We start from the raw sequence: 55893 nt of genomic DNA on the forward strand, positions 1-55893 counted from the left end.
GGTCGAGGTGTACAGCTCCGAACGCCGACGCCGCCACACCACCCCGCGACGCAGCGGAAAGGCCAGCTGATCCGGATCGTCGATATCGCAGACCACCGGCGACACCTCGGCCAGACCGTGCGAATTCGCGCACTCGGCGAGGATGGACAGCACCTCGGGCCCCTCGGGACGTCCGTCGTCGTCGGCCAGCCACACCCAGTCCGCGCCGAGCGTCAGCGCGTGCAGCATGCCCAGGGCGAAACCGCCCGCGCCGCCGAGGTTGTGCTCGGATCCGAGATAGGTCGACTCCACCGGCTGCTCGCGTACCAACTCGCCCACCTCGGGTTCGTTGGCGTTGTCCACGACGATCAGATGATCGATCGGGCGCGTCTGCGCGGTGAGCACCTGCAACGATTCGGCGAGCAGTTCACGGCGTTTGTGCGTGACGACCACCGCGACGATCCGGGACGTGGGGCCGGGGCCGGACACTGCGACGCCCGCACCCGGGACCTGATCACTCATGAACGATCGTGCTCCAGTTCCCGTGCGAGTTCACGCTGTATCTGGGCGACATGGTCACCGGCCTCGGGTCCTTCGTAGGCCCGCACCACTTCCTCGATGCCGCCGCGCATCCGCACCGTGCCGTGATCGATCCAGATCGCGGAATCGCAGAGCTGCGCGAGGAATTCGTTGGAATGGCTGCAGAACACCAGGATGCCCGAGCGCGCCACCAGATCCTGCAACCGGTTGCGCGCCTTCTTCAGGAATTCCGCGTCGACCGCGCCGATACCCTCGTCCAGCAGCAGGATCTCCGGGTCGATCGAGGTCACCACGCCCATCGCCAACCGCACCCGCATACCGGTCGAATAGGTGCGCAGCGGCATGTTCAGATACTCGCCGAGTTCGGTGAATTCGGCGATCTCGTCCACCTTGGCGAGCATCTGCTTGCGGGTCTGCCCGAGGAACAATCCGCGAATGATGATGTTCTCGTACCCGGAGATCTCCGGATCCATCCCGACGCCCAGATCGAACACCGGCGCGACCCGCCCCCGAACCCGCGCACTCCCGCGCGTCGGCTCGTAGATGCCCGAAAGCAACCGCAGCAGCGTCGATTTACCCGCGCCGTTGTGCCCGACCAACCCGACCCGATCACCCTCCTTGAAGGAAAGCGTGATCTCCCGCAACGCCTCGACGACCACCACATCGGACTGATTACGTCCGATCGCGCCGCCCGCCTTACCCAGAAACGCCTTCTTCAACGATCGCGACTTGGCGTCGAAGATCGGGAATTCCACCCATGCGTCATGGGTTTCGATGCTCACTCGCTCGGTCATCAGGCATCCGCCGTGGATGCTCCGTCGTGCACGGCGGAGAGAGATCGGTGGGAGTGTCGGGTTGGCGGCACGATGGCATCTTTCGATAGTATGTTCGAATGGATGAGGTGGTGCGGTACACGTACCGGCTTCGGCCGGGGCGCACCGCCGAGACGGCATTGCTCGCTGAGTGGGGCCGTTGCCGTTGGCTGTGGAACGAAGCGGTCCATCAGTACCGATCCGGGCAGAAACCGACGTTCGCGAAACTCGGGAAACTGCTGACCGAAGCGCGGGCGAAGCTCCCATGGCTGCGCGGGGGTTCGCAGGTCGCCCAGCAGCAGACCCTGCGTGATTACGCGCAGTCGCTGGATCATTCGTTCAAGATGAAGGGTCGCGGTCGCCCGAAGGCGAAGTCTCGCAAGAGGTCTCTGCCGTCGTTGGAATACACCATGCGCGGATTCTCCATCCGCGATCGTCGACTGATACTGCCGAAGGGAGTGACAGTCCCGGTGGTGTGGTCTCGGGAATTGCCGTCGCAGGCCACCTCGGTCCGGGTGTATCAGGATTCGCTCGGCCATTGGTACGGGTCTTTCGTCGTGCGCCGAGCGGTCCCGGCCTATCCGCGTGGTGAGGGCCGTATCGGTATCGACTGGGGCGTATCGACTACGGCGACGACTACCGATCCTTCCTTCGATCTGCCATACCTCGGGCATCGGAAGCGGTGCGCCGCCGAGCTGGCGAAGGCGCAGCGGAAGATGGCGCGTCGACATCGCAAAGGCCGACCGCAGTCCAGGGGGTACTGCGAGGCGAAGCGGCAGGCTGCCCGGTTGGCGAAGAAAGCTGCTCGGCAGACTGTTCACGATTCGCGCGCGTGGGCGAAACGAGTGGTCGACGGCCATGACTTGATCGCTGTCGAGGATTTCAAACCAACGTTCCTGGCGAAGTCCACGATGGCGCGCAAGGCTGCTGATGCCGCGATCGGTGTGACGAAGCGTGAACTGATCGAACGTGCTACGCGGGCTGGGCGGAAGGTGGTGATGATCCGGCCTGCCTACACGACCATGACGTGCAGTCGGTGTCTCGCGAGAACCAAGCGACTCGAACTGCACGAGAGAAACTTCCGGTGCGACAGTTGCGGATTCGCAGACGGTCGGGATCGGAACGCTGCCAGAGTGGTTCTGGCTGTGGCAGAACGGGGCCACGTCGGTGTCGAAGATGTCAGACAATCGGATCACCTCCTCCGGGTGGATGGTTCGGTTGCGGTCTGAGCTGGAAATCTCCCGCCTCCCAGGCTGGGGAACCGTTAAGTGGCCCTTTACACCCAGTACGGGACGCGCGAACGGAATTGCTTCATGGCCAGTAGTGCGACGGCCCAGCCCACCACGGTGATGCCCAGCACCACACCCCAACTCAGCAGGCTCGACGGCTCACCCAGCAACGGCGCGCGCACGATCTCCAGATAATGGTAGGTCGGAATGATCTCGATCAGTCGCGCGCGTTCGCCGACGGCGCCGGCGTGATCGGTGAGGGATTTGGTATTCCACATCACCGGGGTCAGCACGAACAGCATCAGCGTCATACTGCTCAGAATCGGCGCGATATCGCGGTAGCGGGTGGCGAAGATGCCGAATACCAGCGTCACCCACATGGCGTTCAGGAAGATCAGCGCGATCGCCGGAATCGCCAGCAGCGCACTCCAATTCAGGTGATGCCAGAGGCCCGCAACCGGAATCAGGATGACGTAGATGATCAGGTTGTGCGCGAAGAACAGCAGCTGCCGCCACACCAACCGGTAGACGTGCACGCTCAACGCCGAGGGCAGTTGTTTGATCAACCCCTCGTTGGCGATGAAGATCTCCGAACCCTCGAGAATGCTGTTGGAGATGATGTTCCAGGTGATCAGGCCGACCGTCACATAGGCGACGTAGGCGCGCAGATCCTGGCCCAGCAGCGTCGAATACAGCACCGCCATCGCACCGGCCTGCACCGCGGTCGCGATGGTGATCCAGAACGGGCCCAGCACCGACCGCCGATACCGCTGCTTGATGTCCTGCCAGCCCAGCGACAGCCAGAGCTCACGCTGGGAGAAGCCGTCGCGCAGATCCTTGAACGCGCGGCGGAACGATTGGGCGTCGGACACTAGGGGTACCGAGACGTCGGCCGGGCTCTGCACGGCGGTCGCCGACTCGACGGGGGCAGCTGCGGGCACAGTGCACGACTGTAGCCGACGGGGTGCGGCGGACCACAGGTACGCGGGAGATCCATCTACAGGTACTGGCCGGAGACTCCCGAGGATCCCTGCTGACCACCGTCGCGCGGAACGTGCATACCGGGCGGCAACGCGTGCCGCATCTGCTCGAGCTGCGCGCGGGCGGCCATCTGCTGGGCGAACAGCGCGGTCTGGATGCCGTGGAACAACCCCTCCAGCCAGCCGACCAGCTGGGCCTGGGCGATGCGCAGTTCAGCGTCGGAGGGAATGGTGTCGTCGCCGAACGGCAGCGCCAGCCGCTCCAGCTCCTCGCGCAGCTCCGGGGCCAGCCCCTGTTCGAGTTCGCGGATCGAGGTCTTGTGGATCTCGCGCAGCCGGGTGCGGCTGGCGTCGTCCAGCGGCGCGTGCCGCACCTCTTCCAGCAGCTGTTTGATCATGGTGCCGATGCGCATCACCTTGGCAGGCTGCTCGACCATATCGGCCAGCGACTCCTCCTTGGCCTCCTCGTCGTCGGCCTCGGCTGCGCCCTCGCCGACCACCTGGCCGGTGAGCGGCGAGTCGCCCCGGGAGCCCGCCGGCAGCACCAGCGGCTGACCGTCGGGTCCGATCACCACGATGGATTCCGATTCTCCGTCCGAGTGCGTCATGGTGTCCATCATGTCCGGTCGGGGCGCGACGCGCTAAGCCGAATACCGGGTTCGCGCGATCCCGGCGTGCCCAGCGGCGAAGCGTCTCCGTCCGGCTGGAAGTTGCCCGCGAAGCGAAAGGCTCAGCAGCAAGACTCCAACACCATTACGCCGAGTTGCCTCCTGCGCTTAGAGTGGCCTGCATGACTTACGACGTCGCACGGGTTCGGGGCCTCATACCGTCCCTGGGCGACGGGTGGATCCATCTCGACCCGCAGGCTGGGATGCTTGTTCCGGATTCGGTATCTCGTGCCGTCTCAACGGGTTTCCGCACGTCGGCCTTCTCGCACACCAATCGTCACGCCGCCGCCAAGCGCAGCGGAGCCATCCTGGACGCGGCCCGTGAGGCCGTCGCGGACCTGGTCGGCGGTGATCCGGCGGGCGTGGTGCTCGGCCCGGATCGCGCGGTCCTGCTGGCCTGGCTGGCCGAATCGCTGAGTTCGCGGCTGGGCCTGGGCACCGGGATCGTGCTCTCGCGGCTGGACGACGAGGCGAACGTCGCGCCGTGGCTGCGGATCGCGAACCGGTACGGCGCGCACGTGCGCTGGGCCGAGGTCGAGATCGAGACCTGCGAGATGCCCGCCTGGCAGTTCGAGGAATTGATCGGGCCGACCGCGCGGCTGGTCGCGTTGACCGCCGCCTCGCCGATCGTCGGGTCGGCCCCGTCGGTGCGGGTGGCCGCGGATCGGGTGCACGAGGTGGGTGGGCTGCTGGTCGCCGACTGTTTCGGGGCCGCGCCCTACGCGCTGATCGATATCGACGAGCTCAATGCCGATGTGGTGGCGTTATCGGCGCCGGCGTGGGGTGGGCCGCAGATCGGCGCGCTGGTCTTCCGCGATCCGGCGTTCCTGGACCGGATTCCGTCGATGTCGCTGAACCCGTACGCCAAGGGGGCCGAGCGGCTCGAGGTCGGCGGGCACCAGTACGCGCTGCTGGCCGGGCTGACCACCTCGATCGACTATCTTGCCGGGCTGGACGAGCAGGCCACCGGGACCCGGCGCGAGCGGCTGGAAGTGTCGATCACCTCACTCCAGGACTATCACGATCATCTGTTCGAGCACCTGATGGAGGTGCTCGATCGGATTCCGAACCTGACCGTCATCGGCCGGGCGTCGACCCGCATTCCGACGGTGAGCTTCACCATTTCCGGGTTCCAGGCGGAGAAGGTGTCGGCGAAGCTGGCGGATCTGCGGATCGGGACGTTGTCGGGTGCGCACGGCGGGAGCCGGTTGCTCGACGCGTTGGGCGTGAACGACGAAGGTGGCGCGGTGACCATCGGGTTGGCGCCGTACACAACGAAATTCGAGATCGATCAGCTGGGGCGGGCGCTCACTTCGCTGGACTGAACGACGTTTCGGTCGCGGCGGGCGGTAATGCTTCAGTCCTCGCGGATTCGCAGAATGACCTTGCCGACCGTTTCCGCCGAATCGAGCAGGCCGTGGGCGGTCGCGGCCTCGGTGACGGGTAATTCGGCGTGCACGACCGGGACGACGGTGCCCTCGGCGAGCAGCGGCCACAGGTGGCGGCGCACCTCGGTGATGATCTCGGCCTTGCCGGAACGTCCGTTGGTCGGGCGTTTGCGCAGGTTGGTGGCGTGGACGGTGCCACGTTTGCCGAGCAGCGTGGACAGGTTCAACTCGCCCTTCACCCCGCCCTGCATGCCGATGACGCACAACTGACCGTCGTCGGCGAGGGCTTCGATATTGCGGCCCAGATAGGCCGCGCCCATATTGTCGAGAATGACGTCCGCGCCACCGGATTCGGCGATCGTGGCGACGAAATCCTCCTCGCGATAATTGATCAGGATGCTCGCCCCGAATTCCTTGCAGCGATCGAGTTTCGCCTGCGATCCGGCCGTCACCGCGACCCGCGCACCCCGGCTCACCGCGACCTGAATGGCATGCGTCCCGATCCCGCTACCGCCGCCGTGGATCAACAGCAGCTGCCCCGCGCGCAGCCCGGCCCGCATCACCAGATTCGACCAGACCGTCGCCGCGACCTCCGGAAGTGCCGCCGCCACAGCAAGATCCATCGCCTCGGGCACCGGCAGCACCTGCCCCGCCGGCACCACCACCTGCTCCGCGTACCCACCCCCCGACAGCAACGCGCACACCCGATCTCCCGGCCGCCAGTCCCGCACCCCGTCGCCCACCCGCGCGACAACCCCCGAACACTCCAGCCCGAGTACCTCACTGCTCCCCGGCGGCGGCGGATAGAACCCCTGCCGCTGCAACAGATCCGCCCGATTCACCCCCGCGGCGGTCACGTCGATCAGCACCTCCCCAGCCCCCGGACCAGCCAGATCAGGGGCCTGCGCCCACCGCATCACCTCGGGCCCGCCGAAGCCGTCCAGCTCGATCGCATACATGACGCTCATTGTGAACTCCATCCCCCACCCCCGCCGTCCCGGGCCCACCCAACGCCCCGAACCCCCGAGGACCCCCAGGTTGCCCGCCCGCCCGAGTCCAGGGGGCTTACACCCTGTCCGGATACGTTGTCCGGATTGCCCGTTCGTTCAACAGGCCACGGCCGCGCCGACTCACGATCGCTCCGGCAGGCCACCCCCGATGCCCGCAAATCGTCAACGACTGATCCGCCAACGCTCACCATCATCGGAGTGGGCGTTCACCCGGTGACGGCGGCTCCGATGCGCTGGGCGACCTGGTTGGGGGTGAGGTGTGTGGTGTCGATGACCTCGGCTTCGGCGTGTAGCCAGGTGCGGGCGGCTTCGGCGTAGGGCTCGAGGTACTGGAGGCGGAATTCCGAGGGGATGGCGGTGGCTGTCTCGATGCGTGTGCGGAGGGTGGCCCGGTCGGCGTGCAGGACGAAGTGTCTGATCGGGATGGCATGTCGGGCAAGGCCGTTGCTGATTTCGCGCCAGTACTGTTCGACCAGGACGGTCATCGGCATCACCAGGGTGCCGCCGGTGTAGTCGAGGATGTGGCGGGCGGTTTCGACGACGAGTGGTCGCCAGGGTGGCCAGTGCTGGAAGTTGTCGGTCGCCGGTAGTCCCGGCGTGACGTCCATGAGTGTTTCGCCGACCTTCTCCGCGTCGAATACGCGGGAATCGGGAATCAGTTGCTGCACAAGCGCACTGGTCGTCGTCTTGCCTACGCCGTGGGTGCCGTTGAGCCACACGATCATGGGTGCCACGGTAGTCGGGTGTGATCGTGGCAGGTGTGGATCGGCAGCTCGTGAGCGATCGGCGGCGAATGTGTCGGTGGCGTAGGTTAGCGTTCCCGGCATGAGCAGCTTCGCGGATTTCCAGAACGAGATCTATCTGGCCGGGTTGTCGGGGGTGGTGCCGGATCTGCCGATGTCGGCGGAGGGGTTGGAGCGGCGGGCGCGCGAGCAACTGGACGCGGTCGCGTACGCGTATGTGGCGGGGAGTGCGTCGGCGGAGCGGACGGCGGCGGCGAATACCGCGGCGTTCGATCGGCATCGGCTGGTGCCGCGGATGTGGCGGGGGACCAGCGGGGCCGACGGGCGGGATCTGTCGGTGGAGGTGCTGGGCACGAAGCTGGCCGCCCCGGTGCTCACCGCGCCGATCGGGGTGCTGGAGCTGCTGCGCGAGCAGGGGGAGAAGCTGGTCGCGGAGGTGACCGCGGAACTGGGGGTCGGCATGGTGCTGTCGACCGCGGCATCCACGCCGATCGAGGAGGTCGGGGCGGCCGCGGGGGCGTGGTGGTATCAGCTGTACTGGCCCAACGATCACGAGCTCGCCCGATCGCTGGTCGAGCGGGCCACCGCGGCCGGGGCGCGGGCCATCGTGGTCACTGCCGATACGCCCGGAATGGGTTGGCGGCCACGCGATCTCGAACTCGGTCACCTGCCGTTCCTGCAAGCGAAGGGCATCGCGAACTACCTGTCCGATCCGGTCTTCCGCGCCAAACTCGCGACCCCGCCCGAGGAGAGTGAGGAGGCCATGCGGATGGCCGTGCTGACCTGGGTCGGCCTGTTCGGCAACCACACCTTGCGGCCCGCGGACCTGGGACGACTACGTGAATGGACGGAGCTGCCGATCGCGGTGAAGGGCGTGCTGCATCCCGACGACGCCCGCGAATTCGTCGACGCGGGTGCGGCCGGGATCGTGGTGAGCAATCACGGCGGCCGTCAGGTGGACGGTTCGATCGCGGCGCTGGACGCGCTGCCCGAGGTGGTCGCGGCGGTCGGCGATCGCGCCGAGGTGCTGTTCGATTCGGGCGTGCGCACCGGTTCGGACGTCATGATCGCGCTGGCACTCGGGGCCAAGGCCGTGCTCTACGGCCGTCCGTGGGCCTACGGTCTGGGCCTGGCCGGTCGCGACGGAGTGCGGCACGCGCTGCGGGTGCTGCTGGCGGATCTCGATGCGTCGATGGGACTTTCGGGTTGCGCGCGTCCCGCCGACCTGGATGGCGGTGTGCTGCGGAGCACACGGTGAGGTCCGCCCCGGCCAATACACTGTCCGGGTGATCGAGGAATCGAGCAGTCGCACGGCGGTGGAGCCGAGGTGGCTCAGCTCGGCCGAACAGCGGGCCTGGCGCGCCTACATCGACGGCCACCAACGCCTGATGGCGGAGCTGAACCGCCAGCTGCAACGCGACAGCGATCTGAGTCTGGCCGAGTACCGCATCCTGGTACTGCTGTCCGAGGCTCCCGACCACTCCCTCCGGATGAGCGACCTGGCCGACGGCGTGCTGTCCTCCAGAAGCCGTCTGACCCACCAGATCCGCCGCATGGAATCCGCGAACCTGGTCCGCCGCACCGCCTGCGAGGAAGACGGCCGCGGCGTCCGCGCCCACCTCACCGACGAGGGCATGGCCCGCCTACGTGCCGCTTCCACCGGCCATGCCACCGAAGTCCGCCGCGATTTCGTAGACCTCCTCACTCCCACCCAACTGGAGGTGATCGCCGAGGTCTTCGAACTCGTCGACGCCGAACTCGCCACCCGCACAACGAAATAGGCGATCGAGCTTCGTGTCAGCGGGTTCATGATTCCGGATCAGCGGGTTCGGTCCTGCGGGTCGTCATCCGTTGCTCGACAGGTCGATGGTTCGCAGGGATCCGTCGATCGACATTGCGCCACAACGCGATCGGACGGTACGAGCCCGGCGTTCCGCGACGTGATGTCGCGGCCCGCCGGGCTACGCATCGGAATCAGTTGGTGCCCAAGGCATTTCGCAGAGTCGTGACAGCCTGGGTGATGGCGGCCTCCGCGGCGTGGGTGCCGCGCAGGGCGTTGAGCATGACGAAGTCGTGGATGATGCCCTGGTAACGGATGGCGGTGACCGGGACACCGGCCTGGCGGAGCTTGTTGGCGTAGGCCTCGCCCTCGTCGCGCAGGACGTCGGCCTCACCGGTGATGACCAGGGCCGGGGGAAGTCCGGCGAGTTGGTCGAGGGTGGCGCGCAGCGGGGAGGCGGTGATCTGGGCGCGCTCGGTCTCGTCGGTCGTGTACTGGTCCCAGAACCACTTCATGCCCTCGCGGGCCAGGAAGTAGCCCTCGGCGAACTGCTGGTACGAACCGGTATCGAAGCTGGCGTCGGTGACCGGGTAGAACAGCACCTGCGCGAGCAGCGGGACATCGCCGCGCTCCTTGGCCATCAGCGTCAGCGCGGCGGCCATATTGCCGCCGACGCTGTCACCGGCGACCGCGATCCGGCTCGCGTCCAGGTTCTTGCCCGCGCCCTCGGCGACGACCCACTGCGCGACGGCGTAGTTCTGCTCGATGGCGACGGGGTAGCGGGCCTCGGGCGAGCGGTCGTATTCGGGGAAGACCACGGCCGCGTGCGCGCCGACCGCGAGCTCGCGGACCAGCCGGTCGTGCGTGTGCGCGTCACCGAAAACCCAACCCGCGCCGTGGATGTAGACGATCACCGGCAGCGCGCCCGCGGCTCCGGCGGGTCGCACGATCCGGGCCTGCACCGAACCGGTCGGCCCACCGGATACGGTCACCCACTCCTCGTCGACCGCGGGATCGGTGATCTCGGCGGCCTGCACCTCGTCGACGGTCTTGCGTCCGTCCTCGACCGACAGTTGGTAGAGGAACGGCGGCTTCGAAGTGGCCTGCGCGAATTCGGCCGCGGCCGGTTCGAGCACCGGCGCGACGGGGGTGTACTCCGACATGTCTGGTTCCTCCTGGTCAGGGAGTCCGGCGGACTCCGCTGGGCGCAAAGCTAGCGCACGATTACATCGTGCACAAGCAAAATGTTGGCGTTGAAATTGCCCGATCGGCAAAGTAGGTTGAATCCGATGACTGAGAAAACCGGTCAGGGGGAGACATCAGGGTTCTCCCTGCTCCTGGACGACCAGCTCTGCTTCGCCCTCTACGCGGCCTCCCGCGCGGTCACCCAGCGCTACCGCCCCCTCCTCGAGGATCTCGGCCTGACCTACCCCCAATACCTGGTCCTGCTGGTGCTCTGGGAACACGACACCGTCCCCGTCAAGGACATCGGCGCCGCCCTGCAACTCGACTACGGCACCCTCACCCCCCTCGTGAAGCGTTTGGAGACAGCGGGTTTCGTCCGCCGCGACCGCGACCCCGCCGACGAACGCACCGTCCGCGTCAGCCTCACGCCCCACGGAGCCGACCTGCGCGAACGAGCTCGCCACGTCCCCCCGGCCATGGGCGCGGCCATGGCATTGCCGGACCAGGATTTCGCCGAAGCCAAGCGCATCCTGCGCCAGCTGACCGTCAACGTTTCCCGATAGTCCCGATCGCGCCCGCCGCGGTCCGTCCGTTGCATTCCGGACCTGAACCGACTGGTCGGCTCGTATCGCCGTAACGGCGGGCCGGGCTCGACGGAAGGTACTGTCCGACAGGCGCGCGACGCGCGCGCGAGTTCGAACAAGTTGGGGGAGAGGCCGTCTCGATGTCCGGTACGCGAAAGTTCATGCACGGCGGTCGAAAGCGCGGCCTGGCCCCGGCGCTCGTCCTGGTCCCGGCAGTGGCCAGCTGCTATTTCATGACCGGTTGCGGTCCGGAATCCACCGCCGCGGGCCCGGAGTCACCGATCACGACGGTCGACTGGCCCACCCGAACCACCACGCGGACAACGGAACCGACGACAACCCAGTCGACGACCTCCCCTGCTCCCGCAACCGTGACCTCGGCGCCGCCCACCGACCCCGACCCCGACTTCGCCGCAGTCTGCGCCGACGCCGTCACCGGCCTCCGCGTAGACGACACCGACTGCGACAACGCCACCGACGATTACCTCGACACCGACACCAGCGCCGCCACCTACGCCGCCGCCGGTCTCGCAGGCGGCGCTGTAGGCGCGGCAATGTGGTACTACTTCTCGGTCCGAAACCGAGCGACAGCCCCCGCCATCGGCGCCGCCGTCCACAACGGCACCTACACCACCCCCCACTTCGTCAACGGCAGATCCCCCGTCATCTACCGAACCGACAGCATCCCCCGCACCGGCGGCCCCATCACCAAATCCACCATCCACCGAGGCGGCCTCGGCCTCCGCCCCCACAGCAGCAGCTCGTAGCCCCGTTCATCACCCGGACCCGCCTATGAAGTCTCGGCGACGTTGCAGCAGAAGCGCTTTCCCGCTGTCCGGACGCCGACGACAAGCTATTGGATGCCCGCCACCTACCTCCATCGGTAACAACCCGTTCGGTGGGACGGGTCCACGGCTGCCATCATCCCAGTTCATCGATGGTCCGAGTGCTCGACGACAAAGGCCCGAATCCTCTATTCCCGATCCGACCCCCACGGCAGGCTCGATGACTCCGGGCACGACGGTACTGCACGCGAGAGACCATGCGATCGAGGGAGTTTCGTGAAGACATTCGCCACCGATTCGATTTCGGCACCTGACGCGGGAAGAGGCCGAGGCCGGTTGAACACCGTCCTGCTGATCATGCTGACCGCAAGTGTCACCGGTGCGATCTCAGGATGCGGAGCAAGCACCAATACGGCTGTGCGACAAAGCATGTCGACCGGCAGCGCGCCGGTCTCGACATCAGCTTCCGCAATGCCGACGCCCACCGCAGCGCCGATCTCCACCGTGGCGCTGATCATCACCACGGCACCGCCGCCGAGCACCTCCGCCGCAGCCGCCCCGAGCACCACAAGTCTGATGCCCAGCGTCGTCTGCATGAACCTGCAAGACGCACAGAACGCGATCCACGCGGCCGGAGTCTTCTTCTCCCGCTCGAGAGATGCCACCGGAGCCGGCCGCAAACAGATCCTCGACCGCAACTGGATCGTCGTCGCTCAATCCCCGGGCCCGGGAACCCCGATCTCCGAAGGTGACGCAATTCTCTCGGTCGTGAAGAACGGCGAACCGAACTCCTGCGGCTGACGACGCAGCGGTACCGGCGTTCCGTTCAAACCGGTCCTACCTGCGGTGGGTGTGGGATTTGAACCCACGGTGGCGTGAACCACGACGGTTTTCAAGTTTGTCGCTCTCGGTGTTTGTTGCCGTTGGTGGTCGTTGGTCGAAGTGGTGTCATGGTGCTGACCTGGTCGGATAGTCGTTGTGTTCGTTGGTGGGAGTTGGTCCGGTTGCGTATTGCTGCGGACTGACTGCGGACTGGCACGTGCTCCGCGGATAGGTTGTCTATCCGCCCCCGACTGCTCTTCCCCATCTTCCTCATACTTGCCGCTCTCGGTGGAAGGCGGCCGGGTCAAGGGCGTTGTTTCCCTTGACGCGGTTGGCTGGAGCGAGACAATCAGGCAATGAGGAGGGTGGGGGATTTCTGTGTGCTGCCCGGCGCGCACGACTTCGGCTCCGATGAGTTCCTGGTTCGCAACTACAGGCGGTCGACCGGGCTGGGTGCCGGCCGATCCGGCCTCGGCTGCGGGAGGTCGGCCGGGGACGGCTCTCTCGTGCCCAGCACTGGCCTTCGTCATCGAAATTGACCGGACGGCGGCGGTCTGCGTTCTGCGACGTCGCCGAAGCGGAGCCGGTGTGCCAGGCCCCGGCCACCTCCACCCCTTCCCTCTCCTCCACCGCAACCAGCTCGCTCCCCTCGTAGCTGGTCCGGCCTGTCCGATCGGGGCATCGGCTATTGGTCTCGGTGCGGCCTGTCCGGGTGCGTCGCGGTGGACTGCATCGGCCATCCCTTGCGCCGTTATTGCCCTCTGGCCGTGGCGGATCGCTGCCTGAATGGCATATGAGGATCGTGAGCGTCGGTCCCCCTCTCCGGGGCGGGGCCGACGCCCCGACGTACCGGGCGGGCGAGGAGCGCCAGCGACGAGTCTGCCCGCGTGCGGCGCCGCGTGGCGGCGCTGCGGCGGCGCGCCAGCGCCGCCCTTGATCCTATATAGCTGAATTCGGCAGCGACTCGCGTACGGATCGCCTGGGCGAAGACGGGAGCGGGGAGTGGCCGAATTTGGCCCCTGCGTGAGACTCGGGCTGAATGGACCGAATGTGATGGGCGGGAATCGAATTCGGTGCGCTTTCGGCTCCTGGCGCGACCGGTGGGCAAGCCGTTGCGGATGCCGCCGCTATCCCTCCCCGCCCTTCCCCCGGTGCCGCTATTCCGCGAGCAATCGGCTGGTGAATCCTGCGTCGACGAGTCGAGCGTAGGCACGGTGGACAACGTCCGGTACGTCCAGGTCGACGGCCCAGCCTTTGGCTGGGTAGACCCAGATTCGCTGTGTGTCACCGACGAGCATGTTGATCACCCTGTCGACGTCGCCGATGCTGGCGATGTAGTCATCGAGTGGCAGGGGCAGCGAAGCGCAGATGACGTCGACCTCCGGCCACCGTTTCCGGCAGATCGCATAGCTGCGACGTTGTTGGTAGGGGCGGGAGATGAGCATCACCGATGTGATCGACTCGAGTAGACCTTGTTCGCTGAGCAGGGCTCTGGTGAAGTCGATGTTGTCGCCGGTATTGGTGGCCTTGGGCTCGATGAGGATCGAGCTTGCGGGTACGCCGAGTTCAAGGGCGTGTTCGCGATAGTGGACGGCTTCGCCGCGGGGGAACCGTTCGATCGTGGTGGGCGCGTTCGCGCCGGTGAAGACGATGAGCGGAAACATGCGCTGCCGGTAGAGGTCGGCGGTGTAGGTGGCGACTCCCAGGTCGTGACTTCCGAGTCCGATCCCGACGTCGACAGGGCGAATGTCCTGGTGCATCTGGTTGTAGTCCCAGAGGATCTCAACGTCCGAGCGGAGGTCTTCGGGCAACGTCGTTGAGAGCATGTGGCGGTTCCTTCAGTCGGGCAGCTTGAACTCGTAGGTCCACGAAAATCGCGATGCCGCGTGAACACCTCGCGCGAACTCAACGAGCATGTTATCGGCGGTGTACGTCCAGCGTGTGAGGATGACGACCGGTTCGCCGGTAGGGAGATCGAGCGTCTCGACCTCGTCGGGCTTGGGCATACGGGCAAAGATCGTCTCGGTCATGTGGTCCGGCTCGTACCCCTGGAGCGTGAGGACGGCGAATCCGCCTCCTCGGCCCGCTGGCCCCGGACTCGGATCAACGAGGGGTGTGCCTTCTACATGCTTCGGCAGGTAGTAGCTGGTCAGGGTATGAGTCGGTTGACCATCGTCCTTGACCAGCCGAGAGCGCTCATACACAGGCGACCCCTGCGCGACGTCGAAGGCTTCGGCCACCTCGGCGTCGGCGTCGATCAGCTGGACGGTGTTCGTCTGGTCGGTCGGTTGCCACGTCCGACCCGATGCTTCCCGGTCGACGGCGAACGCCACGGTATCGCCGAACTTCCACTTCTTCTTCGAATAGCGTTCGGCCCCATACCTTTTCATCGGAGGTCGTTCGCGCACAACCGTCCCTCGTCGGCGGATCGGTGTCACCAGCCCTTCGGAGTCGAGCATGGCGATGGCTTGGCGGACAGTCTTGATGTTGACGCCGTGGAGTTGCGCAAGCTCCTCCTGCTTGGGCAGGGTCGCGCCGGGCGCGTAGTCGCCGTTCTGGATGGCGCTACGCAGGATCGCCGCCAGCTCGCGGTACCCACTGATGCCCATTCGGCCTTCCTCCTCATCTCGTTGACTCATTAAGAGTAGCCGTAACGCCGACAATCAATATTTTCGGACAAATAGAGCTGGTTCTATTGATGCATGCCTGCGTCGTTGGTCTAATAGAGCTAGCTCTAATTCATCCACTTCAGAGGAGTTTCAGACATGGCACTCAAGGACTTGTGGTTCACCCCGGCTTTCGAGGATGCGTTTCCGAAGGGGTTGTATCTGATCGGTGAGATCGCGGCGGTGACGGAGTTCTCCGCAGATCGCAGTGCGCCGAAGCGTCAGCGGCTGGATTTCGACCGTGATGGGAACGGGACCGGTAAGCGGTTGTGGAAGGCGACGGTGACCGATCCGACGGGGCGCGGTGCGAAGGATTCGAGCTTCGACATCACGTTCGTCGCTGATGTCCAGCCGGTTCCGTCGGCTGAGGAAGCGGTGCCGGGTTTCATCCCGATCGTGTTGGAGGGCTTGCAGATCAAGCCCAAGGTTGCCGGTAGCGGTGAGTTCAAGTCGATGGGTTTCACGATCCGCGCGACTGGCATCGCGGGGGATACCTCGGGGGCGAAGCAGGCTCCGGCGAATCCGGGTGCGTCGCGTCCGGCTGCTGAGAAGGCTGCGTGATCGCGATGTCGTACGCGAGTATGAGGGGTTTTACTTTCGAGCTCCGGGAGGTCGAGTACGCGCCTGCCCATGAGTATCGGTGGGGTCCGGAGGAGGAGTACGTCAATCAGATAGCTGCGACGGTCGACCTCCGTTTCGAGGGTGGCATGTCGCTGTGCCTGAGCCTGTCTATCGAAGACGCTCGGGCCCTGGCGGAGCAGTTGCCGCAGATCCTGATGCTGCATGACGCCGCGGAGCGTGTGGCTGCTGAGAAGGCGGTGGCGTGATGTGGCTGCGTAGGTTGTTGGGTTTGCGGTCGCGTCGGGTGTGGGTGGAGGTCGATTACGACGCGAAGCGGGATCTGGTCGTGCTCTATGTGGATGGTGAGGGCGCGGGCCTGAGTGCGTGGCAGGTCGAGGGGTTGATTGCTGACCTGCGTGCTGCGGCGTCGCGGCGGCTCAACATCCCCGGAATGCCGGTCTGATGTCCACGCACAAGACGATGGTGGCGGTGCAGGCGCTCGCGGTCCTGGTGATCGTGGGCGTCGGTGCCGCCGCGTTCGTTCTCTCGTTCACCACGCTGCGGGACCTGGCCAAGCTGGCCCACATTCCCGCGTCGACGGCGTGGTTGTTCCCGTTGATCGTGGACGGCACGATCATCCAGGCCACGCTCGGCTGGCTGGTGCTGGCCAAGTCCCCGGAACGCAAGTACTTCATGGGCGTGCTGGCGGCGGGGTCGCTGATCTCGGTGGCGGGCAACAGCATTCACGCGGTGGCGAATGGTCATCAGCTTCCGGCGTGGTTGTGCGCGATCGTGGCGGCCATCGCTCCGATCAGTTTGTTGATCGACACACACGGCCTGGCGGTGCTGTTCCGTGCGGCGCACTATCAGCCATCCGATGTTCGGGCACCTGCTCCTGTGGTGTCGCCCGAATCTGTTGCAGCCGTGGAGAATTCCCCGGCCCCTGAATCTGTCGAGCCGATTGTGGAGCCGGTCCCGGCACCTGCCCCGGCTCCTGAGCCTGTGGTCACGCCCGAGCCTGTGCGGGCTGCACGTCCTGTTCGTTCTGTGCGACCGGTGCAAGACATGCTGCCGATCGCTGTCCCGGTGGGGAGTTGATTCACGATGGAATACAAGCAATTCGAGGGAACGTTCATCGTCCGCGAGGCGGGTCCGGTGGCGGTGGGGGTCGTGATGACCTCCATGCTGGGGCTGGGTGTGTTGCTGGCGTTCGGTCAGCACGCCGAGCAGGACACGGTCCGTCCGGCTTCCGCGGTCACCTCGGTACCGCCGACAACGACTGCGGCCGTGGCTGTTCCGGGCTGTGTGATGCTGTGTGACGAGCCCGCGTTGCCGCCTGCGCAGGATTCGAGCGGCTGCCGTGTGCTGTGCGATCTGGACCTGCCGAAGGTGGGTGACCGGTGATGAGCGTGGCCTCGATGGTGCCGTTCGCGGCGTCCGCGGCTGGTGTGCTGGCCCTGTCGGTTCGGATGTGCTGTTGGTCCCGGATGCCGGTCCCGACCGCCCAGTCGGCGGCCGAGACGATTGTGGGCGCGGCCGGGTCGGAGTTGCGGGCCGCGGTGATGTGCGTGGCGTTGCCCGCGTTCTCGACGCGGATGTTCCTGGACCTGGGATTGGGGTCGGTCGACAAGGGGTTCCCCTCGATCGAGTGGTGGGACTACAGCCAACACGGCATCGCGGTGGACGTGCTGATGCGAGGCGGACAGTCGTTGGCGGACTGGTCCAATGAGACCCTGACCGCTCGCATGGCCGCCTATGTGGGGGTGGACAGGGTGACGGTCACCTCCCCTGCCCCCGGCTGGGTCCGCCTCGAGATGAGGGTGCACGACACCCTCGCCGCTGCGGCAGTGCGGCCGGTGGCGGTCCCCGATGACGTGGATCTCGAAGCGGTCCCGGTCGGTGTCCGTGAAGACGGCCACCCGTGGCAGCTGCGCATCCTCTACGCACACATCCTGCTGGCCGGTGCGACAGGTTCGGGCAAGGGCTCGGTGCTGTGGTCGATCCTGGCCGGTGTCGGCCCGGCGATCAAAGCCGGGTTGGTCGATGTGCGAATGGCTGATCCCAAGGGCGGCGCGGAGTTCGGGCGCGGGGAGAACCGGTTGTTCACGGGGTTCGCCACGCACGCGGACACGATTCTGGGGATGTTGGAACAGGCCGTGTCGGAGATGGACGAGCGGCTGGTCCGGATGCGCCGTGCGGGACTGCGCAAACTCGTTCCCTCGGTCGATGAGCCGTTGATCCTGATCATCATCGACGAGGCCGCCTCGCTGTCCTCCTACGCGGACCGCGACGAGCGAGAGAAGTTCCGGCAGCTGACCGGACAGTTGCTGTCCAAGGGCCGCGCGGCGGCGGTCAGTGTGGTGGCCGCGTTGCAGGACCCGGCCAAGGACACCATGCCCAACCGGCAACTGTTCCCGGTCCGGATCGGCCTGCGACTGGACGAGCCGAGCCAGACCGCGATGGTCCACGGACAGGGCGCGCGGGCTCGGGGCGCGTTGTGCGACACCATCTCTGCGGACACTCCGGGCGTGGGCTACGTCGGCGAGGACGGCTCGACCGAGTTCGTTCGGGTGCGGGCGTTCTGGGTGTCCGACAACGACGCGGACACGGTGGTGGACACCTATTGCCCCGCACCGCGGATCACCGGGCCGACCGAGGACTACACCGGTTTCGATCCCGATGACCTCGGCGACGAGATCCCCGGCGACGGAGAGAGGTTGGCGGCATGAGGACCGGATTCCTGACCGTGGCTCATGTGGTGGTGCACTGTGACGGTTGCGGCGACCGCTACAGCGAAAACCGTTACGACCAACTGTGTTTCGCCTCGGTGAACGAAGCGATCGCCTACATCACCGGTCGTGGTGCCGGTGTCGGGTGGATATACGACGGCGACAAGGTCTGGTGCGACGGCTGCATTGCCTCGGCCCGCTGCCGCGACGCCGGACACGTCCTGACCGAACCGCGGCGCTGGCCGCTGGGCTCCAAATCCGATCCGCGCGTCTGCTCGGTGTGCGGGATCTCCGAAACCGAAATCGAGGAATAGTCATGAGTGCCAACAAGACTCGCGCGTTCGAACATGTTCGGGCGGCCAAGATCGAAGCCGACGCGATCGACGCGGTGATCGATATCCGGTCCCGCCGCCGCTGCGTCTACGAACGCTCCGGCATGGACCCGGTCTCGCTGGCGGTGCACGCCTGGGCCGAAACCGGTCACGTCCCGGGCTGGGACAACGGCATCGACTACGAGGACACCGATTTCGATGGGGGATGGGCGGCATGAACATCCACGCGATTCCGGTCTGCTGCGGCCTGCCGATGATCCGCCACACCCGCCCGGTCCACGGCACCGACACGTACGTGCAGGTGTTCCGCTGCCCTTCCTGCACTCGCGGCCGGAGCGACGAGATCCCGCACACCGCCATCGCTTTCGACGCTGGCCGGGATCGTGCGGCATGAGTACGAAATCTGCGGCGGCACAGGTCAATCCGATCGTGCGCAAGGCCGCTGACCAGGTCGCCGGGAATCGGCGTGCGAGCAAGCTCGAGGACCCGCCGCAGCGCGGGTGCCACGATCAGCTGCCGTTGTTCGACCTACCACGAAAAGCCAAGATAGGGAAGGGGATTCGTGATGACCGATGACAACGCCGATGGTGTCGACGGCTACGACGACGATGGGGAGTGGGGCCAGGACTGGGAGGGCGTGGATATCGATGACGAGCACCACGTCTTGCTGAAGGTCGAGGGCGAGACGGTGTTGCTGTCGGTGCGTGATCGTGAGGTCGAGACCGTGGTGGCCCTGCCTGCCAAGCACGCGCGGGCGACGATCGCGATGATGAGCGTCGCCGTCGAGTTCGCTACCCGTGAAGAAGATCGCCGCCGTCGCCGGGAGCGTGCGCGGTGAGCGGGTCGCTGGTGACGGATCCGGATTCGCGTCGGGCTACGGCCGCGGAGCGTCGGGCGATGCCGAATCTGCCCGAGATCGCAGAGGGGCTGGCCGATCAGCACGGGGTGTGCAAGCGGCCGTTGCCGATGCGGTCGTTCGATCAGTCCACGGGCGAGATGAAATACGTTGGCGCACCGTGTAAATCGACCCTCGACAGCGTCTGTCCGGCCTGCGCGGCGCGGGCTCGGGCGTTGCGGATTCAGCAGTGCCGGGAAGGCTGGCACATCGAGGCCGAACCGGTCGACGACAAGCGCGAACCGACCGAGTCCGAGCGGGCGATCGTACTTGCTCGTGCGGCGTTGCAGCAGGACTACGACCAGGCCAAGGAAGACGGCGACCGTGAGGCGATGGACGGTATCCGCGCGCTGGTGGCGGACCTGGACGAGGAGTTGCGCGAGTCCGGGGTGAAGGGACCGTTCCCGCCGCTGGACCCCGAGCCCAAGGCTGTCCGCAAGCGCTCGACTCGTCGGCGGCAGGAAACCCCGGACCTGCCCCGCCAGAAGATTTCGCCGTCCACCCTGGGCCGGGTGTTCGTCGGCAAGTACCAGCCGTCCATGTTCCTGACCCTCACGTTGCCCTCGTACGGGAAGGTCGGTCCGGACGGGGCACCGATCGACCCGGACAGCTACGACTACCGCCAGGCCGCCCGCGACATCATCCACTTCCCGGCCCTGTTCGATCGGTTCGTCCAGAACTACCGGCGCGCGGCAGGCCGGGATATCCAGTACTTCGCCACGGTGGAACCTCAGCGTCGCGGGGCTCCGCACATCCACGCCGGTGTCCGCGGCTCGGACCCCCGGACCATGCTCCGGCAACTCACCGCGGCGACGTACCACCAGGTGTGGTGGCCGCACTTCGACCAGGACGTCTACACCCCGGACCGGATGCCGATCTGGGACTACGACCAGCAGGCATGGGTGGACCCGGACGAGATCGACCCGGAAACCGGTGCCCCGGTGCCGGTCCCGACCTGGGATCAGGTGATGGACCTGATGGACGAGATGGACGACATCGAACCCGCGCACGTGGTCCGGTTCGGACAGCAGGTCGACGTGAAGGGCATCCTCGGCGGCACCGAAGAGGCCGGCCGCCACATCGGGTACCTGACCAAATACCTGACCAAGTCCATCGCCGAAGTCATCGACCCACAATCCGACCGCGCCGCACGGCATTACGACCGATTGCACGAAGAGCTGTGCAAGACACCCTGCTCGCCGCGCTGCGGGATCTGGCTGCGCTACGGCGTCGTCCCCAAGGGTGCGACCGCGAAGACCCTTCCTGGCCGCTGCAAGGGCAAAGCGCACCGCCGAGACACCCTCGGACTGCGTGGCCGCCGAGTGCTGGTCTCGCGCAAATGGACCGGGAAGAACCTGACCGACCACAAGACGGACAGGGTCGAATTCGTTCGGCAACGCCTCGCCGAAGCGGGCATCACCATGCAGGACATCACCCGCCTGCGGATCGCACCAGCCGAACGGGGAGACCCGGACGTCCCACCTCGCGAGTACCTGGTGATGTCGATGGTCACCCAGAAACTCAAACGACTCTCCGAGTACGACAAGGCCCGGCTGATACCAGCCGAGCAAGATCAGGTTCCACATGAAGCCGTTGTGGGACAACAGGATTCGACAATTCAGGATGCGGCATAGGGAGGGTGTGATCATGACCGAGGACGAGACTTACCTACGAGCAAGGCAACTCGAGGTGCTGACCGGGATTCCGGAGGCAACCTGGCGGTGGTGGGCACACGTCGGCTATGGGCCGGAAAGCTTCAAGCTGGGGCCTCGTCGGCGGGTCTGGAAGAAGTCGGTTGTGCTGGCATGGATCGCTGAACAGGAACAGCGGACCACGCGCGGCGGGCAGGTCGCCTGATGAAGACGCAGCGGAATCCCCGTTCGGGCGTCGAAGACCGCTGGTACAAGACGATCACCGTGGTCGACGCGGCAACGGGGAAGACGATCAGCGAGCGGGTGAAGACGGATCTGTTCGGCAAAGGCAAGCGGTGGCGGGCTCGATACGTCGATCCGAACGGTGTGGAGCGTGCTCGGTCGTTCGTCACGAAGGTCGAAGCACAGAAGTTCCTAGACGGCGACGTGACGACGAAGCTCGTTACCGGGACATGGGTGGACCCGGATCGGTCCGGCGTGCTGTTCCAGGTGGTGGCCGAGAAGTGGTACGGCACGAAGAAGCTGCGCAAGCCCAAGACAGTCGGCGGCTATCGGTCGTTGCTGGATACCCTCGTTCTTCCTCGCTGGGGCTTGGTTCCGTTGCGGGATATCGAGTTCGAGGACATCCAGGAATGGATCGTGACGTTGTCGGAGTCGGGCAGTGTCCGGTTCGAGGGTCGTGGTCTGTCCGCGTCACGGGTCAAGCAGTCCTATCAGGTGCTCGGTCAGGTTCTCCGGTTCGCGGTCAAGGCCAAGCGGCTGGCCGTGAATCCGGCCGAGGATGTCGAGCTACCGGAATTGACGATGAGCGAGAAGGTCTACCTCACGCATGTGCAGGTGCTTCGGCTCGGTATGGCGGCCGGTCGATTTCGGACCCTGGTCCTGATCTTGGCCTACACCGGAATTCGCTTCGGTGAGGCTACCGCCCTTCGGACGGCCAATATCGACTTGGAGGCTCGGCGGATTCGCATTGTCCGTTCGGCAACTTTCGTGCGAGGTTCGGGAACGGTGGTCACCGATACGAAGAACCACACGAATCGGTCCGTCCCGATTCCAGGTGTGCTGGTGAAAGAACTCGAACGCCTCCTCGACGGCCGCGAACCGGACGCGTTGGTATTCCCCAGCAATAAGGGCAGCTACCTGGAATCCACCGAGTTCCGCTGGGTCTTCGACCAGGCCGCAGAAACGGTGGAGCTGAAGGGCTTCGTACCGCACTGGCTCCGCCATACGGCCGCGTCGTTGGCGATCAAAGCGAACGCCAACATCAAGGTCGTACAGAAGATGCTCGGGCACAAGACCGCGACCATGACCCTCGATCTCTACGGACATCTCTACGAGGACGATCTGGACGCCGTGGCGGAGGGAATGGACCTCGGCGCGCGGACTGCTGCGGACGAACTGCGGACCGAAGCGTCCGATGCCGGTGATGATGGCCACGGATCTGTGGCCTGAGCTGCGGTGGGTGTGGGATTTGAACCCACGGTGGCGTGAACCACGACGGTTTTCAAGACCGTTCCCTTAGGCCGCTCGGGCAACCCACCTTGCCTCGCGTGGGGCGGGGCGGTTTCAGGGTAGCGGCGGGAGGGGTGGGTTGCCGAATCGGCGGGTGGGGAGGGGTGGGTGCGGCTCACAGGAATGGTTAAGGGGGCTCTGGCAGGATGTCGGCCATGAGACGCCGTTCGACCCGGCGTCGGTTAACCGGCGCTCTTGTGTGCGTCGCACTGGTGACGGGTGCGGCCATGGGGGTGGCGTCGACGGCGCTTGCCGGTCCGCCGGTGAACACCGGGTCCTCGGACGGGCCCGAACCCAAGTCGCCGGTGGACAATCCGCGGCCGGTCGTCGCATCGATCGACCACATTCAGAAGATCACCGATCGGCGGGTGCGGGTGTTCGTGCGGTCGCCCGCGATGGGGCGGACCGTGCCGGTGGAGGTCCTGCTGCCGAAGGATCGCGGTCACCCGCGCCCGACGCTGTACATGCTCGACGGACGCAGCGCCGGCAACGAGGTCAACAACTGGACCAAGTACGGCAAGGCGGTGCAGTTCTTCGCCGACAAGGACGTCAACGTGGTGCTCACGTTGGGCGGTCCGGCGAGTTACTACACCGACTGGCAACGTCCGGATCCGGTGCTGGGCAACAACAAATGGGAAACCTTCCTCACCCGCGAGCTGCCGCCGCTGATCGACGCGACGTTCGAGGGTAATGGGAGCAAAGCCCTCGAGGGCGTGTCGATGGGGGCCGAGGCGGCGATGATGCTGGCCATGCGGCATCCGGGTGCGTACCGTGCGGTCGCCGCGCACAGTGGTTGTTACGCAATGGGTTCGGATGTCGGGCAGGCGCAGGCGCGCGCGATCGTCAGCACCTACAACGGGAATCCGGACAACATGTTCGGCGACCAGAACAACCCCGCCTGGCTCTCGCACGACGTGATGATGCATGCCGATCAGCTACGCGGCACCGCCCTGTTCCTGTCCGCGGGCGGCGGCATCCCGGGTCCGTTCGACGGTCCCGGCAACCCCGACGCCCGCACCTCGGTCATCTTCGGCAGCCCGCTGGAAATGGGTGCGTACGCGTGCACATTGGCGTTGGCGAACAAGCTCGAGCGGATGCAGATCCCGTTGACGCTGGACCTGCACGACGTCGGCACGCACTCCTGGCCGTACTGGTCCGCCGAGCTACCGAAGGCGTGGCCGACGTTGGCTCGTGCGTTGGATATCAGCTGAGCACTGCCCTTCGAGCGTCCGCAGCCTTGCCGCAGCAGCCTTGCCGCAGCAGCCTTGCCGCAGCAGCCTTGCCGCAGCAGCCCTGCCGAAGTAGCCCTGCCGAAGTAGCCCTGCCGAAGTAGCCCTACCGAGCAGCCCTGCCGAAGCAGATCGCCGAAGGGCAGGCGCAGCGGTCGGACTCAGCGCAGGAAACGCCCGACGATCTCCGGATCGGTCGCGAACGCGAGGAACATGTCGTTCTCGTGCGGATCGCCCGCCGTCACCCGCACCCCGTCGACGCCGTACGGCCGCACCAGCACCCCGGCCGCCGCACTGGCCTCACCGAATTCCGCACTGCGCGAACCGAGCGCGAGCCAGATGAAGTTGGCCTCGCTCGGGACGATCGGATAACCGGCGGACAGCAGGGCCGTGCGCATCCGATCACGTTCGGCGACAGTGTGATCCGTGCGATCGAGCAGTTCCTCGCGCGCCTCGAGGGAGGCCATCGCGGCGGCCTGCGCGAGACGATTCACGCTGAACGGGATGTGCACCTTGAGCAGCGCGGTGATCACCTCGGGATCGCCGACCGCGTAGCCGACGCGCAGCCCGGCCAGGCCGTACGCCTTCGAGAAGGTGCGCAGCACAAGCACATTCGGGCGGTCGCGGCCGATCTCGACGCCGTTGGGATGCTCCTGCTCGGGCAGCCGCAGATACTCGTAGTACGCCTCGTCCAGCACCACCAGGATGCGCTCGGGCACCCGGTCGAGGAAGCGGATCAGCTCGTCGCGGCCGACCGCGGTGCCCGTGGGATTGTTCGGGTTGCAGACGAAGATCAGGCGGGTGCGCTCGGTGATCGCCGCGGCCATCGCATCCAGATCGTGCACCAGGCCCTCGGTCAGCGGGACCTGCACGGACGTCGCGTTACCCACCTGCGTGACGATCGGATACGCCTCGAACGACCGCCACGCGAACAGCACCTCGTCGGTCGGCGAATCGCAGGTGATCTGCACCAGCTCCTGGCACAGCGCGACACTGCCGCACCCCACCGCGACCCGCTCGACCTCCACACCGTGGAACTTCGCGATGGCCGCGCGCAGTTCGCCGGATTGGTTGTCCGGATACCGATTGGCCTGTTCGGCGGCTTCGGCGATGGCCTTGGCGACGGTCGGCAACGGGCCCAGGGTGGACTCGTTGCTGGCCAGTTTCACCGCGCCGGGGTGGCTGCGGCCAGGGGCGTAGGCCGGGATGGAATCGAGGTCCGGACGAATGCGAGCGCTCACCCCTCCACAGTAGACGTGTGGTCCGACAGGGATTACCGGGTGGATGCCGGGACAATTTGTCCGGAACGTTACTCGGGCGAACTACTGTTGGGCTCATGCCGGGCAGCTATGACGACAACGCGCCCCTGCGCGCCGGCGACCCCGGTCAGGCGCAGGACGGACAGGCCACCACAATCGCGCGAGTACCCATTCGGGTGTTCGAACCGGACCGCATCGCGCGCGGCGGAATCGTGCTGCTGCACGAATCACGAGAATTCGCCGAAACATTGCTGGAGTTGATGACGGCACTCTCGGCCGAGGGCTGGATCGTGGTGGCACCCAACCTCTTCCACCGCGGCGCCGACGACGACCAGGTCTTCGGCGAGGAGTTGTTCGCCGATTTCGACGCCTGTTTCGACTGGCTCGTCCGGCGCGGCGTATATCCGGATCTGACCGGCGTACTCGGTTTCGACAGCGCCGGCACCGCGGCCTTCCTGGTCGCCACCAATCGCCGGATCGGCGCGGCGGTCAGCATCGCCGCACCCGGTATCGACGAGCCGCTCACCGCCCGTGCCGACGCGTTGATCCGGGCCGCCGCCGGCCTGCAGGCCCCCTGGCTCGGCCTGTACGGCGCGGACGATCCGACCACCCCCGTCGACCAGGTCGAACGTCTGCGCGACGCCGCCGCGGCCGCCGCCGTCGCCACCCTCGTCGTCAGCTACCCCGGCCTGCGCCACCGCCCTGACCGTCCCGGCGCCGACTCCGACGACGAGGTCCCCGCGCACGCCAGAATCTTCGACTGGTTCGATTCTCACCTACGCTGACCAGTCGTTTTGCGTCCAGCCCCGGACCTCTGTACTCTTTCGTCTCGGCGGTTCGAAAGGACCGGGCCCTCGGAAGAGAAGGCTCCAGGAGGCGTGCCAGAGCGGCCGAATGGGACTCACTGCTAATGAGTTGTCCCTTCACGGGGACCGGAGGTTCAAATCCTCTCGCCTCCGCCACGTTCGGTTTTCCGAACACACAACTTGATAGACCTGCGCCCGTAGCTCAACGGATAGAGCATCTGACTACGGATCAGAAGGTTAGGGGTTCGAATCCCTTCGGGCGCACTGTATCGGCCCCCACTTGCGAGAGTAAGTGGGGGCCGATTCGTATTCGGGATGTTGGGGTGGGCCGGGCTCTGTTCGGGGTGTCGGCCTTGTGGGCGGAGGTGGGCGGAGCTCCTCAGCGTTTGGTCCAGGCTTGGGCGTGATCGGTGAGGTTCCACCACGAAACGAATTGGGGGTCTTCGGATTCCAGTTTCCAGCCGGTGTTCAGTGCGTCGAAGAAGGCGTCGTCTCCTGTCTTGCCGCCCTTCGGTTCTCCGATGTAGATCAGTCGGGTTCCCCCTGCGGTTTCGAACGCGGCCAGCGCATCCGAGGCCATGGTGTTGCCCCATCCGGGCGGCCAGCACAGGAACAGCACGTCGCCTGGCTCACGGAACGGTCGCGTGTGGTATTCGTCCAGGTTGCCGACCGGGTGCCATACATCTGACTGGCCCGCCGCCTTCAGGAACGAGACGTTCTCGGTCCGATCCGGGGGCTCGGAATCGTACGCATCCACCTTCAGCCCGCCTGCGCTCAGCTGGGCCGCCCAGTACCCGCGGCCTGCACCCAGTTCGATCACTGTGTGCCCGTCGCAGAAACCGGCGATCCACTCGATGGTCTCCGGCGAAGGGATCGCATACGCGTAACCGGCCTGCAAGACGGTCTGCGCGAAGCCGAGTCGCGAACTGCCACTTACCTTCCCGCCGTCAACCACCCGACGGCCATCACGTTCCGACACGGACGGAGCAACTATTTCCCAGTAGGGGTTCGTGCTGATCGAGCGATCGGCGGTCATGTAGTGCACGAGCCGCAGATCGAACGCGGCATCTGCCTGGTCGTCTCCCGTACCAGGCAGCATCGGTGCCGTCTCCAGGTACTCCGCCACCTTCGGATACTCGGTCTCGAGTCGTCGCTCATCACCCAGCAACGCGGCCAGTTCGTTTCGACGGTCCGCCGTCAGCGCAAGCTCAGCCATGCATCGATTGTCAACGCCCGCAGCCGATCCCGCTCCAACTCGAGGCGATTTTCATGTTCACTTCCGCAGTCTGCCGCCCAACGCTATCCGCTATCGGCTGCGGACTCGATTTCCTGCGCACGATTGGCCTCGACGCGTTTCGTTGGCAAATGCTTTTCCAGATCGATCGGCGCTGGACTCAACCCCAGCTCCTTCACCGCAGTCAGCGACAAAAGGTAGTCCTTCCGCTCGCGATCCGCTATACGATCTATCAGCATCATCGCCCGCTCGAACGCCACGTCACCCTGGATGTCTTCTCGCACTTGATCGGCCCGCTTCGTAACATGCGAACGAGATCTGTGCGTGTGCACTGCGAAAGCGCCCCCGCCGCCAGCCGCAGCCAGTCCGGACAATGTTGTGATCAGTGGGGTGGGCCCAGCGGCACCTGACTCGGGGTATGCAAGCAACATCACAGCGCCACAGACGGTTACACATGCTGCTGCGGCAGTGAACAGCATCGTGAATAAGAATGTGACATCTGCTTGCAACAGTGCGCTGTGGAGAAATCGGAAGAAGAACTTCTGACGCTCGGCAGAAAGTTCGCTCCCCGGCTTTGACACGTTCGCCGTTGCCTCCCCGACAACCTTCACACTCGCGTTGTTACCGGTGACAATCACCTGTTGCGACCGCCGACGAGCACGGTCCGCAGTCATGACCCGGCGCCACGATTCCATCCAAATCGGATGATCCGGATGATCCGGGCCAACCCCGAGCACCCGGATCAAAGCGCTCAAAGCGCCGGCCGGAGGCGGAATCCTCATGGGACGCTCATTCAACATGCGTGCGATCAACGATCCGCGTTCGCCACACGCCTCTGCGCACTCATCGACAGTCATACCCGATTTGAGGAACAACATCCTCAGCGCACCACTCAAATCGGACAACGTCGGCTCATCGCCAGCGCCGACCAACCGCTTCGAAGCCTCTTCCACAAGGACTCCCCCTTCGAGCAAGGCTCCTGATACCCCGCTCACGCTGTGTCAACTCATTGTCGACGGGAGAGTACACCCGACCACCGACAGACCACGCGAGGCGCAGACCGTGAGCAGCCGCGGTCCGCAACTGCGCGCGACCGGCCAGAATTCCGTCTGGATCACACCGTCGACCCTCTACGCGCGGCGATTCGGGGCGGACGAGCACGACGCCGCGGCCGACTGGGTCCTCGGGCGAATGGGCTTGCCGCACTGACCACGCGCACGAGAAAAGCGTCCCGGCCGCAGGTAGTGCGGCTGGGGCCGCGCCTGTATACGACTGCCGAACCTCACTCGGAAAAGCTCCCGGGTGTGCTGGTTTATCGTATTCGGGCATGATCGAGTGGGAGGTTGTGCCGGCTCGGGTGGGGCGCGAGATCGTTCGGATCTACTGTGTTGGTCGGCTTCGTGTCAGTACCTTTTCGAGGTTCACGGTTGGTGACCATGTGAAAGTCTTGCCAATTTTTCCTCGGATCAGTAATCCGCGCCGCTCGAGGTCGCTCAGATCGTTTCTCGCCGTTTGATCGGAAACTCCGTGGCTTACCATGTGGCTTTGGACTGTGTACTGATTGTCGGGATTCTTCATGGATGACTCGATCAGTGCGAGTTGTCGATGGTTGAATTCGCCCTTGTTCGAAAGTAATCTGCGAGCTTCCTGGAGTTCGCCGGTCTTCCTGGTCAGATAGATGTTCAAGTCATCCAGGGCGCGCTTTATCACGTTCAGGTGGTAGATGAGAAAGTATGTCAGATCGCCGTCGTCCTGCTCGGTGAGAACGTATGAACGTACATACTGCGAGGGTGCCTTTTTGAGTATTCGCGATATTGTCAGATACTCGGTGAGCCAGTATCCTTCCTTGAGCATGCTCCAATAGAACAATGCGCGCGCTGTTCGCCCGTTTCCATCCTCGAAGTAGTGGTCGTACCCGGTCATGAAGTGCACGGCGAGTGCCCTGACGACCGCTGGGATGTAGGTTTCTCCGGTGCTGGTGCCATTCGCGAAATTGCAGAGCTCCTGCAGTCTCGCTGGGAGCTGATCAACCGGTGGAGGCGTATGGATAACGTCTTCCTCCCTGCCGAACACCTTGACTCGGTCGGCAGGGTCCGGGTCGTTCTGTATTCGGCCGGCGGATTCGGGATCGTCCAAGGTGCCGGCTGTTACTATTCGGTGGAGTTCGCACACCAGTTCAGGTGTGAGATCCACATCCCTGTGCTCGGTCACGAACAGCATCGCATTGAAGTTGTTGATGATCATACGTTCACTTTTATCGCGTGGCGGTCGGCCGGACCGGATCATGTCCTTCGCGACGACTCTGCTCGTGGACGCGCCTTCGAGCTGGCTCGATGTGATCGCTTCTTCGATCAGAGAACTGACCACGTACCGATTCTTTGTGGCAGAGTTGGTAACTTGCTCGGGCGCTGCTATCTGACCACTTGCTCGCTTGGTGATTTCATCGATCAGCTGGAGAACTTCATCTGGAAGGGCATAAGTGAATTGTTGGCCGGCTATGGTCCTGAGTGGCAGCGGGCGCTGCATGCCACCTCGCCTCATCTTCACCATGAGCCACCACTCCTCCGCCGTCAGGTCCCCTGGTGGCTTTTTGTGTCGCAACTTGTCCCAGGGCAGGTAGGGATCGGACGGTGACACCGAGTTGAGGTTGGACATCAGAATCATCCCGAGGCGATCTCCGACGATCGTGCTCAGCAGTCGACGCTCCTCGGGGGGCGGCATCGGGTGCATCGACCCTCCTTGTCGGGGCGGCAGGCTATAGTCAAATCCTAGCAGAATTTGGCTTTGGCTTTAGGTGCCCGCTCCTCCGGGAGATCGTCGGTAGTTGATGTCGGCAAGGGGTTGTCGGCTCGGGTGGTGGTTGTTCGAAGTCCGGGTCTATCGCCAAAGTTTGGTTGACTTTGGCTGTAGTTGGAGGTTGTTGTCGGCGGAGCCGGTGTCGAAGGGTTGGTCGGCGATGGGGTGGTGCGTTAAACCGGTGGTAGGTGGCAGATTTGGATGAGTTCGCGGTCTCGGGTGCGGGAGACCAGGACGCCGCGACCCGGGGGGTATTTGGCGGGGCGGACGTCGCCGAGGATGACGCCCTCGTCCTTGGGGGTGCTCATCAGCAGGGCGTCCACGGACATGTCCTTCATGGGGCCCAGGACGGGGTCGTACAGGGCGCGGCTGGCGCCGCCGGCGCGGCGGGCGATGATCAGGTGCAGGCCGATGTCGCGGGCCTGGGGGATCAGTTCCAGCAGGGGGGTCAGGGGATTGCTGGTGGCGACCATGTCGTAGTCGTCGACGATGACGTACACCTCGGGGCCGCTCCACCAGCTGCGGTCGCGCAGCTGGGCGGGGGTGATGTCGGAGCCGGGGATGCGTTCGGAGACGAAACCCGCGACCTCCTTGATCATGCCGCCGGACGTCTGCGAGGAGGTCGAATAACCGGCCAGGTGCGGGCCCTCGACGACACCGAGCATGGTGCGGCGGTAGTCGAGCAGGATGATCCGCGCCTCGTCCGGATGCGAGTTCTCCACGATGCCCATCGCGATGTTGCGCAGCAGGGTGGTCTTGCCGGAGCCCACGTCGGCGAACGCCATCAGATGCGGCTGTTCCTCGAAATCCAGTACCAGCGGCTGCAATTCGGATTCGCCGAGGCCGATCAGCACGTGCTTGGCGTCCAGGGTGATGCCCAGCGCGCGGGTCGCGGCGACGGTCTGCTGCCGGTCGATCTCCAGCGGCAGCATGCGCACCGGCGGGGCCTGGCGCCCCGGATACAGTTCGGACAGCGCGGTTTTCGCCGCGGCCACGCCGTCGGACAGGGTGTTCGCGTCGGGGATCGAATCCAGCCGCGGCAGGGCCAGCAGCATGTGCAGCGACTCGCGGGTCATACCGCGGCCCGGACGGTTCTCCGGGACGCTGCCCGCGGCGCGGCGGTTCATCTCGGAGTCGGTCGGATCACCCAGCCGCAACTCGATCCGGGTGCCGATCTGGTCCCGGACCGCCGGACGGATCTCCGCCCAGCGGTTCACCGCGAGCATCACGTGGATGCCGTAGGACATGCCGCGCGCGGTCAGCGGGAGCACCAGTTCCTCGAGCGGCGCGAATTCCTCGCGGAAACCGGCCCAGCCGTCGATGACCAGGAATACGTCGCCGAACAGGTCCTCCGACAGCGGATCCGCGGCCCGCTCGGCCTCCGGCCTGGCGGCGAGTTCGGCCTTGCGCCTGCGGAATTCGCGCATGTTCTCGATGCCCAACTCCAGGAAGCGGGCCTCGCGCTGACGTTGCAGCGTGACGAGTTCGGCGATGGTGCGGCGCACCCGGTCACCCTCGAGCCGGCTGGCAGCCGAACCGACGTGCGGCAGGCCGCCGAGCGCCGCCAGGGTGCCGCCACCGAAGTCGACGCAGTAGAACTGCACCTGTTCGGGGGTGTGCCGGGCCGCCGCGGCCATGATGATGGTGCGCAGCGCGGTGGACTTACCGGACTGCGGGCCGCCGACCACCGCGACGTGGCCCTGCGCGCCGGACAGATCGATGACGAGCTGGTCGCGGCGCTGCTCGTAGGGTTTGTCGACGATGCCGATCGCCATTCGCAGATCCGCGACGGGGTTGGCAGCCGATCGCCAATCCTGCTCGGGCAGTAGCGAATCCACCGTCGGCGAGATGTCCAGCGGGGGCAGCCAGACCTCGTGCGCGGGACGTCCGTGGCCGACCAGCCGGTCCACCACCACCTGGAGCAGGCTGCGTTCGGGACCGGCATCGATCGGCTCGGCCAGCAGTTCGTTCAGGTCCGGAAGTTCCACCTGGACAGGCTGTTTCGGTGCCTCGCGCACCGCGATCGAGGTGGCGGTGAACAGATCCACCACCTCGGGCGCGGCGGTCACGCCGACGGTCCGCTGCACGGTGGCGACCGGCGCCACGTAGGGGCCGGACACGTAACTCGCGTTGAAGCGCAACGGATCCGCCGCATCGCTCTTCAGGTATCCGGAGCCGGGCTGGCTCGGCAGATGGTAGGCGTCGGTGATGCCGAGCACCTGCCGGGACTCGCTGGCGGAGAAGGTGCGCAGGCCGATCCGGTAGGACAGGTGCGAGTCCAGGCCGCGCAACCGGTTCTCCTCGAGCCGCTGCGAGGCCAGCAGCAGATGCACCCGCAGCGACCGGCCCAGACGGCCGATCATCACGAACAACTCCGCGAAATCCGGCTTCTGCGAGAGCAATTCGGTGAACTCGTCGACGATCACGAACAGCGCGGGCAGCGGATCCAGCGCGGCGCCGTTGGCGCGGGCCTTCTCGTATTCGGTGACGTTGGCGAAATTGCCTGCCGCACGGAGCAATTCCTGCCGTCGCGTCATCTCACCGGCCAGCGCGTCACGCATGCGGTCCACCATCGAGATCTCGTCCTCGAGGTTGGTGATCACTGCGGCCACGTGCGGCAGCGGGTCCAGGCCCAGGAACGTCGCGCCACCCTTGAAGTCGACCAGCACCAGGTTCAGCAGATCCGGCGAATGCGTGGTGACCATCGACAGCACCAGTGTGCGCAGGAATTCGGATTTACCGGAACCCGTTGCGCCGATACACAATCCGTGCGGTCCCATACCGTTCTCGGCGGCCTCCTTGATATCGATCTCGACCGGTTGCCCGTCCGGGGTGACGCCGATCGGCACCCGCAGCCGCTCCCGGGACGAGCGCGGCCGCCACACCGTGTCCGCCTCGATCTTCGCCGCGTCCGGAATCTTCAACAGCGACATCAGGCCCGGATCGGTGACGGTGTCCGCGTCCAGGTCGACGATCTGGCTGGCGGTCGCGGTGCGGTAGCGGGACATGCCGCGCGCGAAGGTCGAGCTCTCGGCGATGCTCACCCGGTCCGGTCCGGCGAACTTCTCCACCGTGCCGCCCGTGCGCGCGCCGATCACACCCTCCTCGACGACCAGTTGCAGACCGCGGCGCGCGGCCAGACCGGTCTGCGGGGCGGTCAGGTCCAGGACCGTCACCGAATCCAGTCCGGCGTCGGAGACGATGCGCTCCGAGCCGCCGACGTAGCCGTCATCGATCAGCACCACCAGGTGGATCCGGCCGGCGGTCGGCGGGGTGTTGCGCAGGAACCGGCCGCGTTCGAGCAGATCCTCCGACAGCGAGTCCTCGAGTTCGGCCAGCGACTCGTAGAGCATCCGGCTGGAGCCGATGGCATCCTTGGCGCGCGGATGTTGCAGGTGCGGAAGCCATTTCGTCCATTCCCAGGCCGCGCCGTCGGGTTCGGCGGTGACGATCGCGATGGCCAGGTGATCGGGGCCGTGGAAGACGGCCAGCTCCATCAGCATGGCGCGGGCCAGATCCCGGGTCGGTTCGCGTGGACCCTCGATGTTGACCGCGGGGAAGGCGCGCAACGAGATCGCCGTCGGCAGCCGGTGCACCACCGAATGGGTGCGCACGAAGCGGCGCAGCGCGACGGTCGCGACCGGTTCCAGATCCTCCAGCGGACCGGTTTCCGGCCGGGCCAGTTTGGTGGCGATCCGGTGACTGCCGACGCCGATGCGGACGTGCCCGAAATCCGGATCGTTGGGGCGGCGCTCCCACATCCGGCGGGTGCCGATCAGCGAGTGCAGATCCTTCGGATGCGGATGCGTCCAGGTCAGCGCCGAGCGTTGGGCCTTGCCGGTGTTGCGGACGTCCCTGCGCAGCTGCTCCAGATAGCGGAAGTAGTCCTTGCGCTCCTCGTTGAGTTCGGCGGCCTTCTTCCCGCCGCCGCCACCGCGCCCCGCGAACATGCCGACCATCGACATCAGCATCATCATCGGGAACATCATGCTCATCGGGTTGGTCAGCATGGACTTACCGCTCATGGTGAACATCAGGCCCATCATCCCGACCATGGCGACCACCATGACCAGCGGCATCAGCCGCTGCCACAGCGGACCGGGGATGGGTGCGGTGATCTCCGGGGGCGCGTCGATGATCACCTCGCCGCCCGGCGACCGGGGCGGGGCGATCCGGGCCATCCGGACGAAACCCTGTGTGCTCATGGTGTTCTCCCGTGCATCGCGGATCGCTCAGCCGTTCCGGACCAGGTCGGTGAGCTGGTGGCGTGAGGACGTCTCGGTCTTGGCGTAGATGTTGGACAGGTGGAAGCCGACGGTGCTGCGCGAAACGCAGAGTTCGGTGGCGATCTGGGCGTAGCTCAGACCCTGGGTGAGCAGGTTCGCCACCTCGCGTTCGCGGTCGCTGAGCTGCGCGAGCGGGTCGACCGTGGGTGTGATCAGATATCCGGCGCCCTCGATTCCGGCGAGCAGGGCGTCGGATTCGCGCTGCGCCTCGGCGGCGCCGGCCTCGTCGCCGAGGGTGCGGCGGACCCGGGCCAGATCGGCGGCGAGCAGGACGCGGTGGACGCGCAGTTCGGCCATGCCGTGTGCGCGGGCTTCGTTCAGATGACGTGCCGCTTGCTGCGGATCGCCGTCGCATTCGGCGGCGAGTCCGCGCAACCACGCGGACGCGCCCGCTCGCCAGACGATGTGTTCCGGGGCGTCCGCCAGGCTCGCGGCCAGCTTCCGGACCTCCTCCGGGCGGCCCGCCGCCGCGTTGATCATGCCCTGGGTGAGCTGCCACATCTCCGGTTCCGCGTGATACCAGATCAGCGGACCGAAATCCTTGTTCAGCGTCTCCAGATAGCGGTCGGTGGGCTGACCGGTGAGACGCAGGGACAGGAACTCCGAGGTGACGGCCATGGCGATGGCGGGTGTGGCGGGGTACTCCCACAGGGCCGCGCGGGCGGTGGCGCGATGCTGGGCCATGGTGTCGGGATTACCGGCGGCCACGTCGGCCAGTACGGCGACGGCGCGGACCATCGGGTGCACCGAGCCGAACGCCAGCGCCGCATCGATCCGCTCCCGGGCTCGCGACCAGTCGCCGCGCAGCCAGTACGCGTAGCCGAGCATGGCGTGGAACTCGCCGTCGCGCATCGTCATCATCAGCAGGTCGTCGTCGAGCTGCGCGGCGTACGGCTCCAGCTGGCGGACCGCGACGTCCGGCAGACCGGTGCTGGCCGCGACCACGCCGATCCAGACGCCGTCCAGATCGATGCCGCCCTCGCGCGGACGCGGTCCCCGCACCCCGTGGTGCTGTACCACCGCGGAGGCGATGTAGTAGTACTCGGTCAGGCAGGGATCCGACATCGGGTCCAGTTCGTCCGCGAGTTCCAGGGATCGCTGTGCCCGCTCGACCGATCCGATGATGGTGACCTGAAGCCAGGCGTCCAGCAGGTACAGCCGCAGCCGGGTGCACGGATCCGTGGCATCGATCAGGGGCGCGGGAATCGAGAGGATCACCGCTGCGGACCGCAGGCCCCGCCAGCGTTTGGCGAGCAGGAACGCCTCGACCAGTTTGCGTCGGGCCTCGTCGTGCACCTCGTCGAGCCGGGCCAGGTGCCGGTCGACCGCGTCCAGTTCGCGCGCCAGGATCAGATCGAACAGGGCGTCCAGGTAACGACGTTCGCGCACAACGGGATTCGAGGACACCCGGCTGGACCACATGCCGGTCAGGCTGGCCTGCCGGTAGTCCCGGGACAGGTGCAGTGCCCAGGACGTCGCGGCCAACTCGTCGGCGAGGTCGTCGTCGGGGCCGTCGCTGCCGAGGTAGCGGTGTCGCAGTGCGTCGATCGGCGCGTCGGTCAGAGCGGCGGCCCGGCGGTGCAGGGCCTGGCGTTGCGCCGGTTGGATGGCGGTCGTGCCGACGGCGCGGATGATGCCGTTCGTGATCCGGATCTCGAGCCGGTCCGGGGTGCCGCGCGAGTCGATCACGCCCAGTAAGCGCAGCGACTCGAGGGCTCCCGCGGGATCCTCGAGTTCGGCCAGTGCGGCGACGGTCGGCAGTGCGGTCCAGCGGTCTCCGAGCACGATCGCCGCCGCCAACAGCGACGTCGCAGTGGTGTCGAGTCGATCCAGCAGTTCCAGGAAACAGTGGATGAGACCAGCCGGTGCGGGTGGCTCGTCGGTATCGCGGATCTCGTCGAGGGTGAAATCGTGCAGCAGGTGTTGCAGGTACAGCGGATTGCCGCTGGTGTACCGCCACAGCCGGGTGCACAGGGCGGGGTCCGCGTCCGGCCAGGCCCGGGTGAGCAGGTCGCTGAATGCCGATTCGGACAGGCCGCTCAGTTCGAGGTGGATGGTCCGGTCGGTGTCGAGTTTCAGGCGTTTCCAGGGTTCCAGGGTCGGGAAGGTCAGCGAGTGGGTGGCCACCACGACCAGGAGACGATCGGAGAACGTGCGCTCGACCAGGCGCGCGATCATGTCGCTGGATTCGGTGTCGAGGAGCTCGGTGTCGTCGACGACGAGCAGGACGGGTGCGTCGGACCGGGTCTGCTCGATCCGGTCGCGCAGCAGTTTCGCCCCCTGCGCCACAGTCGGACCGGGATCGACGGCCGTGTCCGGAACTCCCCATTCGTGAAGTACGGAGAACGGCTGCGGTCGGTCGTCGTCGGGCTGTAGTTGCAGCAGGTGGAATCCTTGTGCCTCGGCCACCACTCGACGCAGGAAGGTCGTCTTACCCGAGCCGGGCCCGCCCTCGATCAACAGGACGGTGGGCTGTCCGTCCCTTGCGCGGCGCAGCGACTCGGACAGTGCCGCATGCTGTTCGGCGCTCCAGCGCGGGGACCGATCGGTGACCTCGGAACGGGACTGGCAGTTTTGCACAGTCGCCCGGGCGGACTTTCGTACGATACTCGGTCGCACTGCTGATTTGGCAGTCAATTGTGTACGCCCCCTTCACTTTCCGAGGAGGTTCGGGTGAATCCGACCCCACTGATCGGTGGTTTCGTGCCACTGGCGGTGTTCGCATCGCTCGACGGTGTGATCCGCGTCGATTCCGCGGCGGTGGTCGCGACCACTGTGGCACTCGTCGTCGCGATGCTGACCTCCGAACGCAAGATCGCGTCCGTACCCGTCGCGCAATCGGTGATCTTCGCCGCGGTCGCCGGTCTCGCTTTCGGCGGCGGCGCGTCGGCCCAGCACTTCCTGGCCACGTACGGGTGCTGTATCACCTTCATGCTGCTGGCCGTCTTCATGCTGGGAACCGTGCTCTTCGTGCCCTTCACCGCGACAATCGCCCGGTACTGTACCCCGGCACAGGACGGCGCGCAGTTCGTGGACGCCGACCGCCGGATCAGCGCCGCGTGGGGGCTGGCCGTACTGATCATCGGCCTGGCCGACCTCGGTGCCGCCACAGCGCTGCCGAACGGCGGCAAGGTACTGGTGGGCGTGCTGCTGTGGTGCGGTGCGGTGGCGCTGGCGGTGGCCGCGCTCGGGTACACCTGGCGGGTGGTCGCCGACGTGCGGGCCCGGCTCGTTCGGGAGATGGGCGTGCGGGGCGATGCCGTGATGGTCGGTTGAGGTGGAATCGCCTGGCAGCGTGGGGTTTTCGGAGTGCTCATTACTCGTTCTCACTAGATCGAGTCGCGGATATCAGCAACCTTATAACAGGAGGTTTATATCAGCGACTTTATGTAAAGAGGGTGCATCCCCGGGTAGCATTTTCGGGGTGAAATACCGGCCTACGGATGTATCGTTGGCGGTGAAGAGGCTGCAACATCGCCATCACCGCGCGCTCAATCGCGCGCTGGCGCCGCTGGGGGTCTCGCTTGTGCAATGGGACACATTGCGCCACTTGCATATTCGGCCGGGCGCTTCGTTGCACGACCTCGCGATACTGACCTTCCAGACCGACCAATCCTTCGGCTCACTGGCCAACCGGATGGCCGAGCGTGGGCTGATCGAGCGGGTTCCGGGGCCGGGGCGGGCCGTCCGGCACCGCCTCACCGATGAGGGCGAGCGGGTGCGTGCCGCCGGTCAGGAGATCATGGATCGGGTCATCGACTCGTCACTGGGCGGCCTGACGGCCGATCAACTCGATCAGCTCGGCGAATTACTCGATACCGCACTGGGTTACGACCCGCGGACATAGCCGCCGCGGCCGGATCGCCGGTCTCGACGAGATGCGGTTCCGGGCAGGGGATTCGGTGAAGGTGTCCCAGTTCACAGCGGAGAACCGTTCGGGCAGGCCATGTTTCGCGGCCTCCGTGTCGGTGCCGCCGACAGCCGGGCCGAGTGGGATACCCGGCCTCGCTGTCGAGATGCGTTGAATCGGTCATGAAGTTAAGTTATGCCCGTGATGCGGGGCCGACACGTACCTCAGCGCCACATTTTTGGACTTACGTGCCACGTGGTGAGGACCTTGACGATGGCAAACGGATCGGCATCGAGCCCGGCGAGGACGTTCGCGACGGACGTCACCACCTCCCGCACCGCCCGCGAAGGCTTCAACGTCTTCCGGCGGGACTGGGAAGCGCAGGTCGGCGAGTCGTGGCGGCCGAACGAGCTGGATGCCGCGACCACGCGCGAATTCAAGGTCAACATCCGCTCGGTCTCGGTCCACGACGTGATGATCGGTGACATCTACACCGCGTCGTACGTCGGGCGGACCACGCTGGCCGACGGTGGCGTACTGATGCACCTGATCCGGCACGGCTCCTGGCGTTTCGGTACGCCCGAGGAGCGCGGCGAGGACGTCACCGTTCCGGCGGGTGGCTTCATCGTGCGCCGCGACGGGCCGTACGCGCTGTACAACATGGCGTTCGGCTCGATGGCAGACATTCTGCTGCTGCCCGCCGCCGTCGTCGCGCCGCTGCTGGGTGGCCGGTTGGTCCGCGGATCGACCGACTCGGCCGAGATGCGCGTGCTCACCGCGCACACCTACACGATCCGCGAGATAGCGGGCGACCTCACCCCGGCCGGCTTGCAGGCCGCCCGTGATGCCCTGTTGGAACTGGTCAAAGGGGCCATTCGGCGGGAACTCGACGACGTCGAGCCCCGGTTGGCATCCGCGCTGGCCCGGGCGGCGATGGACATCGCGGACCAGCACCTGACCGACCCCGATCTCACCCCGGCGGAGCTGGCCCGTCAGCTCAACGTCTCGGTGCGCACCCTGCACCGGGCGTTTTCGTCGACCGGGGAGACGATGGCGGCCTACATTCGTCGCAATCGGCTCGAGCAGGCCCGGATCGATCTGGTCGCACCGCCCGAGCAGCGACTGGGCGTTTCGGAGGTCGCCGCTCGGTACCAGTTCACCGACAGCAGCCACTTCACTCGCGCGTTCAAAGCGCAGTACGGGCAGACGCCCACCAGGTTCGCCCGCGCGCCGCATGAGGAGGTCGACCCCGCGACGGATCGCGCCCGGGAGTAGGGCGGCCATCGAATACATTGCACCGCACGATATTCGGCTGCGTCGGTAGATTATGTTGCGCTGCATGGTGTTCGGCGGCGTCGGTCGATTGGGGTTACGCCGCGAGGCATTCGGCGGCATCGGTCGATTATGCCGCACCGCAAGGCATTCGGTTGTGTCGATCGAGGTGTCGGTGATCTCGTACCGCGGCGAGCGACCTCATCAGTCGTCGCCGGGAAGTTCGAGCGGACCGTGGCGGCGGAACGGCGTCGACACCGCCAGCACGATCGCCAACAGGATCAGGCAGCCCAGCGCGCCACCGAGACCGATGCGGGTCGGCCACGGATCCACCGGCGTTGCGGCCGGTGGGATGGGCAGCGCGCGGCCGGTCACCGGAGCGGGCGCGGACGCGGCGGGGAGATCCGCGGTCAACGCCGCCACCGGGTCGACCATCCCGGCCCCGATGCGATCGTCGCGACCATTGCCGGGCGCGTGTGCGGTGCGCACGATCCGATCGATGACCTGTGCCGCGGACAGCCGCGGATACCGCGCGCGCACGAGCGCCGCCACCCCGGAGACGAAGGCGCAGGAGAAACTGGTGCCGTCCAGCGGGGCGATGCTCCCGTCCGCCTCGGGGATGCCGTTGACCAGGCCGGTCCCACCCGGATTACTGTCCAACGACATCAGATTGCTGCCCGGTGCGGCCACCCCGACCCACGGTCCGTAGAGGGTGTACGAGGACGGCGAGCCGTCGGCCTCGACCGACGCGACGGACAGCACGTTGGGGGTGAACCAGGCCGGAGTGGCCACGGTCGTGACCGAATTCCAGCCGGTGGTGCCGTTCTGGGTCTTGCAGGTGCCGTTACCCTGCAGGTTTCCAGCCGCGGCGACCACCACCACATTGTGGTCGGCGGCGTACTGGAGCGCCGCGCCGAGTGCGGCGTCGCCGGAATTCTGGCCCGCCGCCGAGCACGACACCTCGGAGATGTTGATCACCGTCGCGTGCAGGTCCACCGCGTGCACGACCGCGTAGGCGAGGGTGACGACGTTGCCGTAACCACCGGCCGACATCTGGCCGGGCCGGTTCTCGCCGTAACTGCTCGAGGCCGTGTAGGCCAGGCTGGTCTGGCGGATGGACAGGATCGTCGCCTCGGGGGCCACCCCGGAGAACCGGTCGCCGCGATCCGGGGCGGCGTGCGCGGCGATGATGCCCGCCACCAGGGTGCCGTGCCCGTCGCAGTCGGCGGTGCCGTCCGAATGGGAGACGTAGTCCCCGCCCGGGATGACGCGCAGCCGCGGATGCCGGTTCACACCGGTGTCGATCACCGCGACCAATTGTCCTGCGCCACGGCTGAATTGCCACGCCCGATCGAATTCGAGCGCGGTCTGCACCGCCGGTTCACCGGTCGGCGCGGGCCCGTTCCAGAGTGGTTTCGCGCACACCAGTCGCTGCTGGGTGGCCTCCGGTGGGGCGACCGGGGAACCCAGGATCAGCGCGTGCGGATCCACCGTCGGCGGTGCGACGGCCCCGGCGGGCCCGGGTGTCAGCATTGTGAGTGTCAACGCGGTCGCGGCGGCCCCGAGACGGCGGATCGCCGCGCCGATGCGCAGCTCAGACATTGCGCGCCAGGGTGTAGATGTCCAGGAACCAGAATGCCAGCGGCCCGATCGCGCAGATGCACGCGTATTCGAGCACCTCACCGGCCCGCTGCATGACCGGCGACACCGTCACCCGGGGCGCGACGACGCCGACCAGCACCGCGACGACCGAGAACACCACCAGCAGCCCGGCCGCCGGTAGCGCCGTCCCGGACCAGTGCGCGCCCAGCAGCACCGCGGTGCCGATCAGCACCGCGCAGCCACCCACCACCAGCGTCGCCGCCTGGGTGCGGTCCGCGAAACTGCGGCCGCGCCGGCACAGCACCAGACCGGTCGCGGCCGCCAATACCGCGCCCTGCCAACGATGTTCGTTCGAGGCGGCGGTGGCCAGCGCGCCCAGCACCGTGACCAGCACCAGGCCGATGAGCATGCCGGACTGGTATTCGTTGGCACGCCGGGCGCGCTCGTCCAGCCCGGCGGCCGAGGGAATCGTGGTCGCCCCGATCGCGCCGATGCCCTCGATGGTGGGGCGCTGTTCGTGGTCGCGCGGATCGATCACACCACCGGCGGTCGGCACCGGCGGCACCGGCAGCCGGGACGCGGCCACCGCGATCCGGGGTGTGAACGTGATGGTCAGCAGCGCGAACATCAGCGCGATCACACCCGCCTGCGGCAGGCCGATCGGCCACATCGTGAGCGTCCCGGCGACGGCGGTGCCGAATATCGCGGTGGTGATCACGGCCGCGAAACCGGTGGTGCCCGTGTCGAGTAGACGCATCATCACGACGGTCAGCAGCAGCACGACCGCGCAGCCCAGTACCAGTTGCGGCGCACCGAACGCGCCGGGGACCAGCACGGCCGCCCCGGCCCCGCTGATGACCAGGCCGCACAGCGCCAGCCCGGTCGCGGTGTAGCGGTCGGCATACATGCGCAAGGTGAGCGTCGCGGCCAGCAGCGTCAGCAGCCCGACCAGCAGCCCGGCCGCGCCGGCCACCACACCCCAGCCCTGGGTGTCGGCGAGCGGCAGCAGGATCGCCACCCCGACGCTGCCCGCGACCGCGGCCGCCGGGCCCGCCAGCGTCGCGGTCCCGGAATGCCAACCGCGGAAAGAACTTTCGGTCAATCGAGCGACCGCATCGATGACGTCGTCGAACAGCGCGGGCGCCTCCACGGTCTCCGCTTCGCGCAGCACCAGCAGCTCACCGTCGAACACGTCGGCCTCGGTCAGCGACCGGTGCGGCTCGATCGGTTCCTGCCCCAGCCGGGCGAGGGTCCAGTGCCCGGCCCGCAACGCGGCGTCACCGTCGTCCTCGGCCGCGTGCGGATCGCGCGACGCGATCAGCGCGACCACTTCCGGAATGAAGTTCGCGATCGGGACCGCGGCGGGCAGCGCGACATCCACCTGGGTGTCGCCGCCGATCACCGACACCCGGCACAGTTGCGGTTCGGCGGTTGTCGGCTCGATCATCGGACGAACTCCCGGGGTTGCGGCCGTCGCGCGGCAGGATCGAGGGTTTCGGCGGTGTGCAGCACATCAACTTGCACGTGACCGATCCCCACAGGGGCACGGACCTCTTTCGTCACGTGACCCAAGTTGCGCAGGGGTGTGGACAAGGCGGTCATGATGTCCGCGCGGGTGGTATCGAGGTCAACCACGGGGACCCCAGGCGCCGGCGAAGGTGTCGAGTGGTTCGACGGTGGCCATCACGTGATCCAGGACGTCGTTGAAAGGACGTTGCGAGATGGTGGCATAGGCCTTGTCCGCCAACCTGTTTCGCTCGTCCTCGGCGCGCACCAGATCGACGCAGGTGTCGACCAGTTGCGGGAAGGGGACCCCCGCGATGCCCGCGCCCAGGTCGTCGTCGTCATCGCGGTGGTTGATCTCGGAGACGACCGCCTTGCGATTGCTCATCAGATAGCCGACCCGCAACGACTCGAGCGTCCGGTAGTCGGACCGCCCGTGCATGTTCAGCACCACCTTGGCCCGCCCGATGAACGGATCCAGCTGGGAGCCGTAGGTCCGGTGGTGGTACTCCACGTTCAGCCCCGCCCGGCGCAGCGCCGAGATGATCGCGACTCGTCGCGGGGTGTTCAGACCGTAGAACAGCACGTCGATGTCCTGCTCGGCGGCATGCGGCACCCGTTCCAGGGCGGGATGATGCCCGATCGGCACGTAGTGGGCATGTACGCCGTGGGTCTGGAGAACCTCTATATTGTGCCGGGAATAGTCCCAGACCACATTCGCCCGCAGTGCGTCGAACGGGAAGTGGTTCACCCCGATCCGCCACCCGCAGATCGGCTCCAGTTGGTAGAACACCGATCGCGAGGTGAACTCGTGCGTTGCGTCGAAATAGGCGAACGCCACGTTGATCAGGTCGGGGTCGTACCCGTACCGATTCGTGGTGCTGTGGCCGAGTTCGCGCAGGCTGCGGGCGACCATGTCCATCATCTCCAGATACATCGGGCGCCGCTGGCCCCGTGGCTGGGTGACGTTGAAATGCATGTGAGTCGGTTCTCCGGAACGATGTGCGATCGGTCAGTGCGGACCCCACGCGCCGACGCGGGGGGCGAGGGGCTGGACGGTGTGCAGAACGTCGGTCAGGATGTGCGCGGTCGGGCGGCGGGAGATGACGTCGTAGGCCCTCGCCTCGAGGGCGGCGCGGGCGGTGTCGTCGCGGACCAGGCCGACGCAGGCTTCCACGAGCCGGTGGTAGGGAACCGCGACGATCCCCGCACTCAGTTCGTCATCGTCGTCGTGGTGGTTGACCTCGGCGACGACCGCCTTGCGGTTGCTCATCAGATAGCCGACCCGGACGGATTCCAATGCCCGGAAATCCTTGCGCGAGTGCAGGTTCAGCACCACCTTGGACCGAGCGATGAGCGCGTCCAACTCGGCGCCGTAGACGGCGTTGGCGTGCACCATGTGCAGCCCGGCCCGGCGCAGCTCGCCGAAGACGAGTTCCCGGCGCGGGCCGCCGACGCCGTAGAACAGCACGTCGATATCCTGCTCGGGCGCCGCGCGGACGCGTTGCAGCGCGGGGTGATGCCCGATCGGCACGTAGTGGGCTTGCACACCCAGCGTGCGCAGGTACTCGACATTGGCCCGCGAATAGTCCCACACGACGTGTCGGCGCAACGCGTTCACCTGCACGAGCCCGTGCCGCAGTCCGTGTTCGCAGACCTGCTCCAGCTGATAGACCACCGACGCGTCCGGAAAGCGTTGCGGCGCAAGGTAATGGCCGAAGAGCACGTCGATGTGGCCGGGTTGCGGCGCGCAGCTGCTCACCGTGCTGTGCCCGAGGTCGCGCAGGGCGGCGGAGACGGCGATCATCACGTCGTCGAACGCGGGTGAGGTCCTGCTCGGATCGCACACCGTGATGTTGAAATCCATGGCGGCGTCGCCTTACACCGTGTAGAAGCCGTCGCCCCACAGGGTGTGCAGGCGTTGGAAGTAGTAGTCGTACTGCTTGGCCACCACCTCGGTGGAGAATTTGGAGATCGCGTACTCGCGAATCGCCTGGTAGTCGAGCTTGTCGACGGATTCGGCGGCATCGCAGAACTCGCGCAGGGTGCGGCAGCGGTAGCCCTGCACGCCCTGCTGGACCGTCTCGCTGAACGCGCCCCAGTCCGTGGTGATCACCGGCGTCCCGCACAGCATCGCCTCCGCGTGTACACCGCCGAACGGTTCCAGATACAGCGACGGCACGAACACCCCGCGCGCCCGGCTCATCAGTTCACCGCGCCGCTGGACATCCACCACGCCGACGTACTCGCCGAACTCCGGCGGCCGCCCGGCCCCCGCGACGATCAGTTTCGCGCCCAGCCGCTTACAGGTGTCCACCGCGATCTGGAAGCCCTTGGCCTCGATCAAGCGGCCGATGAACAGGAAGTAGTCGTCCTTCTCCGCGGCGAACGGGAAGTCCTCGACCTCGAAGTAGTTGGGGATCACCGCGTCGTAGAACTGGCCGCGCTCGGACATGATCTTCTGCACCGTGGTGCGCGCGCCGTGCACCGCGTGCATCCAGGCGTAACTCTCGAACACCCGGTGTTTGGAGAAGACGCCGCTGTAGCCGACGCCGTACTCCACCGTCTGTAGATCCGGAAACGCCTGGTCCAGCAGCTGCTGACCGCCGCCGCCGATGGCGCAGAGGAAGTCGCGCGGCTGTTTGCGCTTGGAGATCTCGGCGATGGTGCGCGCGTTGGCGATGAGCCAGTGCCGGTCCTGCGGGTTCCAGCTGAACCAGTCGAAGCCGTCGGCGAGGGTCTTCTCGCCGAACCACTCCTTCTGATCCTCCTTGGTGACCACCGTGATCAGTTCCGTGCAGGCGGCCTCGTTCTCCTCCGAGGCGTACAGGAACACCTCGTGCCCGAGGCTCATCATCATGTCGCAGAACTTGCGCACCTTCTGGGTGTAGGCGCAGGGCGAGTAGTGCTTGGTGGTCTGGGTGTGTGGCAGTGCGGCTACATGAAATCTCATCGACTCACTCGTTCTCGTTGACAGTTGGCTCGTGGCTGCTGCGGTGTCGGCGATCCGGTCCGGGTGATCACCGCCTGCCGGACGGGGGAGTCGGCGTGTCGGCGGGACCACTGCTCGCGGCGGCCAGGGTGTCGTGGGCGATCAGCGCGGCCTGCCGGTCCAGCATCGGGCCGGTGGGCAGCCGACTGACGATCTGCCAGGGCGCGAGTTTCGGATCGGACAGGCCGAGCATGGCGGCGGTGGCGGCGTCGGGGACGCCGAAGCGCACGCCGGTATCGGTGATGTAGAACAGCACCTCGCGTCGGGTGCTGTCCGGCGCGATATCGGTGACCTGCACGTATTCGCCGGTCGACGGGGGGATGTAGGCGGCGTCGGCGTATTTGTCGGGGCCTTCGCCGACCAGGGCGACCGGGTGCATGTCCGAGCTCAGTGGCACCTGTTTGCCGATCAGCAGGTTCAGTGTCGCGGTCGGGTCGTGTGTGCCGCGGGTCCAGTGCACGCAGGACACCGGGTCGTCGTCGGCCGAGAGGATGTGCGGTGGCTCGGCCGGGAACTGGTCCACGTGGAGTTCGTCGACGATCGGTACCCCGGCGATCGCGTCGGGTGCGACCCGCATCATGTCGGTCTGGCCCATGGATCCGGCGCTGCGCAGGACCTGCGCGGCGAACGGCGACAACGGCTGTAGCCCGTCCGCGAGCACCGCGTACAACGTCGTGTTGTTGATGTTGTCGACCCGGATCACCGCGCCGACAGGCACTTTCGCGCCCCGCACGTCGCTCGGTGTACCTGCCCGGGCGATGGTCGGGGTGTCCAGGTCCGGCACGGTGACCGTGGCGTTCAGCAGTCCGTCGCTGATCGGCCGGGGCCGCAGCCCGCGCAGGCCGAGGGTGGTCGTGATCGCGGTGTCGTTCATGTCGACGCGCGCGTGTTTGCCGTCGTAGAGCAGGTAGGTCGCGGTGCCGTTGACGACCAGCAGCGCGTCGCCGGAACCCTCGCGGATGGCCGGGCCCAGTCGCGGCGGTCCGGACAGGACCGTGGTCTTCACGCCGGTCGAGATGTCGTCGCACAGGGTCCAGTCGGAACGTTGGTGATCGGCCGGGCCGGGCAGTGCCGCGGGCACACCCGGGATACCCAGCAGCGGGCCGCGCGCGAGTCCGGCCAGTTTCTTCTCCGGCACCGAGGCCGGTGTCTCGTTGGTACCGGTGATCAGGCGGGCCGAGGCCAGGTTCAGCACGGGGTGCAGGGTGTTGTCGACCAGGACGTACAGTGCGCTGCTGCCCGGTTCGGAGATGATCTTCGCCTGCCCGACCTGCCCCTGCGGATGCAGGAAGGCGAGTATCGCGCAGCCCCCGGTGACCAGGATCGCCAACACCAGCCCGGTGACGAAGGAGCGGTACTGGATCCGCATGGGGTCGTGCAGCATGCGCACATCACGGCGTACCAGCGCGTGGTCGAAACGCTGTAGCAGAAAACGGTATCCATTGACCTGAGCTCGAGTGGTCAACTGTGCTGGCACTGCACACTCCTTCACCGTGCCGCGTGCACAACGGTCGGGCCTATCGGAGGCTACAGTAATTCCCGGGTGAATGCTCTAGGGAGACAACCGAATGCGCAAACTTCCAGTTATTCGATCGCAAATGAGAAGTACAGAGAATGCACGGGAAGGTTCGGAAAAACCGGCGGTGACCACGGAATCACGGTTGTCCGCGCCCGACGAATCCGGTGCGTCCCGGTGGTTTCCGCTGCCGGTTGTGTTGTGCGCCACGGCGTTCGGGGCGGCGGCCGGGACGCTGGTGATCGCGCTGCACGGCCCGCTCGCCGCGACGATCGGGACCGGGGTCGCGGTGGCTGCGCTCTGTACGGTTCGTGCACGAGGGGTGAATATCTGGCGGCTGCTGTTCATGCGCTTGGCATTACGGTGGCGGAACCGGCGCCGCGGCGATGTCGGGCAGGGCGCCGCGGCGTTCGACGCACCGGTACCCGATTCCGACGTGAAGTACGGAATGCGTTGGGAGGACGGGTGTCTGATCACCATGTTGCAGATGGAGCCACGGGTCGTGGCACCGACCCTGCTGTCCCCCAAGGAGATTCGCACCGTCGATCCGATCCCGCTGGACGAGGTGGCGCGCTGCCTGTCCCAGTTCGACATCCGCCTCGCTGCCATCGACGTCGTCGCGCTCGGCGTGCGCACCAGCGGCGGGCACGAGGCGGTGCGCATCTACGAGCGCATGCTGGGCCCGCTGCCCGCGACCGCGGTACGCACCGTCTGGCTGGTGTTGCGCTTCGATCCGCAGCACAACGCCGACGCGATCGGTAATCGCGGCGGCGGTCCGGAGGGGGCCGCGCGCGCGATGGTGATCGCCACCCGGCGGGTGATCAACCGGCTGGCCCGGCACCGGGTCCGGGCGCGGGCGCTGACCGCCGCGGAACTGGCGGCCGCGGAGACCGCGGTCCGCGGTGAGGACATCCCGGGCGACTGGCGGGAGAGCTGGCAGGCGTTGCACCGCAACGACTTCGAACTCGCCGGATACGCGATCCACCCGGACCGGCTGACCACCGAGGCGCTGGCGGGCATCTGGGCCGTGCCCGGGAACTCGACCATGGTGCGGTTGCGGGTGAGCCGGAGTACGGCTCCCGGGGCCCGCGAGGATCCGGCGGGGCGGGTGGCGATCACCGGGCTGGTGCGGCACGACACCGTCGGACCGGTCCCCGACGGAACCCGGAAGATGTTGTCCGAGTTGGGTTTGCAACCACTGCCCGGAGTGCAGCGGCGGGTGCTGCTGGAGGGCGGTCAGCACGCGGCCGTCGGGTACGGCGCACCCGCGGCGCTGTCCCGGCTGACCGTGCCCGCCGGTGGCACCGGTCAGGTGATCGGCGCCACCGAGGACGGATTCGGTGTCGCGGTACCGCTTTTCGGTCCCGGCGTGCGCCGGGTGGACATCGTGGGCGGCCTGCTGCTGGCGCAGCAGGCGACGGTGCGGGCGATGGCGCTGGGTGCGCGGGTGGTCGTGCACAGCAGCCGGCCCGAGGGCTGGGCGCCACTGGCCGCGCAGGTCGGCAGGCCCGAGGTGCTGTCGGTGTCGTATCCGGGCGGCGGCGCGCAGCACACCGCGGCCGCGACGCTGATCGTCTACGACGGCATCAGCTCCGCCGGGCAGCTGTCCGAGGCCACCGTGGTGCACGTGCGGGCGGCCGGGGACACCGACGAGACGGCGGCGGGAGTGGATGTGGCACTGATCGCGGCCACCGACGGGTCCGACCGGGTGCACATCCGCACCTCGGCCGGGGAGTACACGGTGCGGATGGTGTCCATCCCCGACGAGCTGCGTTATCTGGCGGGCGAGCGGGTGGGCGTGCCCGCCGCCGCGGCGCCGCGGCCGAGTGTGCCGGTGTAGCAAGACGATACGGGCCCGTCACCTCGTGGGTGACGGGCCCGCACGCGGTTTCCGGTGCTACCAGGTGAAGTCGCCGGCGACCTTGGTGTCGGTACTCTTGGCCTTGGTCACTGCGTCGTTCACGTGCGTGATGCCCTTGGACAGCGTCAGCAGCAGTCCGTCCAGGTCTTCGATCAGCTTGTTGTGCTTCTGATGGAAGGCGGCCGAGGCGCCACCGTCGTCACCGCTCTGCCATGCCTGGTTGATCAGTTGGGTCGCTGCTGTCTGGGCATTCTCCCGCTCGGTGGTGATCGTTCTGTGGTATCCCTCCAGCTCGCTGATGAGGCCGCTGATGGTGTTGCTGTTGTACAGCATTGGTCCGCCGCTCATGAAAGCGCCTTTCTCGAGGTGTGGTGAGGTTGTGTGGTGGATCGGGACGGGATCAGCTGTAGGTGCTGGTCAGCGAGGTGAAGCCGGTGGAGGTCTCGTTGTCGGAGGTCGCGACGGTCTTCTCACCCTGGGCCAATGCGTCGGAGACGATGCCCAGATCCTTGTTCACCTGGGTGATGTTGCTCTCCAGCGTGCTGGAGAAGTGGTCGAACGCTTGGTAGGCCTCACCCTGCCAGCCCTTCTTGGCGGCCTCCACCGAGGTGCGCAGCTGGTCGATGGTCTTGTTGATCGGGGGAATGACGGCGGCGTAGTCGTTCGCGAACTTCTGGAACCGATCGAAATCCATGAAATTAGTCGACATGGGATGTCCTTTCGAGTAGGTGGTGTGTTGTCGCGGAGGTGGTCTCCGGACGGATCGGGGAATCTGCGGGCTGCCGGTCGATGCCGGTATCGGTGTCGTCCACGGGCTAGGGCATCCACCCGCCTTCCGGCAGCGATTCGATCAACGTGGCGATCACCTGCGTCAACCGGTGGTCGCTGCCCGGGGAGAGGGTGGTCCAGGTCTGCCCGTCGGCGGTGACGCTGCCGCCGCCGACGATGCGTCCGGCGGCCGTGTCGTACACCGCGGCCGCGGCGGGGGAGCGGACGGCGCGGCCGTCGCGATGGCTGTAGCAGACGATCTCCGCGACCGAATGCCGTTGTCGCAGAGCAGATCCGATGGCCGCCGCGGCGGGCTCGGAAAGGCTCGGCGCGTAGCCGCCACCGGTGTGACCGGCATCGGTCGCGTCGAGGAAGCGTCGCAGTTCGTCGGTCGGCGCGCTGCACACCGCGATCTCCGCGGGCTCGCACGGGCCCAGCGCGGACAGCAGCGGGCGGGTGAGCGTCAGCGGGTCCGCGTCGACCCAGACACTCGCGATCTCGAGCGTGTCATCGGTGCGGATCGCCACGGCGTGGTCCAGGCCGCGGCGGGCCAGGCAGAACCGGATCATGGTGTCGGCGTCGGGATTCTCCCCGCGCAGGATGCGGGCGACCAGCTGACGTTCGGGGTGGGCGATGGTGAGCAGCGCGGTCGCCAGCTCGTCGTCGCGGACCTCGTCGTCGCTGTTCAGGACGCCGCGCTCGCGCAGGTCGGACAGCGCTGCGTCCCGGGCCGCGTCGAGTTCGCGGTGGTCGGTGTGGCGCGGGTGCAGCGCCAGCGCGAGCGGCAGGGTCTGGATGCGCAGTGCGGCCGCGACGGCCAGTGCGCCGTCGGTGGTCAGCGTGGTCGCGGTGGTCATGATTGCCCCGGTACCGTCTGGGCCGGGGTGGCCCGCGCGACGACGGGGGCGGCGGCACCCAATACCGCAGGGGCGGTGGCGAATCCGGAGTGTACGGCGATCGTTCCGGTGATCTCGTCGGGGTCGGCGTCGCCCGCGCGGGGTGCGGGCGGATGTGGTTCGGGCGGTGCGGGGAGCACCGGAGGTGGCGCGACCGCCGGTGGCGTGGCGACAGCCGAGGACTGGACCACCGGCGCGGCCGTCGGGACGGCCGCGGTCGGTGTGGTGACCGGGGTCGGCGGCACCGTGGGCAGGGCCAGCACCGCGCTGTCCACCGGAATCGTCGGAATGATCTGAACCTGTTGCGGGACGGGGATGTTCAGCTGCGACAACACATCCACCGACGGTTGCGGCTCCAGCGTCTCGGCCACTACCTGCTGCCCGTCGTGTCCGGGCCGCGGCGAGCCGGGCGACTGTTCGGTGAGCAGGTTCGCGGCCGCGGAGACCTGTGGCGCCTGCTCCAGCCGCCAGGGATGCGCCAGCGGTTCGCTCGCGGACTCGTAGGACCGCATCGCCCGCGAGGCCTGCTGCCGCAGCAGGTCGAGCTGCTGTTCGGCGGTGTCGAGCAAACCGGCCAGCGGCGTCCCGATCAGGGTGACGCGGACCAGATCCTGGGCCTGGCGCGCCGCCGCGGCCATCTCGGCGAGATGCGGGACGGCGGTGCCCGCGGTCTGGTAGGCGGCCGCCTGCCGCGCGACCCGCGCGGCGTTGGTGCGGGCCGCCTCGGCGGAGCGGTCCAGCCATTCGGCCAGCAGGGCGAGTTGCGCGAGGCCGTCCGCGCTGGACGAGGACGACCAGACATCGCCCAGGACCGTCAGCATGGCCCGGAATTCCGTTGCGGCCTCGGTCAATCCGGTGGCGAGGGCGCCGTAGGCGGCGATGGTCTCGGTCATCGGTGTACTGCCGGGGCCCGTGGTCAAATCGTGCACCAGCTGTTCGGGTGGGATCGCCTCCCACACGGTGCCGGTGAAACCGGGCCGGATCGGATCCAACATCGTCAGCGCCCCGAGACGGTCTATGTCAGGGCCCGGAACGCGTCGACGGTCTCGCCGTCCGCGTTGCCGAACGAGTCCGCGTGCGCCCGCAGATTGGCCGCGATCTTGCGCAGCTCGTGCGGGCCGGTGCGGTACGACTCCCGGAACGACGCGCCGACCTCGTGCAGGGTCCGCGCGGTGGCCACCGAGACCGGGTCGAGTGCGGCGGCGGCCGGGCCGAGCGCGGGCTGGGCGTCGTGAAGTTGCCCGTCGAGGCGGTCGGCCAGGGAGTCCAGCCGACTCGCGGTCTCCCGGGCCATTTCGTGGTCGAAAGCCAGTTTGTTCACGGGAATCTCCTGGTGGGAGTGGGGAACTGTGAGGGATCTGTCGGGAGTCAGAGGCTGAACGCGGTGTCCGGTGGGGTTTCGGTGACGGTGACCGCGCCGATCACCGGGGCGGGAGTCTGTTCCTCGGAGTCCTCGTCCAGTTCGTCGCTGTGGCGGGCGGTCACCCCGGCCGCGGGCGCACTGGTCGCGACACCGGCCCGGACGCCCGCCAGCGCACCGCCGGACGGGATCAGCGGTGGTAGCGGCTCCTCGACCATTGCGGGAGTGGTTCCGGCCGGGCTGGCCGCCGCGGCGCCGACGGTCTCGGCCTGCCATGCACCGAGCGCGGCGCGGGCGCTCATGGCCTGCACCCCCGCGGCGCTGGGGATGGCGCCGAGTGCGGCGATGCCGCCCGGCACGATCGCGCTGATCGCGCCGGTCGTCATCGAATCGGTGTTCGCCGAGACGGGTTCGGCCGTGGCCTTCGCGGCGGCGGGCAGGGCGGTCAGTGCCGTGCTCACCAGTGGCTGGGCTACCTGCATCACCTGTTGGAAGCCCGAGATCAGCTGTGTCAGTTCGGATTGCGAGCTGCTACCGGCGGTACTGACGGTGCCGCCGCTGACACTCACCGGATTACCGGCCTGGGTCATCACAGCCGAATGGCCGACCAGTTGGGCCTTGGTGGCGGCGGTGATCGCGGCCGCCTCCGCCGCGGCCTCGGTCGCCGCCGCGATGAGTGCGGCCTGGCCACCCGGGGTGACCGCCAGCGGTGCGAGCATCGCCTCGGTGGCCACCAATCGTGCCGCCACCGCGGACATCTGGGCCGATCCGGTGGCCACTGTGGTCGCCGCCGCGCCCAGCGAGGCGTGCACCTGGGTGGCCTGGTCCGACACCGACGCCGAATCGCCCAGTGCGGCAACGCCCGACGCGGTGGCCGCGGTGGCGCCCTGCCCCTGCATGCTCTGGAGCAGTTGCAGCCCTTGCTGACCGAGTTGCACGGCCGTCCCCACGCCCTGCAACACGCCCTGTAGCAGGGACTGCGGGTTGACCGCACCGGCCGCGCCCAGTGCGCCCGTGCCGAAACCGCCGAACAGGTCCGTGACCGGCTTGAGCAGCGCGGTCATATCCAGTGCCGGTAGTGGCGGCAAGCCCGGCAGCGGGGCGAGTGCGATCGGTTGCGGTACGCCCGGCAGCCCGATGGTGGCCAGCACCTGGGCGCCCGGCTGTCCGATCAACGGCGCGGCGGGAGTGTTCCGCAGAGCATCCAGAACCGTGGGATGTAATGGCGCCGTGAGGGATTCGGCGTCCGTGCTCATGGCTGGGTCGGCTCGGCGACGATGAAGTCGGCGGCGTTGCGCTCCTCGGTCCGGGAGTACGCGTCGGCGGCGGTGTGCGCGGCGAGGGCGGTATTGGCGAAGACGTTCGCCAACTGGTTCACCGCTGTGAAGTGATTGGCCTGCGCATAGGCGAAGCTGGCCAGGAACTCCTGGCCGATCAGCCCGAACACCGGCGTGGCCGCCGCGACGCTGGCCGCCTGATCGATGTTTCCCGCCGCCGCGACGGCAGTGGCCATACCTGCCGCGGTATCGCCGTATCGACGGAATGTATTGGGTTCCACCTGCAGAGTGTCCACCCGGCTGCCTTCCTGTGAAGCTCGGCCCGCGTCGGATACCTCGGGGGCGCCATCAATGTTGTCGCGATAGCGAGCAATCCGACAGCATCCTTGCTGCTAATTCTCTGCTAATACCCTGATAAATGCTTCGTGATCATGCAGAGATTGATCACCAGGTACGTTACGGCGCGGTCGGTGGGAGGTGACTGTACAAAATATCCAGGTTTGCGTGGGGATCATTGATCGATGATCGGGCGCACGCTCAACGGGTCCTCGCCGATGGCGTCGTCGAGGTGCCGTTTGGAGTCCAGGGACGACGAACGTTTGCGATCTTTCTGCTGGCCCTGCCCCTGCTGACCGCCCATACCGCTCATCGGCATCATCGGTGTCTGCTGTTGCTGCTGCTGGTCCGCGGTGAGCGCGTTCTTCTGGTTCCCCTGCGGTTCGGCGCTCAGACTGCCCGAACCGCCTGGGAACTGACCCGCCTGTGCGGTCGGGTCCTCGGACAGCGGTCCCGACGCGCCGAGCGGGCCGAGGCCACCGCCGCCACCGCCGCTGCCGAGTCCATCCAGCCCGCCCGGACCGCTCCCGAACGTGGCGAGCCGGTTGCCCCCGGACCCGCCGGCCAGGCTGGCCGGATTGATCTCGTTGGGAAAGCCGCTCGCGCCGAACAAACCGGGGAAGCCGCTGCCGCCGAGCAGATCCTGGAGCAGCGAAGCGATCGGACCCGAGGCGCTGAGCAGATCGTTGCCGGAGCTGCCGTCGCTGCCCGAGATACCGGAGTAATTACTGCCGGTGTAGTCGCTCCCAGAGCTGCCGGTGTACGTGCTGCCCAGGAGATCGGAGTAGGGACTCCCCGAGATGTCCGAGTAATAGGGGCTGTAGTAGTCGCTGCCCGAACTGCCGAGCGTACTGAGCGGACTGGTGCTGCCGAGGGGAGTCGAGGAGTAGGTGGGGAGTGTCGAGCCGTTGCCGAGCGAGGAGCCGTTGCCGAGGGAGGAGTCGCCGCCGAGGGGGGGTGTGCTGGCGGAGTAGGTGGGGAGTGAACTGCCGTTGCCGAGGGACGATGGCGTGCTGTCCGAATAGGCCGGCAGCGAGCTGCTGGGCGATGTGCTGCTGGGGTTCGTGTTGCCGCTGCCCTGGGCGGGTGTGACGCTCGAATAGGTGGGTTGGAGTGGGACGGTGCTGCCGCTGCCGTCGTTTGTGGTGGGGGTGAGGTCGGTCGAGGTGGGTCCGGTGCTGCCGGTGGGGCCGGAGGTGCCGTTGTGGTCCGCGGCGTATGCGGCGGCGGCGCCGCTGGCGTAACCGTCGTTGAAGCCGGAAATGTAAGCCGCGTTCGGGTCACCCGGGCCGCTGCTGCCGTAGGGGATGCGATCGCCGGGGCCGGAGATCGCGTTGGGGTCGCCGGGTCCGCTGAGTCCGTTGTAGTTGTAGGTGGTGTAGTAGGGGCCGCTGAGTCCGTTGGGTCCGCTGATGGTGTTGGGGTCGGGGGTTTGGCTGCCGCTGCCGCCGTTTGGTCCGCTGGCGGTGGTGGTGCCGGGGTCGCTGAAGGTGGGGATGACGGCGGCGATTTTTTGGAGGCCGGGTGCGTAGAGGAGGTTGAATTCGTTGTGGACTTTGCCGAGGGTCCAGGCGTTGGCGAGTTTGGTTTTGGAGCAGAGTTTGCCGTTGTTGAGGTAGCCCCAGGGGTATGTTCCGCCGGCGGTGAGTCTGAATCCTTTGCCGGGCATCCAGTCGTAGATCTTGTTCTGGAGGCTGGCGAGGTCGACGAGGGCGTTGTACATGGCGTTGATGGTTTGGCCGAGTGCGGTGACCGCGCCGTTGACGTAGTTGTCGACGGCGTTGACTGCGGCGGTGGCTGATTCGCCGGTCCAGGCTCCTGAGTTCATGGCTGCGGCGATGTTTTGTTGGAAGGTGTGTGCGTAGCCCATCCAGGTGATTTGGATGTTGTGCCAGCCGTTGATGGCGTCGTGCATGCTGTCTCTGTTGTAGCCGATGCAGTCGGCGATGTATTTGAGTTGTTGCCAGCTGAAGCTGTCGGCGGTTTCGGCGAGGCTGGCGATGCTGGCGGCGTAGGTGTCGGGGGTCAGGAGGTTGGTGCCGCTGCCGCCGAGGGGGGCGGGGCCGCTGGCGGAGTAGGCGGGGACGGTGGTGGTGTCGGAGGTGAGGTATTCGGTGGTTTTGAAGGTGTCGGTTTTGTTGGGGTCGAGGGCTCCGAAGTTGGTGGCGGTTTGGTTTTCGTTTGCTTGGAAGTTGTGG

58 protein-coding genes and 3 tRNA genes (2 of these 61 running past the window's edge) are annotated in these 55893 nt (G+C 66.8%); 30 read left to right on the top strand and 31 right to left on the bottom strand.

The annotated features are described in order from the left end of the window. Together glfT1 and wzt are read right to left on the bottom strand one after the other, a co-directional pair. On the bottom strand, positions 1-501 hold the 5' portion of the coding sequence (gene glfT1 / locus NRB20_RS27330; protein ID WP_153413991.1) for a galactofuranosyltransferase GlfT1. 453 nt of this gene lie to the left of the window's left edge; the window shows 501 of its 954 coding nt (coding positions 1-501); its start codon is at positions 499-501; its stop codon lies off the left edge, out of view. After that, entirely contained in the window at positions 498-1313 is an 816-nt protein-coding gene (gene wzt / locus NRB20_RS27335) for a galactan export ABC transporter ATP-binding subunit Wzt/RfbE (RefSeq protein WP_153413993.1), read from the bottom strand. Before wzt ends, glfT1 begins: the two co-directional genes overlap by 4 nt. A 98-nt stretch (positions 1314-1411) precedes the next feature. On the opposite strand from wzt, the gene NRB20_RS27340 reads away from it, so the two are divergent. Continuing rightward, complete coding sequence (locus NRB20_RS27340; RefSeq protein ID WP_153413995.1) at positions 1412-2560, top strand: RNA-guided endonuclease InsQ/TnpB family protein; 1149 nt, start codon at positions 1412-1414, stop codon at positions 2558-2560. Between the two features lie 47 nt (positions 2561-2607). Here the strand turns inward: NRB20_RS27340 and wzm are convergent, their stop codons facing one another. Together wzm and NRB20_RS27350 are read right to left on the bottom strand one after the other, a co-directional pair. Continuing rightward, on the bottom strand, positions 2608-3501 hold the full coding sequence (gene wzm / locus NRB20_RS27345) for a galactan export ABC transporter permease subunit Wzm/RfbD (protein WP_406603882.1): 894 nt from the start codon (positions 3499-3501) through the stop codon (positions 2608-2610). A 56-nt stretch (positions 3502-3557) separates the two neighbouring features. Next, positions 3558-4148, bottom strand: coding sequence for a bacterial proteasome activator family protein (locus tag NRB20_RS27350; RefSeq protein WP_194290026.1), 591 nt, complete (start codon positions 4146-4148; stop codon positions 3558-3560). A 182-nt stretch (positions 4149-4330) separates the two neighbouring features. Between NRB20_RS27350 and NRB20_RS27355 the strand changes: the two genes are divergently transcribed. Next, positions 4331-5533, top strand: coding sequence for a cysteine desulfurase-like protein (locus tag NRB20_RS27355; protein WP_153414000.1), 1203 nt, complete (start codon positions 4331-4333; stop codon positions 5531-5533). A 32-nt stretch (positions 5534-5565) separates the two neighbouring features. Here NRB20_RS27355 and NRB20_RS27360 read toward each other — a convergent pair whose 3' ends face one another. Beyond that, positions 5566-6555 (bottom strand): NAD(P)H-quinone oxidoreductase, encoded by a 990-nt coding sequence (locus tag NRB20_RS27360; protein ID WP_153414161.1) that lies wholly within the window; start codon positions 6553-6555, stop codon positions 5566-5568. Positions 6556-6812: 257 nt separating this feature from the next. Beyond that, entirely contained in the window at positions 6813-7331 is a 519-nt protein-coding gene (locus NRB20_RS27365) for an ATP-binding protein (protein WP_153414001.1), read from the bottom strand. A gap of 100 nt (positions 7332-7431) precedes the next feature. Between NRB20_RS27365 and NRB20_RS27370 the strand changes: the two genes are divergently transcribed. Both NRB20_RS27370 and NRB20_RS27375 read left to right on the top strand, forming a co-directional pair. Next, a complete protein-coding gene (locus NRB20_RS27370) occupies positions 7432-8607 on the top strand; it encodes an alpha-hydroxy-acid oxidizing protein (RefSeq protein ID WP_153414003.1) in 1176 nt (391 codons plus the stop codon). Positions 8608-8638: 31 nt separating this feature from the next. Continuing rightward, positions 8639-9130 carry a MarR family winged helix-turn-helix transcriptional regulator gene (locus NRB20_RS27375; RefSeq protein WP_406603885.1) on the top strand — a complete coding sequence of 164 codons (492 nt, stop codon included), beginning with the start codon at positions 8639-8641 and terminating at the stop codon, positions 9128-9130. A gap of 193 nt (positions 9131-9323) precedes the next feature. On the opposite strand, the gene NRB20_RS27380 is transcribed toward NRB20_RS27375, so the two are convergent. After that, positions 9324-10292 (bottom strand): alpha/beta hydrolase, encoded by a 969-nt coding sequence (locus NRB20_RS27380; protein ID WP_153414005.1) that lies wholly within the window; start codon positions 10290-10292, stop codon positions 9324-9326. 126 nt (positions 10293-10418) lie between these two features. Between NRB20_RS27380 and NRB20_RS27385 the strand changes: the two genes are divergently transcribed. After that, positions 10419-10877, top strand: a complete 459-nt coding sequence (locus NRB20_RS27385; protein ID WP_153414007.1) for a MarR family winged helix-turn-helix transcriptional regulator — start codon at positions 10419-10421, stop codon at positions 10875-10877. A gap of 161 nt (positions 10878-11038) precedes the next feature. Beyond that, positions 11039-11665: a hypothetical protein gene (locus tag NRB20_RS27390; protein ID WP_153414009.1), complete on the top strand. Its 627-nt coding sequence runs from the start codon at positions 11039-11041 to the stop codon at positions 11663-11665. Positions 11666-11871: 206 nt separating this feature from the next. On the opposite strand, the gene NRB20_RS38495 is transcribed toward NRB20_RS27390, so the two are convergent. Further along, complete coding sequence (locus NRB20_RS38495) at positions 11872-12279, bottom strand: hypothetical protein (protein ID WP_227833916.1); 408 nt, start codon at positions 12277-12279, stop codon at positions 11872-11874. On the opposite strand from NRB20_RS38495, the gene NRB20_RS38500 reads away from it, so the two are divergent. Continuing rightward, the gene (locus tag NRB20_RS38500; protein ID WP_264766387.1) at positions 12278-12484 is read left to right on the top strand and encodes a PASTA domain-containing protein; all 207 of its coding nucleotides are present in this window, start codon (positions 12278-12280) and stop codon (positions 12482-12484) included. The genes NRB20_RS38495 and NRB20_RS38500 overlap by 2 nt on opposite strands. Before the next feature lie 1178 nt (positions 12485-13662). On the opposite strand, the gene NRB20_RS27400 is transcribed toward NRB20_RS38500, so the two are convergent. Then, complete coding sequence (locus tag NRB20_RS27400; RefSeq protein ID WP_153414011.1) at positions 13663-14331, bottom strand: YdcF family protein; 669 nt, start codon at positions 14329-14331, stop codon at positions 13663-13665. A 12-nt stretch (positions 14332-14343) separates the two neighbouring features. Further along, complete coding sequence (locus NRB20_RS27405) at positions 14344-15114, bottom strand: GntR family transcriptional regulator (protein WP_153414013.1); 771 nt, start codon at positions 15112-15114, stop codon at positions 14344-14346. Positions 15115-15270: 156 nt separating this feature from the next. On the opposite strand from NRB20_RS27405, the gene NRB20_RS27410 reads away from it, so the two are divergent. From NRB20_RS27410 to NRB20_RS27475, 14 genes are read left to right on the top strand one after another with little or no spacing between them, the layout of a single operon-like run. Next, positions 15271-15732 carry a hypothetical protein gene (locus tag NRB20_RS27410; protein WP_153414015.1) on the top strand — a complete coding sequence of 154 codons (462 nt, stop codon included), beginning with the start codon at positions 15271-15273 and terminating at the stop codon, positions 15730-15732. Then, positions 15729-15998 (top strand): hypothetical protein, encoded by a 270-nt coding sequence (locus NRB20_RS27415; protein WP_153414017.1) that lies wholly within the window; start codon positions 15729-15731, stop codon positions 15996-15998. The genes NRB20_RS27410 and NRB20_RS27415 overlap by 4 nt, the downstream gene beginning before the upstream one ends. Next, the gene (locus NRB20_RS27420; RefSeq protein ID WP_153410109.1) at positions 15995-16195 is read left to right on the top strand and encodes a hypothetical protein; all 201 of its coding nucleotides are present in this window, start codon (positions 15995-15997) and stop codon (positions 16193-16195) included. The genes NRB20_RS27415 and NRB20_RS27420 overlap by 4 nt, the downstream gene beginning before the upstream one ends. After that, positions 16195-16830, top strand: a complete 636-nt coding sequence (locus tag NRB20_RS27425) for a DUF2637 domain-containing protein (protein ID WP_227833918.1) — start codon at positions 16195-16197, stop codon at positions 16828-16830. The genes NRB20_RS27420 and NRB20_RS27425 overlap by 1 nt, the downstream gene beginning before the upstream one ends. Positions 16831-16836: 6 nt before the next feature. After that, complete coding sequence (locus NRB20_RS27430; protein WP_153414019.1) at positions 16837-17136, top strand: hypothetical protein; 300 nt, start codon at positions 16837-16839, stop codon at positions 17134-17136. Next, entirely contained in the window at positions 17136-18461 is a 1326-nt protein-coding gene (locus NRB20_RS27435) for an FtsK/SpoIIIE domain-containing protein (RefSeq protein WP_153414021.1), read from the top strand. The genes NRB20_RS27430 and NRB20_RS27435 overlap by 1 nt, the downstream gene beginning before the upstream one ends. Further along, positions 18458-18775 carry a hypothetical protein gene (locus NRB20_RS27440; RefSeq protein ID WP_153414023.1) on the top strand — a complete coding sequence of 106 codons (318 nt, stop codon included), beginning with the start codon at positions 18458-18460 and terminating at the stop codon, positions 18773-18775. The genes NRB20_RS27435 and NRB20_RS27440 overlap by 4 nt, the downstream gene beginning before the upstream one ends. Before the next feature lie 2 nt (positions 18776-18777). Continuing rightward, positions 18778-19011, top strand: coding sequence for a hypothetical protein (locus tag NRB20_RS27445; protein WP_153414025.1), 234 nt, complete (start codon positions 18778-18780; stop codon positions 19009-19011). After that, positions 18999-19187 carry a hypothetical protein gene (locus tag NRB20_RS27450; protein WP_153414027.1) on the top strand — a complete coding sequence of 63 codons (189 nt, stop codon included), beginning with the start codon at positions 18999-19001 and terminating at the stop codon, positions 19185-19187. Before NRB20_RS27445 ends, NRB20_RS27450 begins: the two co-directional genes overlap by 13 nt. After that, positions 19184-19369: a hypothetical protein gene (locus tag NRB20_RS27455; RefSeq protein ID WP_153414029.1), complete on the top strand. Its 186-nt coding sequence runs from the start codon at positions 19184-19186 to the stop codon at positions 19367-19369. Before NRB20_RS27450 ends, NRB20_RS27455 begins: the two co-directional genes overlap by 4 nt. Continuing rightward, positions 19359-19631 carry a hypothetical protein gene (locus tag NRB20_RS27460; protein WP_153414031.1) on the top strand — a complete coding sequence of 91 codons (273 nt, stop codon included), beginning with the start codon at positions 19359-19361 and terminating at the stop codon, positions 19629-19631. Before NRB20_RS27455 ends, NRB20_RS27460 begins: the two co-directional genes overlap by 11 nt. Beyond that, the gene (locus NRB20_RS27465; protein ID WP_319945472.1) at positions 19628-21322 is read left to right on the top strand and encodes a replication initiator; all 1695 of its coding nucleotides are present in this window, start codon (positions 19628-19630) and stop codon (positions 21320-21322) included. Before NRB20_RS27460 ends, NRB20_RS27465 begins: the two co-directional genes overlap by 4 nt. A gap of 13 nt (positions 21323-21335) precedes the next feature. After that, positions 21336-21545, top strand: coding sequence for a helix-turn-helix transcriptional regulator (locus NRB20_RS27470; RefSeq protein ID WP_153414033.1), 210 nt, complete (start codon positions 21336-21338; stop codon positions 21543-21545). Beyond that, positions 21545-22792, top strand: coding sequence for a tyrosine-type recombinase/integrase (locus NRB20_RS27475; RefSeq protein WP_153414034.1), 1248 nt, complete (start codon positions 21545-21547; stop codon positions 22790-22792). The genes NRB20_RS27470 and NRB20_RS27475 overlap by 1 nt, the downstream gene beginning before the upstream one ends. A gap of 4 nt (positions 22793-22796) precedes the next feature. On the opposite strand, the gene NRB20_RS27480 is transcribed toward NRB20_RS27475, so the two are convergent. Then, positions 22797-22881 (bottom strand) — tRNA-Ser (locus tag NRB20_RS27480). 198 nt (positions 22882-23079) lie between these two features. Between NRB20_RS27480 and NRB20_RS27485 the strand changes: the two genes are divergently transcribed. Beyond that, positions 23080-24063 (top strand): alpha/beta hydrolase, encoded by a 984-nt coding sequence (locus NRB20_RS27485; protein ID WP_227833919.1) that lies wholly within the window; start codon positions 23080-23082, stop codon positions 24061-24063. Between the two features lie 179 nt (positions 24064-24242). Here the strand turns inward: NRB20_RS27485 and hisC are convergent, their stop codons facing one another. Beyond that, positions 24243-25322: a histidinol-phosphate transaminase gene (hisC, locus tag NRB20_RS27490; protein WP_319945473.1), complete on the bottom strand. Its 1080-nt coding sequence runs from the start codon at positions 25320-25322 to the stop codon at positions 24243-24245. A 95-nt stretch (positions 25323-25417) separates the two neighbouring features. On the opposite strand from hisC, the gene NRB20_RS27495 reads away from it, so the two are divergent. From NRB20_RS27495 to NRB20_RS27505, 3 genes are all read left to right on the top strand, one after another. Further along, positions 25418-26125 carry a dienelactone hydrolase family protein gene (locus NRB20_RS27495; RefSeq protein ID WP_153414037.1) on the top strand — a complete coding sequence of 236 codons (708 nt, stop codon included), beginning with the start codon at positions 25418-25420 and terminating at the stop codon, positions 26123-26125. A gap of 87 nt (positions 26126-26212) precedes the next feature. Then, positions 26213-26302, top strand: a tRNA-Ser gene (locus NRB20_RS27500). A 35-nt stretch (positions 26303-26337) separates the two neighbouring features. After that, positions 26338-26410 (top strand) — tRNA-Arg (locus NRB20_RS27505). 115 nt (positions 26411-26525) lie between these two features. Here the strand turns inward: NRB20_RS27505 and NRB20_RS27510 are convergent. Both NRB20_RS27510 and NRB20_RS27515 read right to left on the bottom strand, forming a co-directional pair. Beyond that, on the bottom strand, positions 26526-27272 hold the full coding sequence (locus NRB20_RS27510) for a hypothetical protein (RefSeq protein ID WP_319945474.1): 747 nt from the start codon (positions 27270-27272) through the stop codon (positions 26526-26528). A 173-nt stretch (positions 27273-27445) separates the two neighbouring features. Beyond that, positions 27446-28333, bottom strand: coding sequence for a helix-turn-helix domain-containing protein (locus NRB20_RS27515; RefSeq protein WP_153414041.1), 888 nt, complete (start codon positions 28331-28333; stop codon positions 27446-27448). A 109-nt stretch (positions 28334-28442) separates the two neighbouring features. Between NRB20_RS27515 and NRB20_RS27520 the strand changes: the two genes are divergently transcribed. After that, positions 28443-28589: a hypothetical protein gene (locus NRB20_RS27520; RefSeq protein WP_153414043.1), complete on the top strand. Its 147-nt coding sequence runs from the start codon at positions 28443-28445 to the stop codon at positions 28587-28589. A gap of 171 nt (positions 28590-28760) precedes the next feature. Here NRB20_RS27520 and NRB20_RS27525 read toward each other — a convergent pair whose 3' ends face one another. From NRB20_RS27525 to NRB20_RS27535, 3 genes are all read right to left on the bottom strand, one after another. Beyond that, positions 28761-30110 (bottom strand): Fic family protein, encoded by a 1350-nt coding sequence (locus NRB20_RS27525; RefSeq protein WP_227833920.1) that lies wholly within the window; start codon positions 30108-30110, stop codon positions 28761-28763. Between the two features lie 239 nt (positions 30111-30349). Continuing rightward, positions 30350-34381, bottom strand: a complete 4032-nt coding sequence (gene eccCa, locus NRB20_RS27530) for a type VII secretion protein EccCa (protein ID WP_153414045.1) — start codon at positions 34379-34381, stop codon at positions 30350-30352. A 27-nt stretch (positions 34382-34408) separates the two neighbouring features. After that, on the bottom strand, positions 34409-37042 hold the full coding sequence (locus NRB20_RS27535; protein WP_194290027.1) for a helix-turn-helix transcriptional regulator: 2634 nt from the start codon (positions 37040-37042) through the stop codon (positions 34409-34411). A 93-nt stretch (positions 37043-37135) separates the two neighbouring features. Here NRB20_RS27535 and NRB20_RS27540 point away from each other — a divergent pair, with 93 nt between their 5' ends. The 3 genes from NRB20_RS27540 (at position 37136) to NRB20_RS37705 (ending at position 39587) form a co-directional block, all read left to right on the top strand. Continuing rightward, positions 37136-37738, top strand: a complete 603-nt coding sequence (locus tag NRB20_RS27540; protein ID WP_153414049.1) for a hypothetical protein — start codon at positions 37136-37138, stop codon at positions 37736-37738. Positions 37739-37919: 181 nt separating this feature from the next. Beyond that, a complete protein-coding gene (locus NRB20_RS27545) occupies positions 37920-38309 on the top strand; it encodes a MarR family winged helix-turn-helix transcriptional regulator (RefSeq protein ID WP_319945479.1) in 390 nt (129 codons plus the stop codon). Positions 38310-38585: 276 nt separating this feature from the next. Then, the gene (locus tag NRB20_RS37705) at positions 38586-39587 is read left to right on the top strand and encodes a helix-turn-helix domain-containing protein (RefSeq protein ID WP_194290028.1); all 1002 of its coding nucleotides are present in this window, start codon (positions 38586-38588) and stop codon (positions 39585-39587) included. A 201-nt stretch (positions 39588-39788) separates the two neighbouring features. Here the strand turns inward: NRB20_RS37705 and mycP are convergent, their stop codons facing one another. The 6 genes from mycP to eccB form a co-directional block, all read right to left on the bottom strand. Next, positions 39789-41186 (bottom strand): type VII secretion-associated serine protease mycosin, encoded by a 1398-nt coding sequence (gene mycP / locus NRB20_RS27555; protein ID WP_153414053.1) that lies wholly within the window; start codon positions 41184-41186, stop codon positions 39789-39791. Further along, entirely contained in the window at positions 41179-42633 is a 1455-nt protein-coding gene (eccD, locus tag NRB20_RS27560; RefSeq protein WP_153414055.1) for a type VII secretion integral membrane protein EccD, read from the bottom strand. The genes mycP and eccD overlap by 8 nt, the downstream gene beginning before the upstream one ends. 180 nt (positions 42634-42813) lie before the next feature. Further along, positions 42814-43668: a CgeB family protein gene (locus NRB20_RS27565; RefSeq protein WP_153414057.1), complete on the bottom strand. Its 855-nt coding sequence runs from the start codon at positions 43666-43668 to the stop codon at positions 42814-42816. Between the two features lie 33 nt (positions 43669-43701). Then, positions 43702-44556 (bottom strand): CgeB family protein, encoded by an 855-nt coding sequence (locus NRB20_RS27570; protein ID WP_153414059.1) that lies wholly within the window; start codon positions 44554-44556, stop codon positions 43702-43704. A 12-nt stretch (positions 44557-44568) separates the two neighbouring features. Then, the gene (locus NRB20_RS27575) at positions 44569-45642 is read right to left on the bottom strand and encodes a glycosyltransferase (RefSeq protein WP_153414061.1); all 1074 of its coding nucleotides are present in this window, start codon (positions 45640-45642) and stop codon (positions 44569-44571) included. A 67-nt stretch (positions 45643-45709) separates the two neighbouring features. Further along, positions 45710-47158, bottom strand: a complete 1449-nt coding sequence (gene eccB / locus NRB20_RS27580; RefSeq protein WP_319945475.1) for a type VII secretion protein EccB — start codon at positions 47156-47158, stop codon at positions 45710-45712. Positions 47159-47324: 166 nt separating this feature from the next. Here eccB and eccE point away from each other — a divergent pair, with 166 nt between their 5' ends. Further along, positions 47325-49037: a type VII secretion protein EccE gene (gene eccE / locus NRB20_RS27585; protein ID WP_194290029.1), complete on the top strand. Its 1713-nt coding sequence runs from the start codon at positions 47325-47327 to the stop codon at positions 49035-49037. Between the two features lie 57 nt (positions 49038-49094). Here the strand turns inward: eccE and NRB20_RS27590 are convergent, their stop codons facing one another. The 8 genes from NRB20_RS27590 to NRB20_RS27620 all read right to left on the bottom strand — a co-directional run. After that, positions 49095-49406, bottom strand: coding sequence for a hypothetical protein (locus NRB20_RS27590; RefSeq protein ID WP_153414065.1), 312 nt, complete (start codon positions 49404-49406; stop codon positions 49095-49097). Positions 49407-49458: 52 nt separating this feature from the next. Further along, positions 49459-49767: a WXG100 family type VII secretion target gene (locus NRB20_RS27595; RefSeq protein WP_153414067.1), complete on the bottom strand. Its 309-nt coding sequence runs from the start codon at positions 49765-49767 to the stop codon at positions 49459-49461. Positions 49768-49873: 106 nt separating this feature from the next. Then, complete coding sequence (locus NRB20_RS27600) at positions 49874-50683, bottom strand: ESX secretion-associated protein EspG (RefSeq protein WP_153414069.1); 810 nt, start codon at positions 50681-50683, stop codon at positions 49874-49876. Then, entirely contained in the window at positions 50680-51717 is a 1038-nt protein-coding gene (locus tag NRB20_RS27605) for a PPE domain-containing protein (protein ID WP_153414070.1), read from the bottom strand. Before NRB20_RS27605 ends, NRB20_RS27600 begins: the two co-directional genes overlap by 4 nt. A gap of 20 nt (positions 51718-51737) precedes the next feature. Further along, positions 51738-52043: a PE domain-containing protein gene (locus NRB20_RS37710; RefSeq protein ID WP_194290030.1), complete on the bottom strand. Its 306-nt coding sequence runs from the start codon at positions 52041-52043 to the stop codon at positions 51738-51740. A gap of 47 nt (positions 52044-52090) precedes the next feature. After that, entirely contained in the window at positions 52091-53338 is a 1248-nt protein-coding gene (locus tag NRB20_RS37715) for a hypothetical protein (RefSeq protein ID WP_194290031.1), read from the bottom strand. Next, positions 53335-53640, bottom strand: coding sequence for a type VII secretion target (locus tag NRB20_RS27615; RefSeq protein ID WP_319945476.1), 306 nt, complete (start codon positions 53638-53640; stop codon positions 53335-53337). Before NRB20_RS27615 ends, NRB20_RS37715 begins: the two co-directional genes overlap by 4 nt. Positions 53641-53870: 230 nt before the next feature. Beyond that, positions 53871-55893, bottom strand: the 3' portion of a protein-coding gene (locus NRB20_RS27620) for a hypothetical protein (RefSeq protein ID WP_153414074.1). It continues 371 nt past the right edge of the window; only the last 2023 of its 2394 coding nucleotides appear in the window; its start codon lies off the right edge, out of view; the stop codon is at positions 53871-53873.

The organism is Nocardia macrotermitis (assembly GCF_009604405.1).
Lineage (GTDB): Bacteria > Actinomycetota > Actinomycetes > Mycobacteriales > Mycobacteriaceae > Nocardia > Nocardia macrotermitis.

What these genes read in the sequence shown, in the direction of transcription:
- eccD (WP_153414055.1), bottom strand. Translation starts at nt 42,633, where the DNA reads ATGATCGAGCCGACAACCGCCGAACCGCAACTGTGCCGGGTGTCGGTG.
- NRB20_RS38500 (WP_264766387.1), top strand. Translation starts at nt 12,278, where the DNA reads ATGAACCTGCAAGACGCACAGAACGCGATCCACGCGGCCGGAGTCTTC.
- NRB20_RS27380 (WP_153414005.1), bottom strand. Translation starts at nt 10,292, where the DNA reads ATGTCGGAGTACACCCCCGTCGCGCCGGTGCTCGAACCGGCCGCGGCC.
- NRB20_RS27360 (WP_153414161.1), bottom strand. Translation starts at nt 6,555, where the DNA reads ATGTATGCGATCGAGCTGGACGGCTTCGGCGGGCCCGAGGTGATGCGG.
- NRB20_RS27450 (WP_153414027.1), top strand. Translation starts at nt 18,999, where the DNA reads ATGGGCGGCATGAACATCCACGCGATTCCGGTCTGCTGCGGCCTGCCG.
- NRB20_RS27430 (WP_153414019.1), top strand. Translation starts at nt 16,837, where the DNA reads ATGGAATACAAGCAATTCGAGGGAACGTTCATCGTCCGCGAGGCGGGT.
- NRB20_RS27460 (WP_153414031.1), top strand. Translation starts at nt 19,359, where the DNA reads ATGACCGATGACAACGCCGATGGTGTCGACGGCTACGACGACGATGGG.
- NRB20_RS27340 (WP_153413995.1), top strand. Translation starts at nt 1,412, where the DNA reads ATGGATGAGGTGGTGCGGTACACGTACCGGCTTCGGCCGGGGCGCACC.
- eccCa (WP_153414045.1), bottom strand. Translation starts at nt 34,381, where the DNA reads ATGAGCACACAGGGTTTCGTCCGGATGGCCCGGATCGCCCCGCCCCGG.
- NRB20_RS27390 (WP_153414009.1), top strand. Translation starts at nt 11,039, where the DNA reads ATGTCCGGTACGCGAAAGTTCATGCACGGCGGTCGAAAGCGCGGCCTG.
- NRB20_RS27485 (WP_227833919.1), top strand. Translation starts at nt 23,080, where the DNA reads ATGGGGGTGGCGTCGACGGCGCTTGCCGGTCCGCCGGTGAACACCGGG.
- NRB20_RS27445 (WP_153414025.1), top strand. Translation starts at nt 18,778, where the DNA reads ATGAGTGCCAACAAGACTCGCGCGTTCGAACATGTTCGGGCGGCCAAG.
- NRB20_RS27440 (WP_153414023.1), top strand. Translation starts at nt 18,458, where the DNA reads ATGAGGACCGGATTCCTGACCGTGGCTCATGTGGTGGTGCACTGTGAC.
- NRB20_RS38495 (WP_227833916.1), bottom strand. Translation starts at nt 12,279, where the DNA reads ATGCAGACGACGCTGGGCATCAGACTTGTGGTGCTCGGGGCGGCTGCG.
- NRB20_RS27455 (WP_153414029.1), top strand. Translation starts at nt 19,184, where the DNA reads ATGAGTACGAAATCTGCGGCGGCACAGGTCAATCCGATCGTGCGCAAG.
- mycP (WP_153414053.1), bottom strand. Translation starts at nt 41,186, where the DNA reads ATGTCTGAGCTGCGCATCGGCGCGGCGATCCGCCGTCTCGGGGCCGCC.
- wzt (WP_153413993.1), bottom strand. Translation starts at nt 1,313, where the DNA reads ATGACCGAGCGAGTGAGCATCGAAACCCATGACGCATGGGTGGAATTC.
- NRB20_RS27570 (WP_153414059.1), bottom strand. Translation starts at nt 44,556, where the DNA reads ATGGATTTCAACATCACGGTGTGCGATCCGAGCAGGACCTCACCCGCG.
- NRB20_RS37705 (WP_194290028.1), top strand. Translation starts at nt 38,586, where the DNA reads ATGGCAAACGGATCGGCATCGAGCCCGGCGAGGACGTTCGCGACGGAC.
- NRB20_RS27605 (WP_153414070.1), bottom strand. Translation starts at nt 51,717, where the DNA reads ATGTTGGATCCGATCCGGCCCGGTTTCACCGGCACCGTGTGGGAGGCG.
- NRB20_RS27590 (WP_153414065.1), bottom strand. Translation starts at nt 49,406, where the DNA reads ATGAGCGGCGGACCAATGCTGTACAACAGCAACACCATCAGCGGCCTC.
- NRB20_RS27435 (WP_153414021.1), top strand. Translation starts at nt 17,136, where the DNA reads ATGAGCGTGGCCTCGATGGTGCCGTTCGCGGCGTCCGCGGCTGGTGTG.
- NRB20_RS27370 (WP_153414003.1), top strand. Translation starts at nt 7,432, where the DNA reads ATGAGCAGCTTCGCGGATTTCCAGAACGAGATCTATCTGGCCGGGTTG.
- NRB20_RS27575 (WP_153414061.1), bottom strand. Translation starts at nt 45,642, where the DNA reads ATGAGATTTCATGTAGCCGCACTGCCACACACCCAGACCACCAAGCAC.
- NRB20_RS27475 (WP_153414034.1), top strand. Translation starts at nt 21,545, where the DNA reads ATGAAGACGCAGCGGAATCCCCGTTCGGGCGTCGAAGACCGCTGGTAC.
- NRB20_RS27495 (WP_153414037.1), top strand. Translation starts at nt 25,418, where the DNA reads ATGCCGGGCAGCTATGACGACAACGCGCCCCTGCGCGCCGGCGACCCC.
- NRB20_RS27405 (WP_153414013.1), bottom strand. Translation starts at nt 15,114, where the DNA reads ATGGGCATCAGTGGGTACCGCGAGCTGGCGGCGATCCTGCGTAGCGCC.
- NRB20_RS27385 (WP_153414007.1), top strand. Translation starts at nt 10,419, where the DNA reads ATGACTGAGAAAACCGGTCAGGGGGAGACATCAGGGTTCTCCCTGCTC.
- NRB20_RS27350 (WP_194290026.1), bottom strand. Translation starts at nt 4,148, where the DNA reads ATGACGCACTCGGACGGAGAATCGGAATCCATCGTGGTGATCGGACCC.
- NRB20_RS27470 (WP_153414033.1), top strand. Translation starts at nt 21,336, where the DNA reads ATGACCGAGGACGAGACTTACCTACGAGCAAGGCAACTCGAGGTGCTG.
- NRB20_RS27525 (WP_227833920.1), bottom strand. Translation starts at nt 30,110, where the DNA reads ATGCACCCGATGCCGCCCCCCGAGGAGCGTCGACTGCTGAGCACGATC.
- NRB20_RS37715 (WP_194290031.1), bottom strand. Translation starts at nt 53,338, where the DNA reads ATGAGCACGGACGCCGAATCCCTCACGGCGCCATTACATCCCACGGTT.
- NRB20_RS27600 (WP_153414069.1), bottom strand. Translation starts at nt 50,683, where the DNA reads ATGACCACCGCGACCACGCTGACCACCGACGGCGCACTGGCCGTCGCG.
- NRB20_RS27400 (WP_153414011.1), bottom strand. Translation starts at nt 14,331, where the DNA reads ATGCTCTCAACGACGTTGCCCGAAGACCTCCGCTCGGACGTTGAGATC.
- NRB20_RS27410 (WP_153414015.1), top strand. Translation starts at nt 15,271, where the DNA reads ATGGCACTCAAGGACTTGTGGTTCACCCCGGCTTTCGAGGATGCGTTT.
- NRB20_RS27365 (WP_153414001.1), bottom strand. Translation starts at nt 7,331, where the DNA reads ATGATCGTGTGGCTCAACGGCACCCACGGCGTAGGCAAGACGACGACC.
- NRB20_RS27355 (WP_153414000.1), top strand. Translation starts at nt 4,331, where the DNA reads ATGACTTACGACGTCGCACGGGTTCGGGGCCTCATACCGTCCCTGGGC.
- NRB20_RS27565 (WP_153414057.1), bottom strand. Translation starts at nt 43,668, where the DNA reads ATGCATTTCAACGTCACCCAGCCACGGGGCCAGCGGCGCCCGATGTAT.
- NRB20_RS27595 (WP_153414067.1), bottom strand. Translation starts at nt 49,767, where the DNA reads ATGTCGACTAATTTCATGGATTTCGATCGGTTCCAGAAGTTCGCGAAC.
- NRB20_RS27425 (WP_227833918.1), top strand. Translation starts at nt 16,195, where the DNA reads ATGTCCACGCACAAGACGATGGTGGCGGTGCAGGCGCTCGCGGTCCTG.